The 56,897-nt window shown below is 62.0% G+C and carries 49 protein-coding genes and 1 tRNA gene (2 of these 50 running past the window's edge); 30 read left to right on the forward strand and 20 right to left on the reverse strand.

Annotation, left to right across the window (positions count from 1 at the left end):
* Nucleotides 1-2,066, reverse strand: partial view of a PAS domain-containing sensor histidine kinase gene (locus ABEA02_RS00820; RefSeq protein WP_345530916.1) — the 5' portion only. 106 nt of this gene lie to the left of the window's left edge; 2,066 of the gene's 2,172 nt are visible here — the first part of the coding sequence; its start codon is at nt 2,064-2,066; its stop codon lies off the left edge, out of view.
* A gap of 223 nt (nt 2,067-2,289) precedes the next feature.
* Here ABEA02_RS00820 and ABEA02_RS00825 point away from each other — a divergent pair, with 223 nt between their 5' ends.
* Both ABEA02_RS00825 and ABEA02_RS00830 read left to right on the forward strand, forming a co-directional pair.
* Complete coding sequence (locus tag ABEA02_RS00825; RefSeq protein ID WP_345530917.1) at nt 2,290-4,200, forward strand: ATP-binding cassette domain-containing protein; 1,911 nt, start codon at nt 2,290-2,292, stop codon at nt 4,198-4,200.
* A gap of 749 nt (nt 4,201-4,949) precedes the next feature.
* Nucleotides 4,950-5,417 carry a DM13 domain-containing protein gene (locus ABEA02_RS00830; RefSeq protein ID WP_345530918.1) on the forward strand — a complete coding sequence of 156 codons (468 nt, stop codon included), beginning with the start codon at nt 4,950-4,952 and terminating at the stop codon, nt 5,415-5,417.
* Nucleotides 5,418-5,441: 24 nt separating this feature from the next.
* On the opposite strand, the gene flgA is transcribed toward ABEA02_RS00830, so the two are convergent.
* A complete protein-coding gene (gene flgA / locus ABEA02_RS00835; RefSeq protein WP_345530919.1) occupies nt 5,442-6,131 on the reverse strand; it encodes a flagellar basal body P-ring formation chaperone FlgA in 690 nt (229 codons plus the stop codon).
* Between the two features lie 285 nt (nt 6,132-6,416).
* On the opposite strand from flgA, the gene flgB reads away from it, so the two are divergent.
* The 9 genes from flgB to flgJ all read left to right on the forward strand — a co-directional run bounded on the left by flgB (nt 6,417) and on the right by flgJ (nt 13,802).
* Entirely contained in the window at nt 6,417-6,815 is a 399-nt protein-coding gene (gene flgB, locus ABEA02_RS00840; RefSeq protein WP_345530920.1) for a flagellar basal body rod protein FlgB, read from the forward strand.
* A 20-nt stretch (nt 6,816-6,835) separates the two neighbouring features.
* Complete coding sequence (gene flgC, locus ABEA02_RS00845; protein WP_345530921.1) at nt 6,836-7,249, forward strand: flagellar basal body rod protein FlgC; 414 nt, start codon at nt 6,836-6,838, stop codon at nt 7,247-7,249.
* Nucleotides 7,250-7,264: 15 nt separating this feature from the next.
* Nucleotides 7,265-7,951 carry a flagellar hook assembly protein FlgD gene (locus tag ABEA02_RS00850; protein ID WP_345530922.1) on the forward strand — a complete coding sequence of 229 codons (687 nt, stop codon included), beginning with the start codon at nt 7,265-7,267 and terminating at the stop codon, nt 7,949-7,951.
* A gap of 11 nt (nt 7,952-7,962) precedes the next feature.
* Entirely contained in the window at nt 7,963-9,222 is a 1,260-nt protein-coding gene (flgE, locus tag ABEA02_RS00855; RefSeq protein ID WP_345530923.1) for a flagellar hook protein FlgE, read from the forward strand.
* A 112-nt stretch (nt 9,223-9,334) separates the two neighbouring features.
* The gene (flgF, locus tag ABEA02_RS00860; protein WP_345530924.1) at nt 9,335-10,072 is read left to right on the forward strand and encodes a flagellar basal-body rod protein FlgF; all 738 of its coding nucleotides are present in this window, start codon (nt 9,335-9,337) and stop codon (nt 10,070-10,072) included.
* Between the two features lie 33 nt (nt 10,073-10,105).
* Entirely contained in the window at nt 10,106-10,888 is a 783-nt protein-coding gene (gene flgG, locus ABEA02_RS00865) for a flagellar basal-body rod protein FlgG (protein WP_345530925.1), read from the forward strand.
* A gap of 11 nt (nt 10,889-10,899) precedes the next feature.
* Nucleotides 10,900-11,565 (forward strand): flagellar basal body L-ring protein FlgH, encoded by a 666-nt coding sequence (locus ABEA02_RS00870; RefSeq protein ID WP_345530926.1) that lies wholly within the window; start codon nt 10,900-10,902, stop codon nt 11,563-11,565.
* A 156-nt stretch (nt 11,566-11,721) separates the two neighbouring features.
* Complete coding sequence (locus ABEA02_RS00875) at nt 11,722-12,867, forward strand: flagellar basal body P-ring protein FlgI (protein WP_345530927.1); 1,146 nt, start codon at nt 11,722-11,724, stop codon at nt 12,865-12,867.
* Between the two features lie 11 nt (nt 12,868-12,878).
* A complete protein-coding gene (gene flgJ / locus ABEA02_RS00880; protein ID WP_345530928.1) occupies nt 12,879-13,802 on the forward strand; it encodes a flagellar assembly peptidoglycan hydrolase FlgJ in 924 nt (307 codons plus the stop codon).
* A gap of 90 nt (nt 13,803-13,892) precedes the next feature.
* On the opposite strand, the gene ABEA02_RS00885 is transcribed toward flgJ, so the two are convergent.
* Together ABEA02_RS00885 and bioA are read right to left on the reverse strand one after the other, a co-directional pair.
* Nucleotides 13,893-14,117, reverse strand: a complete 225-nt coding sequence (locus ABEA02_RS00885; RefSeq protein WP_345530929.1) for a hypothetical protein — start codon at nt 14,115-14,117, stop codon at nt 13,893-13,895.
* Between the two features lie 109 nt (nt 14,118-14,226).
* On the reverse strand, nt 14,227-15,531 hold the full coding sequence (gene bioA / locus ABEA02_RS00890; protein WP_345530976.1) for an adenosylmethionine--8-amino-7-oxononanoate transaminase: 1,305 nt from the start codon (nt 15,529-15,531) through the stop codon (nt 14,227-14,229).
* Nucleotides 15,532-15,598: 67 nt separating this feature from the next.
* Here bioA and yaaA point away from each other — a divergent pair, with 67 nt between their 5' ends.
* From yaaA to queF, 3 genes are read left to right on the forward strand one after another with little or no spacing between them, the layout of a single operon-like run.
* A complete protein-coding gene (gene yaaA / locus ABEA02_RS00895; RefSeq protein ID WP_345530930.1) occupies nt 15,599-16,369 on the forward strand; it encodes a peroxide stress protein YaaA in 771 nt (256 codons plus the stop codon).
* Entirely contained in the window at nt 16,366-17,508 is a 1,143-nt protein-coding gene (locus tag ABEA02_RS00900) for a M14 family metallopeptidase (protein ID WP_345530931.1), read from the forward strand. The genes yaaA and ABEA02_RS00900 overlap by 4 nt, the downstream gene beginning before the upstream one ends.
* On the forward strand, nt 17,505-18,344 hold the full coding sequence (queF, locus tag ABEA02_RS00905; protein ID WP_345530932.1) for an NADPH-dependent 7-cyano-7-deazaguanine reductase QueF: 840 nt from the start codon (nt 17,505-17,507) through the stop codon (nt 18,342-18,344). Before ABEA02_RS00900 ends, queF begins: the two co-directional genes overlap by 4 nt.
* Before the next feature lie 66 nt (nt 18,345-18,410).
* Here queF and ABEA02_RS00910 read toward each other — a convergent pair.
* Nucleotides 18,411-18,486: transfer RNA gene (locus ABEA02_RS00910), tRNA-Thr, on the reverse strand.
* Nucleotides 18,487-18,992: 506 nt separating this feature from the next.
* Here ABEA02_RS00910 and ABEA02_RS00915 point away from each other — a divergent pair.
* From ABEA02_RS00915 to ABEA02_RS00960, 10 genes are all read left to right on the forward strand, one after another.
* Nucleotides 18,993-19,544: a type IV pilin protein gene (locus tag ABEA02_RS00915; protein ID WP_345530933.1), complete on the forward strand. Its 552-nt coding sequence runs from the start codon at nt 18,993-18,995 to the stop codon at nt 19,542-19,544.
* A complete protein-coding gene (locus ABEA02_RS00920; protein WP_345530934.1) occupies nt 19,538-20,161 on the forward strand; it encodes a pilus assembly FimT family protein in 624 nt (207 codons plus the stop codon). Before ABEA02_RS00915 ends, ABEA02_RS00920 begins: the two co-directional genes overlap by 7 nt.
* 10 nt (nt 20,162-20,171) lie before the next feature.
* Nucleotides 20,172-20,672: a type IV pilus modification protein PilV gene (gene pilV / locus ABEA02_RS00925; RefSeq protein WP_345530935.1), complete on the forward strand. Its 501-nt coding sequence runs from the start codon at nt 20,172-20,174 to the stop codon at nt 20,670-20,672.
* A complete protein-coding gene (locus ABEA02_RS00930) occupies nt 20,669-22,006 on the forward strand; it encodes a PilW family protein (protein ID WP_345530936.1) in 1,338 nt (445 codons plus the stop codon). Before pilV ends, ABEA02_RS00930 begins: the two co-directional genes overlap by 4 nt.
* Nucleotides 22,007-22,026: 20 nt before the next feature.
* Nucleotides 22,027-22,656 (forward strand): pilus assembly PilX family protein, encoded by a 630-nt coding sequence (locus tag ABEA02_RS00935; RefSeq protein WP_345530937.1) that lies wholly within the window; start codon nt 22,027-22,029, stop codon nt 22,654-22,656.
* A gap of 47 nt (nt 22,657-22,703) precedes the next feature.
* On the forward strand, nt 22,704-26,861 hold the full coding sequence (locus ABEA02_RS00940) for a pilus assembly protein (RefSeq protein WP_345530938.1): 4,158 nt from the start codon (nt 22,704-22,706) through the stop codon (nt 26,859-26,861).
* A gap of 224 nt (nt 26,862-27,085) precedes the next feature.
* Nucleotides 27,086-27,556, forward strand: coding sequence for a hypothetical protein (locus tag ABEA02_RS00945; protein ID WP_345530939.1), 471 nt, complete (start codon nt 27,086-27,088; stop codon nt 27,554-27,556).
* A gap of 158 nt (nt 27,557-27,714) precedes the next feature.
* Nucleotides 27,715-29,316 carry a malate synthase A gene (aceB, locus tag ABEA02_RS00950; RefSeq protein WP_345530940.1) on the forward strand — a complete coding sequence of 534 codons (1,602 nt, stop codon included), beginning with the start codon at nt 27,715-27,717 and terminating at the stop codon, nt 29,314-29,316.
* 124 nt (nt 29,317-29,440) lie between these two features.
* A complete protein-coding gene (locus ABEA02_RS00955; protein WP_345530941.1) occupies nt 29,441-29,593 on the forward strand; it encodes a hypothetical protein in 153 nt (50 codons plus the stop codon).
* Between the two features lie 130 nt (nt 29,594-29,723).
* Nucleotides 29,724-31,685 carry an acetoacetate--CoA ligase gene (locus ABEA02_RS00960; RefSeq protein WP_345530942.1) on the forward strand — a complete coding sequence of 654 codons (1,962 nt, stop codon included), beginning with the start codon at nt 29,724-29,726 and terminating at the stop codon, nt 31,683-31,685.
* 184 nt (nt 31,686-31,869) lie between these two features.
* On the opposite strand, the gene ABEA02_RS00965 is transcribed toward ABEA02_RS00960, so the two are convergent.
* The 3 genes from ABEA02_RS00965 to ABEA02_RS00975 are packed head-to-tail and all read right to left on the reverse strand — an operon-like array spanning nt 31,870 to nt 34,046.
* Nucleotides 31,870-32,535, reverse strand: a complete 666-nt coding sequence (locus ABEA02_RS00965; protein ID WP_345530943.1) for a DNA-3-methyladenine glycosylase family protein — start codon at nt 32,533-32,535, stop codon at nt 31,870-31,872.
* Nucleotides 32,536-32,538: 3 nt separating this feature from the next.
* Entirely contained in the window at nt 32,539-33,189 is a 651-nt protein-coding gene (alkB, locus tag ABEA02_RS00970; RefSeq protein WP_345530944.1) for a DNA oxidative demethylase AlkB, read from the reverse strand.
* Nucleotides 33,186-34,046: a methylated-DNA--[protein]-cysteine S-methyltransferase gene (locus ABEA02_RS00975; RefSeq protein WP_345530945.1), complete on the reverse strand. Its 861-nt coding sequence runs from the start codon at nt 34,044-34,046 to the stop codon at nt 33,186-33,188. The genes alkB and ABEA02_RS00975 overlap by 4 nt, the downstream gene beginning before the upstream one ends.
* A gap of 284 nt (nt 34,047-34,330) precedes the next feature.
* Between ABEA02_RS00975 and ABEA02_RS00980 the strand changes: the two genes are divergently transcribed.
* Nucleotides 34,331-35,452: a pectate lyase gene (locus ABEA02_RS00980; RefSeq protein ID WP_345530946.1), complete on the forward strand. Its 1,122-nt coding sequence runs from the start codon at nt 34,331-34,333 to the stop codon at nt 35,450-35,452.
* Between the two features lie 60 nt (nt 35,453-35,512).
* Here ABEA02_RS00980 and ABEA02_RS00985 read toward each other — a convergent pair whose 3' ends face one another.
* The 11 genes from ABEA02_RS00985 to ABEA02_RS01035 all read right to left on the reverse strand — a co-directional run bounded on the left by ABEA02_RS00985 (nt 35,513) and on the right by ABEA02_RS01035 (nt 50,745).
* Nucleotides 35,513-37,729: an NADP-dependent isocitrate dehydrogenase gene (locus ABEA02_RS00985; protein ID WP_345530947.1), complete on the reverse strand. Its 2,217-nt coding sequence runs from the start codon at nt 37,727-37,729 to the stop codon at nt 35,513-35,515.
* 266 nt (nt 37,730-37,995) lie between these two features.
* Nucleotides 37,996-39,624, reverse strand: a complete 1,629-nt coding sequence (locus tag ABEA02_RS00990; RefSeq protein ID WP_345530948.1) for a tetratricopeptide repeat protein — start codon at nt 39,622-39,624, stop codon at nt 37,996-37,998.
* Nucleotides 39,625-39,759: 135 nt separating this feature from the next.
* Nucleotides 39,760-41,859 carry a S9 family peptidase gene (locus tag ABEA02_RS00995; protein ID WP_345530949.1) on the reverse strand — a complete coding sequence of 700 codons (2,100 nt, stop codon included), beginning with the start codon at nt 41,857-41,859 and terminating at the stop codon, nt 39,760-39,762.
* A gap of 42 nt (nt 41,860-41,901) precedes the next feature.
* On the reverse strand, nt 41,902-42,786 hold the full coding sequence (locus ABEA02_RS01000) for a pirin family protein (RefSeq protein WP_345530950.1): 885 nt from the start codon (nt 42,784-42,786) through the stop codon (nt 41,902-41,904).
* 111 nt (nt 42,787-42,897) lie between these two features.
* Nucleotides 42,898-44,694, reverse strand: a complete 1,797-nt coding sequence (aspS, locus tag ABEA02_RS01005; RefSeq protein WP_345530951.1) for an aspartate--tRNA ligase — start codon at nt 44,692-44,694, stop codon at nt 42,898-42,900.
* A 122-nt stretch (nt 44,695-44,816) separates the two neighbouring features.
* Nucleotides 44,817-45,422, reverse strand: coding sequence for a DUF502 domain-containing protein (locus tag ABEA02_RS01010; RefSeq protein ID WP_345530952.1), 606 nt, complete (start codon nt 45,420-45,422; stop codon nt 44,817-44,819).
* A 10-nt stretch (nt 45,423-45,432) separates the two neighbouring features.
* A complete protein-coding gene (locus tag ABEA02_RS01015) occupies nt 45,433-45,717 on the reverse strand; it encodes an FmdB family zinc ribbon protein (RefSeq protein ID WP_345530953.1) in 285 nt (94 codons plus the stop codon).
* Between the two features lie 111 nt (nt 45,718-45,828).
* Entirely contained in the window at nt 45,829-46,725 is an 897-nt protein-coding gene (locus ABEA02_RS01020) for a prepilin peptidase (RefSeq protein WP_345530954.1), read from the reverse strand.
* Entirely contained in the window at nt 46,725-47,960 is a 1,236-nt protein-coding gene (locus ABEA02_RS01025; protein WP_345530955.1) for a type II secretion system F family protein, read from the reverse strand. Before ABEA02_RS01025 ends, ABEA02_RS01020 begins: the two co-directional genes overlap by 1 nt.
* A gap of 17 nt (nt 47,961-47,977) precedes the next feature.
* Complete coding sequence (gene pilB / locus ABEA02_RS01030) at nt 47,978-49,708, reverse strand: type IV-A pilus assembly ATPase PilB (protein ID WP_345530956.1); 1,731 nt, start codon at nt 49,706-49,708, stop codon at nt 47,978-47,980.
* A 230-nt stretch (nt 49,709-49,938) separates the two neighbouring features.
* Complete coding sequence (locus ABEA02_RS01035; protein ID WP_345530957.1) at nt 49,939-50,745, reverse strand: cytochrome C assembly family protein; 807 nt, start codon at nt 50,743-50,745, stop codon at nt 49,939-49,941.
* A gap of 79 nt (nt 50,746-50,824) precedes the next feature.
* On the opposite strand from ABEA02_RS01035, the gene ffh reads away from it, so the two are divergent.
* Genes ffh through ABEA02_RS01050 form a run of 3 tightly spaced genes read left to right on the forward strand, consistent with a single transcriptional unit; the run spans nt 50,825 to nt 54,304 of the window.
* A complete protein-coding gene (ffh, locus tag ABEA02_RS01040) occupies nt 50,825-52,195 on the forward strand; it encodes a signal recognition particle protein (RefSeq protein ID WP_345530958.1) in 1,371 nt (456 codons plus the stop codon).
* Nucleotides 52,196-52,217: 22 nt separating this feature from the next.
* Nucleotides 52,218-53,477 (forward strand): putative Na+/H+ antiporter, encoded by a 1,260-nt coding sequence (locus tag ABEA02_RS01045; RefSeq protein ID WP_345530959.1) that lies wholly within the window; start codon nt 52,218-52,220, stop codon nt 53,475-53,477.
* Nucleotides 53,474-54,304 (forward strand): ferritin-like domain-containing protein, encoded by an 831-nt coding sequence (locus ABEA02_RS01050; RefSeq protein ID WP_345530960.1) that lies wholly within the window; start codon nt 53,474-53,476, stop codon nt 54,302-54,304. Before ABEA02_RS01045 ends, ABEA02_RS01050 begins: the two co-directional genes overlap by 4 nt.
* Before the next feature lie 51 nt (nt 54,305-54,355).
* Here ABEA02_RS01050 and ABEA02_RS01055 read toward each other — a convergent pair whose 3' ends face one another.
* The gene (locus ABEA02_RS01055; protein ID WP_345530961.1) at nt 54,356-54,997 is read right to left on the reverse strand and encodes a c-type cytochrome; all 642 of its coding nucleotides are present in this window, start codon (nt 54,995-54,997) and stop codon (nt 54,356-54,358) included.
* A 289-nt stretch (nt 54,998-55,286) separates the two neighbouring features.
* Here ABEA02_RS01055 and yihA point away from each other — a divergent pair, with 289 nt between their 5' ends.
* Together yihA and hemB are read left to right on the forward strand one after the other, a co-directional pair.
* A complete protein-coding gene (gene yihA / locus ABEA02_RS01060) occupies nt 55,287-55,931 on the forward strand; it encodes a ribosome biogenesis GTP-binding protein YihA/YsxC (protein WP_345530962.1) in 645 nt (214 codons plus the stop codon).
* Between the two features lie 349 nt (nt 55,932-56,280).
* A protein-coding gene (gene hemB, locus ABEA02_RS01065) for a porphobilinogen synthase (RefSeq protein ID WP_345530963.1) crosses the window boundary here: on the forward strand, nt 56,281-56,897 show its 5' portion. The gene runs 406 nt beyond the window's last position; the window shows 617 of its 1,023 coding nt (coding positions 1-617); its start codon is at nt 56,281-56,283; its stop codon lies off the right edge, out of view.

Raw genomic sequence — 56,897 nt, forward strand, 5'->3', positions numbered from 1 at the left:
TGGCGCAATACGATTTCGCGGCAGACGGGCAGGCCCAGACCGCGGCCACCCGCGTTGTTGCGTGTCTTGCTACCCTGCTCGAAGGTTTCGAAGATGTATTCGAGTTCGTTGGCAGGAATGCCGAGCCCTTGGTCGGCGACGATGAGCTCGAATGCTGCAGCACCCGAATCGGCGAAGTGCGTGTGGTGCAGGCTGACGAGGATCTCGCTGCCCTCGGGCGAATACTGGATGGCATTGGAGAGCAGATTGCGGAGCATCTGGCCCAGGCGCAGGGCATCGCCCTTGAGGATGGCATTGCTGATCTCTGTCTCCAGCCGCGTACGCAATGAACGCTCTTCCAGCGCGGGTGCCGCCTCCCGCAGTGCGACGCGGGTGATGTCGAGCAGGTCGACGTTGTACTGATGCAGCACCATGGTATTGCTGCTGCCCGTACGTGACAGGTCGAGCAGATCGCTGAGCAGGCTGTGCAGGCGCTCACCGCTGGTGCGGATGTGCTGGAAGTAGCCGGCGATCTTCTCGGGCGTGGCGCTGGCTGAGCGTTCGTTGCCCATCTTCGCGAAGCTCAAGATGGCGTGCATCGGTGTGCGCAGCTCGTGCGACATGTTGGCGAGGAAGCGGCTCTTGGCCTCGCTGGCCTGCTCGGCGGCATCCTTGGCGGCAACCAGATCCTGCGTTTGCTCTGCGACCAGCTTGCTGAGCTCGTCGCGGTGCTGGCGCAGCTCTTCCTCGGCCTGCTTCTGCCGCGTGATGTCGGTGAACATGCCGATCATGCGGCGTGGTTTGCCGTCGGTGCTGCGCTCGACGACCAGGCCGCGATCGAGCATCCACAGGTATTCGCCGTGGCGACCGAGAATGCGCAGTTCGCAGACGTAGATCGGCACGATGCCTTCGAGGTGCACGTCCATGGACGCTTGCACGCTCTCGACGTCGTCGGGGTGGATGCGGCGCGTCCGTTCTTCCGGCGCATCGCCGATCTCCTCCTCGCCGTAGCCGAGCATGGCCTTCCAGCGCGCGGAGTAGTAGGTGGTGTTGTTGGCGATGTCCCAGTCCCACATGCCGTCGCCGGTGCCTTCGAGGGCGAACTTCCAGCGCGCTTCGGCGAGGCGCTGGGCCGTCAGCTCGGTGAGCGCGCCAATGATGACTTGCTGACCGGAGGGGTCGATGGCCATGGTGTTGCGCTTGATCGTGAAGCGCGTATTGCCGCCCGGCGATACGGACTCCTGCTCACCTTCGAACACGGTGCCGGACGGGGAGCCCAACAGGCGCGCTTCTTCAGCATCGATCTGCGCACCGAGCTCCGCCCCGACAAAATCCGCGGCACGGCGCCCGATGATCTGCTGGCGGGGCAGCCCTTCGTGGCGGGCGTGCGCGAGGTTGGACATGATGAAGCGGTGATCGGCGCTCTTGACGAAGAGCGGAATGGGCACCGCGTCGAACACCACCTGCAGGAAGTCGCGTTGCCGCGTCTGGGTGTCCAGCGCATGGATGGCTGCCTGCTCGGCGCGGCGCAGAGGTGTGATGTCGAAAAAGCCGCCGATGATCACGGGATTGTCGTCTTCGTCGAAGCAGCGTGTCTTGGTGACGATCTGGTGCAACGGTTCGCCGGAGACCGGGTGCAGGATGCATTCTTCCTTGCGTACTTCCTGTCCACCGAGAACGATTTCGTCCTCGTTGTCTATCCGGGCGCCTTCGGCAAAGTCGGGTGCAAAGGCTGAAGCGCAGCGGCCGAGGATTTCGTCGCGGCTCATCTGGCGCTGGGCACAGTAGGCGTTGTTCACCATCACCAGCTGGTGGTTCTGGTTCTTGACGAAGACGGGGGCGGGCATGGCGTCGATGGCGCGTTGCATGAACGCGCGAGCACGCTCGCGGCGGGTTTGTTCGCTGATGCCGTCAGGGCGGGAGCGGGCCCAGGTGATGCCTGCCGCGATGCCGGAAAGCAGGGCGAGCGCCAACACGCTGCCGGTCAGCCAGTTGCCGAACTTGAGGCTCAACAACAGGGCCCCACCCCCCGCGCAGAGACAGACGAAGATCAGCCATTGCTGGCGTCGGGCGTGGGCTTGAGGCATGTCGTGCGGTGTCCTCTGCGGGTTGTCCGGGCTCTGGCTGGTGCGGCCGGAGCTCAGGCCCCGGTCTTCTGACAGCGTTGGGGCTTGTCAGCTCTTTACGGCAGAAAGGCGCCAGCCTTGACCCTTGGCGACGCCGGGCCCCTTGCGACTCGCAGCCCTTGGCAGGGCAGGGGCGGCGTAAAATCGCGGCTCTTTGTCTTCCCTTGCCGCTCGTGCTTTTGCCATGCCCTTGATTCAACTGGATAACGCCTGTCTCGCCTTTGGCGACGTCGCCCTGCTCGACCACACGGCCCTGGTGCTGGAGCCCGGCGAGAAGCTCTCGCTGATTGGCCGCAACGGCGCCGGCAAGTCCAGCCTGCTCAAGGTACTGGCGGGTCAGGCGAAACTCGACGACGGCACGCTGTGGACGCAGCCCGGCCTGCGCGTGGCCTATGTGGCGCAGGAGCCGGACTTCGACCTCGATCGCGATGTGTTTGCCACCGTGGCCGATGGCGTCGGCGGCGCCGCGCGCCTCATCGCCGAGTACCACGCGGCGGCGCTGCAGCTCGAAGGTGGCGACGAGACTGCGCTCTCGCGTCTCGAAACCCTGCAGCACGAGCTGGAGGCCAGCAATGGCTGGGCCGTGCATCACAAGGTGGAGCAGGTCATTGACCGTTTGAAACTCGACGCCAAGGCGCGCGTCGGCAGTCTTTCGGGTGGCGGCATCAAGCGCGTGGCGCTGGCCCGCGCGCTGGCCGGTGAGCCCGACCTGCTGCTGCTCGACGAGCCGACCAACCACCTCGACATCACCGCCATTGGCTGGCTCGAAGAGTTGATCCGCGCTTACCGTGGCAGCGTGCTGCTGATCACCCACGACCGCAGCTTCATGGACGCGGTCTCGACGCGCATTGTCGAACTCGACCGTGGCCGCCTCGCGAGCTTTCCCGGCAGCTTCTCCGCCTACCAGACGCGCAAGGCCGAGATGCTGGAGATGGAGGCCAAGAGCAATGCCGAATTCGACAAGGTTCTGGCGCAGGAAGAAGTGTGGATCCGCAAGGGCGTCGAAGCGCGCCGCACACGCAACGAAGGCCGCGTGCGCCGCCTCGAAGCATTGAGACGTGAACGCAGCGAACGGCGCGACCGCATGGGCAACGTCGACTTCAAGCTGGAGCGTGGCGAGCAGAGCGGACAGCTGATTGCAGAGCTGACCGATGTGAAAAAGGGCTTCGGCGACAAGACCGTGATCCGGGATTTCTCGGCGCGTCTCATGCGTGGCGACCGCATCGGCCTCATCGGCCCCAATGGTGCGGGCAAGACGACGCTGCTCAAGCTGATTCTCGGTGAGCTCGAAGCCGACAGCGGCAGCATCAAGCGCGGCACAAAACAACAAGTTGCCTACTTCGACCAGTTCCGTACCGCGCTCGACCCCGAGGCCACGCTCGCCGACATCATCAGCCCCGGTTCGGACTACGTCGAAATCGGCGGTACGAAAAAGCACGTCGTCGGCTACCTCGGCGACTTCCTGTTCGCGCCGCAGCGTGCGCGCTCGCCGGTCAAGTCATTGTCAGGCGGCGAACGCAACCGTCTGCTGCTCGCGCGCCTGTTTGCACGGCCCGCCAACATCCTCGTGCTCGACGAGCCGACCAACGACCTCGACATCGAGACGCTGGAGTTGCTCGAACAACTGCTGCAGGAATTCCAGGGCACGCTGTTCATCGTCAGCCACGACCGGACCTTCCTCGACAACGTGGTGACGCAGACCATTGCGTACGAAGGCGACGCACTGTGGCGCGAATATGCGGGCGGCTATCAGGACTGGCTGCGCGCCAGCACCGCATCGCGTGAGGCTGCAGCGAAAGCGGCGGCGCCCGTGAAGCCGGCTGCTGCGGCGCCTGCTGCGCCAAAAGAGGCAAACAAACCCGCCAAGCTCAGCTTCAATGAAAAGCGCGAACTCGACGCCCTGCCGGGCAAGATCAGCAAGCTCGAATCCGAACAGGCTGCGCTGCAGGCGCAACTCGCCAACCCCGACATCTACCGCGACCGCCCGACCGAAGTGCCCGTCATGAACAAGCGGCTCGAAGCGATTGAAGAAGAGCTGCTGGACCTGCTCGATCGTTGGGAAAAGCTCGAGGCCAAGGGCCAGGCTGCCGGGTAGGTCCGCCTTCAGGCGGACAGCAGGTTGTGGAGCGGGGCTGGGGTTGTGCGACTGAAGTCGCACCTACAGCGCCACCGATGGTGCAGCCTGAATGAACATTTCGCTGCAAGGAGCTTGCATGAAGTGACGACAATCCGCACGTGGCTCGATGTGATCGACGAGGGATCGCTGGAACAGGCTCAAGGCCAGGGGCCAGGCTGCCGGGTAGGTCCGCCTTCAGGCGGACTGCAGGTCGTCGAGCGGGGCTGGGGTTGTGCGACTGAAGTCGCACCTACAGCGCCACCGGCGGCGCAGTCTGAATGAACATTTCGCGGCATGGAGCCTGCATGAAGTGTCGTCAATTCACACGTGGCTCAGAGTGATCGACGAGGGATCGCTGGAACAGCCTCAAGGCCAGTGGCCAGGCTGCCCGGGTAGGTCCGCCTTCAGGCGGACTGCAGGTCTTCGAGCGGGGCAGGGGGTTGTGCGACTGAAGTCGCACCTACAGCGCCACCGGCGGCGCCTGAATGAACATTTCGCTGCAAGGAGCCTGCATGAAGTGTCGACAATCCACACGTGGCTCGAAGTGATCGATGAGGTGTTGCTGGATCGCTGGAACAGCCTCAAGGCCTGGGGCCAGGCTGCCGGGTAGGTCCGCCTTCAGGCGGACAGCAGGTTGTTGAGCGGGGCTGGGGTTGTGCGACTGAAGTCGCACCTACAACGCCATTGGGCGCGCGGACTCAGTGAGCTTTTCGCTGCAAGGAGCCTGAATGAAAATCGCGTTGCTCGTCATTTCGCACCTCATCGCCATCGCGTTTGGCTTCGCTGCGGGCATCTACGCGCTACCCATTCTCGTGGCGCCCGCCGCGCCTACGGCCAGCGAGCTAGCCACACACGCCGCCGGCGCACAGTACAAGGCCCGCTTTCGCCGTGACCTGCAGGATAGTGACGCGCTGCACTGGGGTGAAGGTGAAGTCTCGATCAGCGCACAGAGCATCGCCTTTGCCGGCGAACTCGCCCCCGGCCCCGACTACAAGCTCTATCTCTCGCCGGAGTTTGTCGAAACCGAGGCAGATTTTCTGCGACTCAAGGCTGGCATGGTACGTGTCGGCGACGTGAAGACTTTCCGCAACTTCCTGTTGCCTGTACCGGCAGGCGTCGGTATCGAGCGTTACACCACGGTGGTGGTGTGGTGCGAGACGTTCGGGCAGTTCATTACGGCGGGGAAGTATCGCTAGCATGGGGGTGGCCAGCCGCAGGCTTCACTCATCCACAACCACAGTCCCCTCACCCCGCAGCACGCCGCTGATCACGCGGCCATTTCCCATCTTGACCCGTACCAGCTCGCCTTGCCCGGCGGTGTTGAGTGCGCGGCCGTTGTTCTGCACGGAGAAGCCGTTGCCGCGTGCGACCACGGTGACGTCCTGCCCGGCGCGGATCTGGATGCTGCTCAGCAGATAGCTGGCGCGTAGCGGCTGTGCGCGGCTGATGGCCTGTCGGGTGTTGCGGCCTATGGCCTGCTCGGGGCGCGTGAGCAGGTCGGCCGGGTGGCGCGTGAGTTCGCCTTCGGCCCATTGCAGATCGGCCTCGACCACATCTTGTCCGCCGGAGAGACCGCGGCTGGCGACGAGGTAGCGGCCGGTGACTTGTACCTGAGCGTTCAGCATGACGGGCAGCGCACGCGGGTTGCCGCTGCAGCGCACGCCCACGGTGAAACGCCCCCAGGCTTGCTGTCCCTGCGGCAGAAAGACTTCCGGCGAATCGCAGCGAGCGAGGAATTGCTCCTGATCTCGCATGGGGGCCACGCTGACGCGCACCTGACCCGGCAATTGGCGTGTGTGTTCCTGCAGCCAGTTCTGCGCAAGGTCGCGGATCTGTTCTGGCGTGACGGCCCGCGCCGGAGCAATCAGGGCGAGCAAGGCGGCGAGAAGCAAAGTTTGGCGGGTTGTCATCGAGAGATGCGGCGAACGGGCAAATGCACGGAGCGTCAGGAACAGGTCGCGGGGGACATTGGAGCACGCGCCGGCCACATCGTTCGGCAGGATTACGTCGGGCAATGCAGGCCAGTTCGTGTGACCGGCAATGTTTGCCGCCGGCAGGGCGGCGCGCTGCCGCTGCCGCTTTTCTGCTTGCCGCTTTTCTGTTCGCAAGTCTTTGATTTGTCGTTGTCTTTGTTGTGGCACGGAAGCTGCAAAGGGTGGTCATCTGCCATTGGCGTGTTTTCCGGAGCAAGCAGGATGTCCCGACTTGATGATTCTCTCGGCTTCCACCAGACCGCACTCGGTCTGCGTGCGCAACGCCAGTCGATGATCGCATCGAACATTGCGAACGCCGATACGCCCAACTACAAGGCGCGTGACATCGATTTCCGCACTGCGCTGTCTGGCGCACTGAATGGTCGTGTGGGCCCGCTGGCCTTGTCGACCACCGCGGGTGGCCACGTGGGTGGCATGGCTGCAGCCACCGTGCCGCAGGTGATGTATCGCAAGGAGTCGCAGTCGAGCGTGGATGGCAACACGGTGGACATGGATGCCGAACGCTCCGCGATGGCCGAGAACACGCTGTACTACGAAGCCAGCATCACATTCATTAACGGACTGCTGAGAACCATGCAGTCGGCCATCAGCGGTCAGTAACGGGCTGAGGGAGAGCGGTTATGAGCATGTTTGACGTGATGGGCATCGCCAGTTCGGCCATGCACGCGCAATCGAAGCGACTCAACACCACGGCCAGCAACCTGGCGAACGTGGATTCGGTCGCCGGGCCGGATGGCAAACCCTACCGCGCCAAGCAGGTCGTCTTCCAGGCACAGCAGATGGCGGGAGCCTATTCTCAAGGAGTGGTCGTAACGGGGGTGGTGGAAAGTGCCGCGCCGCTGCGCATGGTGTACGACCCGAAGAACCCGACGGCTGACAAGGATGGCTACGTGGCCATGCCCAACGTCGATGCAGTGGAAGAGATGACCAACATGATTTCGGCATCGCGGGCATATCAGACGAACGTCGAGATGCTCAACACCGCCAAAGCGCTTTTGCAGAAAACCCTGACTATCGGTAGTCAGGGAGCCTGATGACAGGAGAAAGTCATGGCCACCGCCAGTTCCCTCACCACTGATACCAACGCCTCTGCGCTCTACCAGTCGCTGTCTGCCAAGACGGAGACGAAGACCACGAGCAAGACAGATGAGGCGCAGTCGCGCTTCCTGAAGCTGCTGACGACGCAGCTCAAGAACCAGGACCCGCTCAACCCCGTTGATAACGCGCAGACGACTTCGCAGCTCGCGCAGATCAGTACGGTCGACGGCATTGAGCGTCTGAACGATACGCTGACGACGCTGGTCGGCAGCTATCGCAGCAGCGAGACTTTGCAGGCCGCTGCACTGGTGGGCCATGCCGTACTGGTGGAAGGCAATCAGATGAAGCTCAGCGAAGGCTACAACGCCTACGGGGGCTTCGAAATCGACAAGTCGGCCGACCGCGTAACCATCTCGATCCGCGACAGTAACGGCATCGAAGTCGCCAGCGAGCAGATGACCAACCTGGAAGCTGGCGCGCACGACTTTGCGTGGGACGGCGTAACCAGCGATGGCAGCAAGGCCGCCAATGGCACCTACACGATCAAGGTCACGGCCACCAAGGGGACGGCTGAGGTCACCAGCACGGCACTTGAGTTCGCCACGGTTACTGGCGTTAACAACAGCACTTCCGGCATCACCATCGACGCGGGCCGCTTCTCCAAGCTGTCCATGTCCGACGTTCGTCGCATCATCTAGGAGTCATCGTCATGGCATTCCAACAAGGTCTCTCGGGTCTTAACGCAGCGTCGAAAGCGCTGGACGTCATCAGCAACAACGTCGCCAACGGCAGTACCGTGGGTTACAAACTCGCTGGCTCGCAGTTCGGCGACGTGTTTGCGGCAGCGCTCAATGGCGCCGCTGCGGGGGTTCAGATCGGGATTGGTACCTCGATGACGGCTGTTGCACAGCAATTCACGCAGGGCAACATCACGCCGACCAACAATCCTCTGGATGTTGCAATCAACGGTGATGGCTTCTTTGTCGTGCAGACGGCGGATGCCGCGGTGACGGCTTATACGCGCAACGGGCAGTTCGATATTGATGCCAATGGCTACATCACCAACTCGGGCGGTTATCGCCTGATGGGTTTCCTGCCCGGCGGTGGTACCGCGACCGCATCGCCGATCCAGCTGTCGGCCAGCACGGCTGCACTGACCGGTGCGCCGGCTGCGACGACGACGATGGACATCGGTCTCAACCTCGATTCGCGCAATACGACGCCGACCATTACGCCCTTCGACTACACCGATTCGGACACTTACAACGCCTCGACTTCCACCACAGCATACGACAGCCTGGGCAACCCCCATGCGGTCAGCATGTACTTCGTGCGCAGTGCGACTGCGCCCACCATGACCGGTGCAACGAGTCGCTGGGATGTCTATACCTCGATCGATAATGGGGCGCCCAGCGCAACCGCCTCTCACATGGAATTCAGTGGTACAGGTCAGTTGGTTGGCACCACGGCCGCCGGCACCTACACGTTGGCGCAGAGCTATGCCGTGACGACAGGTGCCGTGAGCCCGTTGGCTTTCACCATCGACTTTGCAGGCAGCACGCAATTCGGTTCTGCCTTCAACGTGACCGAGCAGTCGCAGGATGGTTATGCGCCCGGCGTGCTGTCGGGCATCACCATCAGCAAGGATGGCGTGGTGCAGGGCCGTTACTCCAACGGTCAGACCAACGATATCGCCACCATCGCACTGGCAACCTTCCCCAGCCCGGGTGGCCTGCTGGCCGTTGGCGGCAATAACTGGGTGGAGTCCGCCGAGTCGGGCGCTGCACAGCTCGGTGCGCCGGGTATCGGCAAACGCGGTCTGCTGCAGGCGGGTGCAGTCGAAGAGTCGAACGTCGACCTCACGGCGGAGCTGGTGAGCATGATTACTCAGCAGCGTAACTACCAGGCCAATGCGCAGTCGATCAAGACGCAGGACCAGGTGATGCAGACCCTTGTGAATCTGAGATAAGGCGAGTGAGGAGTAATGAGTGAGGAGTAAGGAGTGAAAGTCACCGGACGGCTTGGCCGTCCGCATGAATCAACTCCTCACTCATGACTCCTCTCTCCTCACAGGAAAAAATATGGACAAGCTGATCTACACGGCAATGAGCGGTGCCAAGGCGACGATGGGCCAGCAAGCGGCTGTGGCCCACAACCTTGCGAATGCCACAACCAATGGTTTCCGCGCCGAGCTGCACAAGTTCCGCTCGGTGCCCGTGCAGTCGCCGGCTCTCGCAACGCGAGCCTTCGTGGTGGACGCCAGTGTGGCCAGCGACATGAAGCCGGGTCCCATGATCCAGACCGGTTCCCCCTTCGACATGGCCGTGCATGGCAGCGGCTGGTTCGTCGTGCAGGGCGCGGATGGCAAGGATGCCTACACGCGCAACGGCGCTTTCACAGTCGATGCCAATGGTGTGTTGCGCACGGCCAATGGCCTGGCCGTGCAGGGTGATGGCGGCGAGATCACGGTGCCGGAAGGGACGCGCATCGAGGTAGGCAGCGACGGCAGCATCTCGGCCACTCCGACCACCGGCAACGCTACGACGGGCTCCGTGATCGGTCGCCTCAAGCTGGTCAATCCGCCCGAGGCCGATCTGCGCCGCGGTGAGGATGGTCTGTTCCGCACGGCGAGCGGGACGCCGGCTGCGCAAGACGACAGCGTGCGCGTACATGGCGGCTTCATTGAAGGCAGCAATGTGAATGTGGTCGAACAGATGGTGACGATGCTGAGTCTGGCGCGTCACTTCGAAATGAATACCAAGTTGCTGGAAACAGCAAAAGAAGATGACCGTGTTGCGACGGCCATCCTTGCGCGGTGACGACAATCCGAGACATGAAGTGAGGAACGCAAAATGATTCGTGCAATGTGGGTTGCCCGTACCGGCCTGGATGCGCAGCAGACGCAACTGGACATCATCTCGAACAACCTGGCCAACACCAGCACCAACGGCTTCAAGCGCGCGCGTGCGGTGTTCGAAGATCTGCTCTATCAAACGCTGCGTCAGCCAGGTGCGCAGAGCAGTCAGAGCACCACGATTCCCGCTGGTCTGCAGGTCGGCACCGGTGTGCGCCCGGTGTCATCGGTACGCATCCAGACCCAGGGCAACCTGCAGCAGACCAGCAACAGTCTCGATGTGGCCATCCAGGGCAACGGCTTTCTGCAGGTGCAGTTGCCAGATGGCACCACGGCCTATACGCGTGATGGTTCGTTCCAGCAGGATGCGCAGGGCCAGCTGGTGACATCCAGTGGCTACCCCCTTCAGCCTGCCATCACGGTGCCGGCCGACGCGCTGAGTGTCACCATTGCCAAAGACGGCACGGTCAGCGTGACTCAGCCGGGCGTGACGGGTTCGACGCAGATCGGCAGCATTCAGGTAGCGACTTTCGTCAATCCGGTTGGCCTGCAGGCCATGGGTGAGAACCTTTTCACCGAGACCACGGCCAGCGGTGCGCCGACGCCGTCGACACCGGGCACCAACGGTGCGGGCAGCGTGGCGCAGGGCTATGTCGAAACCTCCAACGTGAATGTGGCCGAAGAGCTGGTGACCCTGATCCAGACCCAGCGCGCCTACGAATTCAATTCGCGCATCGTGCAGACCGCTGACCAGATGCTCGGTCGCCTGTCGCAACTGTGAGGAGTCGTTACATGCGTGCTTTGCATCTTGCCCTGCTTCCCGTTCTCCTGCTGTCGTCGGCCTGCAGCCTGCTGACGCCGCCAACCGCCGTGCATCAGCCGATGACGGCCCGGCCCGCGCCAGGCGCCGCACCCGTCGACAGCGGCGGCTCCATCTACGGTTCCTCTTCGCGCCCGCTGTTCGAAGATCGCCGCGCGCGCCTGGTAGGTGACACCATCACGGTCAACCTCGTCGAGAAGACACAGGCCAGCAAGAGTGCCAATGCCAGCACCGAGCGCAAGAACACGACGGATGTCGGCTTCTCGACGGCGGTAGGCGTGCCGGGCAAGTTCCTCGCGCCGCTGGCAGTCGGCGCTTCGAACGACACCTCGTTCTCAGGCAAGGGGGCGGCGGCGGCCAACAACGCATTCACAGGCACGATCACGGTCACCGTCATCGAAGTGCTGCCCAACGGCAACCTGCTGGTGTCGGGCGAGAAGCAGATAGCCATCAATCAGGGGCAGGAATTCATCCGTTTTTCGGGTGTGATCAATCCCAACAACGTGACAAGCTCCAACACAGTCCAGTCGGTACAGGTCGCCGATGCACGGGTGGAGTACAAGGCCACAGGCATCATCGACGAAGCGCAGACCATGGGCTGGCTGTCGAGGTTGTTCCTGAACGTCCTGCCTTTCTGAAATTCATGAATGAAGCTAATTCGCGACCCGATCTCGAACCTGCGATGCTCCACGGACATGCGTACGCATGCGCTTCCCGGTTCGACCTTGAGCCGCTCGCCACGATTCCTTCACGAATTTTGGTCGGCTGATGATTCTGGTGTCTGGAGTGCTGTGATGAAGCAAAAGCTTTTCTCTTCGATTAAGACATGCTTGCTCGTATTGGGCGTGCTGTCGGCTTGCTCGCTCCTCACGCCTCACTCTTCCCTTCTCACCGCAGCAAACGCCGAGCGCATCAAGGACATTGCGTCGATTGCCGGTGTGCGCAGCAACCAGCTGGTGGGTTACGGTCTGGTGGTGGGGCTGGATGGCACGGGTGACCAGACTTCGCAGGCACCCTTCACAACGCAGAGCCTGATCAGCATGCTCGGCAACCTCGGTGTGACGGTGCCGCCGGGCACGACGCTGCAGCTCAAGAACGTGGCTGCCGTGATGGTGACCATGAACTTGCCGCCGTTCGCGCAGCCCGGTCAGCAGTTCGATGTGAATGTGTCGTCAATGGCAAACGCCAAGAGCCTGAAGGGCGGCATGCTGCTGATGACGCCGCTAAAGGGGGCTGACGGCCGCGTGTATGCCATCGCACAGGGCAGCATCATTGTCGGTGGTGCCGGGGCTGCAGCGGGCGGCACCAGCGTGACGGTCAATCATCTCTCCGCTGGACGTGTGCCGGCGGGCGCTACTGTTGAGCGCGCTGTGGCAATGTCGGTGGGGCAGGGCGACACCATCGTCTATGAACTGAGCACGGCGGACTTTGGCACTGCGCAACGTGTCGCGAATGCGATCAACCAGGCCGCACCCGGTATGGCGATGCCGCTCGACGCCCGTCGCATCCAGGTGCGCGCTCCCGAGGCGATCTCCGAACGCGTGGCTTTCATCGGCGCCATAGAGAATCTGGATGTGACGACGCTGGCGGGTGCGGCACGCGTGATCGTCAATTCGCGCACCGGGTCGGTGGTCATGAATCAGGCTGTGGCGCTGCAGGAATGTGCGGTGGCACACGGCAATCTGTCGGTCACCGTGAGCGATAACGCTTCGGTGAGTCAGCCCAACGCACTGTCGGGCGGGCAGACCACGGTGGTCGAGAACGGCACGGTGGACATCAAGCAGGGTGGCGGTGGTCTGGTGCGCTTCAAGCCTGGCGTGACGCTGGCCGAGGTAGTGAAGGCGCTCAATGCCGTGGGCGCCAATCCGCTCGATCTCATCAACATACTGCAGGCCATGAAGGCGGCAGGTGCGCTGCGAGCTGAACTCGAAGTGATCTGAGCGCTGCGACGATGCTCGATCCGGTCAATATCTTCGATCCCTCCAGTCTCGCGACGCTCAAGACCGCCGCGAAGGATCAGTCGCCCGAAGCGATCAAGGCGACGGCCAAGCAGTTCGAGGCGCTGTTCCTGCAGATGGTGCTGAAGACCATGCGCGAATCGGTGCCGCAGGACGGCATGTTCAACAGTGATGCCACGCGTTTCTACCAGGGCCTCAGCGATCAGCAGCTGGCTGCTGTGATGGCGCACAAGGGTGGCATCGGTCTGGCCGCAGCGCTGGAGCGTCAGCTGATGCAGCAGGCCCTCAGCAGCGAGACGGATACCGAGCCGATGACACTGCGCATGCCGACAACACGTCAGGCGCAGCCATCCACACAAACACCGACGTCAATGTCCCTGCCGCACTGGACACCTGCTGCGACGGGCGCGACGGCGAATGCGCAGGCAGCCGGAGCGGGGACGCCACAGCAATTCGTCGACGCCTTGTGGCCACAGGCGCAAGACGCCGCGCACAAGCTCGACGTGCCGCCGCATTTCCTGATTGGGCAGGCGGCGCTCGAAACGGGTTGGGGCAAGGCAGAAATTCGCCGTGCGGATGGCCAGCCGAGCTACAACCTGTTCAACATCAAGGCCGGCAAGGACTGGCAGGGCGCAACGGTCGATGCACAGACCACCGAGTACGAAAACGGCCAGGCTGTGACGCGTACCGAACGTTTCCGCGCGTATTCGTCCTATGCCGAATCATTCGCCGACTACGCACAGCTGATGCAGAACGCACCGCGCTACGCCAGCGTGGCGGGGCAGGACAGCGCGTCTGGTTTTGCCCGCGCGCTGCAGTCAGCAGGCTACGCCACCGATCCGGCATACGCTGACAAGCTGACACGTGTCATCAATGGCACGACCTTGCGTCAGAGCCTTGTGGCCAGCGCGCGCTGATTGCGCGTGCGCGCCTGACCGGATGCTTCGACGCCCAAACGACAACGCACGGCCGAGACCGTGCGTTGTGGCATGCCTGACGGATGCGTATTACTTGGCTGCGGGAGCGGCAGTCTTGGCGGCAGACTTCTTGGCGTGATGCTTGGCCACTTTCTTGACGTGCTTGGTCTGCGGTGCGGCAGCGGTTGCTGCGACGGGGGCTGCGGCAGGTGCGGCTGCGGGTGTGGTTGCGGCGACGGGCTTCGGGGCATCGGCCGCGAAAGCGGCGGTGGTCAGGAAGGCGCTGGCAATCAGGGTCGACAGAAACTTGTTCATCTTGCTTCCTTTGCGGTGTAAGGCCGGGAAGTCCCCGGACGCTTCCATCAACGCGACAGGTTTGCCGGACGATGACACTGCATGTGTTGCAAGTTGTAACGGCCTGCGATCACAGGGAAACCTGCAGCGCGTCCAGGCTGACCTTGCCAAGCAAAGAAAACTCCGCCTCATCCAGCACATAAGGCGGCATCCAATACACGGTGTTGCCGATGGGGCGCAGCAACACCCCGGCTTCGCGCGCGGCGTCGCCATAACGGCGGGCAAAGCCGGACGATGCGCCCGAGACGTCGAACGCCAGGATCATGCCTTGCTGGCGCAGGTGCTTCACGCAAGGGTGCTCGGCGAGTGGCTGCGCAGCGGCGCGCATCGATGCAGCACGTTCGGCATTGCGTGCCAGCACATTCTCGTGCTCGAAAATCTCCAGCGTCGCGAGTGCGGCTGTGCAGGCCAGCGGGTTGCCGGTGTAGGAGTGCGAGTGGAGAAAACCGCGGGAGACGTCGTCGGCATAGAAGGCCTGGTAGATGCTGTCTCGACTGAGCACCAGTGACAGTGGCAGGTAGCCGCCCGAGATACCTTTCGACAGGCAGATGAAGTCAGGCCAGATGCCGCTTTGCTCGCAGGCGAAGAAAGTGCCGGTGCGTCCGCAGCCGACTGCAATCTCGTCGGCGATGAGATGCACTTCGTACTTGTCGCACAGGGCGCGGGCGAGGCGCAGGTATTCCGGGTCGTACATCGCCATGCCGGTCGCGCATTGCACGAGGGGTTCGACGATAAGCGCGGCCGTGCGCTCGTGGTTGTCGATGAGCCAGGCTTCGAGAATGGCTGCAGCGCGGCGCGCAACATCGACGGCGCTTTCACCCGCTTCGGCAGTGCGGGCATCGGGTGAGGGTACGGTGTCGGCAGCGCGCACCAGCGGCGCATACGCATCGCGGAACAGCGCGATGTCGGTGACAGCAAGCGCGCCTACGGTTTCGCCGTGGTAACTACCGGCAAGACAGACGAAGCGATCCTTGCTGCCTCGACCGCTGTTGCGCCAGTAGTGCAGGCTCATCTTCAGCGCGATCTCGGTGGCGGAGGCGCCGTCCGAAGCGTAGAACGCGTGACCCAGCGCGCCGCCAGTGAGGGCGGACAATTTTTCAGAGAGCCGTACCACGGGCTCATGTGTGAAACCGGCGAGCATCACGTGCTCAAGCTTTTCGAGCTGCTCTCGCAGGCGCTGGTTGATGTGGGCGTTGCAGTGGCCGAACAGGTTGACCCACCAGGAGCTGACGGCATCAAGGTAGCGCTTGCCGTCCGAGTCGAACAGCCAGGGGCCTTCGCCGCGTGCAATCGCAATCAGTGGCTGTTGCTCGTGCTGCTTCATCTGCGTGCAAGGATGCCAGACGGCAGCGAGGGAACGGTCGAGCAGGGACATGAACAGCGCGTCGGTGTTGGGCAGGAGTGCGATAATAAGCCTGCCAGCGCTATTGCGAACCGCGTTAATGAAGATCGTCATCTCCCCCGCCAAATCCCTGGATTTCGAATCCCCCGTCCCCAAGCTGCCGCATACGCAACCTGCTTTCCTTGATCGCTCGGCCGAGCTCATTGACGTGCTGCGCGAGCTGACCCCGGCCGAGGTCGGCCAGCTGATGGATATTTCCGACAAGCTCGCCGTGCTCAACGTGACACGCTATGCCGAGTGGTCGCCGCCATTCACCAGGAAGAATGCACGCCAAGCCGTGCTGGCCTTCAATGGTGACGTGTACGAGGGTTTGAACGCCGCCTCGCTGGCCGAGGAGGATTTCAAATGGGCGCAGAAGCACCTGCGCATTCTCTCCGGGTTGTATGGCTTGCTGCGTCCGCTGGACCTGATGCAGGCTTACCGCCTGGAGATGGGCACGCGGCTGCAGAATCCGCTGGGGCGCGACCTCTACGCTTTCTGGGGTGACCAGATCACCGAGGCGTTGAATGCCGAGTTGAAGAAGGGCGAGGTGTTGGTCAATCTGGCGTCGGAGGAGTATTTCAAGTCCGTGCGACCGAAGAAGCTCAAGGGGCCGGTGATCACGCCGGTGTTCCAGGAGGAGAAGGGCGGCAGCTACAAGATCATCAGCTTCTTCGCCAAGCGTGCGCGTGGCCTGATGAGTCGTTATGCCATCGAGCAGCGCGTCGAGGATGTGGCGCAGCTCAAGGCGTTCAAGGTCGAGGGCTATGCCTTCACGCCAGCGGTTTCGACCGACACGGAGTGGGTTTTTCGCAGGGAAGCACAGCAATGACAGCAGTACAGATCACCCAGCAGTTCGACAGCGGCAACATCGAGGTGGTCTCGCTGGCCGATCCGCTCAACCTGCGTCTGCGCATCCGCCACGACAGCAACGCCGATTTCTTCCAGTGGTTCCACTTCCGCCTACAGGCGCCAGCAGGGCAGCGGCTGCGCCTCGTCATCGAGAACGCGGGCGAATCCAGCTACGCCGATGGCTGGAACGGCTATCAATGCGCGGCGAGCGTGGATAGACAGGACTGGTCCCGTATAGCCGACACTTTCTACGACGGTCGTGCATTGAGCATCGAACTGACCATGCCGGCTGATGTGCTGTGGCTGGCGTACTTCGAGCCTTTTTCGCAGGAGCGGCATGCCGACCTGTTGGGCCGTGCCGCGAGCGACGAGCGCGTGCAGTTGCTGCAGCTAGGCAACAGCGTGCAGGGCCGTAGTATCGACTTGCTGCGCATCGGCAACCCCGACGCTGCACGCAAGGTGTGGATCATCGCGCGCCAGCATCCGGGCGAGTCGATGGCGGAATGGTGCGCCGAGGGCTTGCTCGACGCCTTGCTCGACAACGCCAATCCGCATGCGCGAGAAGTCCTGCAGCGCGCCTGTGTGCATCTGGTGCCCAACGTCAATCCGGACGGCAGCTTTCTCGGCAACCTGCGCAGCAACGCGGCAGGTGCCAACCTCAACCGCGAGTGGATGACGCCGACACCCGAGCGCAGCCCCGAAGTCCTGTGTGTGCGGCAAGCCATGCTCGACAGTGGCGTCGACCTGTTTATCGACCTGCACGGCGACGAGACGCTGCCCTACGTCTTCATCGACGGCAGCCACATGGTGCCCAGCTACGGTGAGCGCAACCAGAAGCTGCAAGCGGTCTTCCTCGATGAACTCAAGCTCGCCAGCCCCGACTTCCAGACCGCCAACGGCTACGCTGACAACCGTTTCGACGAAGAGCTGCTGACGCTGGCGTCGAAATGGGTGGCGCACCAGTTCAACTGCGTTGCGCTGACGCTGGAGATGCCCTTCAAGGACAACGCCGACGCGCCCGATGCGCGCACCGGCTGGAACGGCGCACGCAGCAAGATCATGGGTGCCGCGCTGTTGCAGCCCATCCTCGGCCACCTGCGTCGCCTGGAGCAGAAATGAGCAACGACAGCGCCAGCCTCTCACCGCTGGGCAAAGCGACGGCCTATCGCGAGACCTACGCGCCGGATCTGCTGTTTCCCATCCCGCGCAGCGAGAAGCGCACGGAGCTCGGCATCCTTGATGCAGCGCTGCCTTTCGTGGGTTACGACCTGTGGAATGCCTATGAGCTCTCCTGGCTCAACCCACGCGGCAAGCCCGTCGTGGCCTTGGCTGAGTTTCAGGTCCCCGCCACGACGCCGCGCCTCGTTGAGTCCAAATCGCTCAAGCTCTACCTCAACAGCTTCAACCAGACCGTCGTCGACGGCCTGACCGAGGTGCAGACACGAATTGCACGCGATTTAAGTGCCGCCGCAGGTGGGGCCGTGCAGGTTCAGTTGGTGGATATACGAGAGGCGAGCCGCAACTTTGCCGTGCCGGACGGCATCTGCCTCGACGATCTGGATGTCGCCATCGACCGCTATTCGCCGCAACCGCAGCTGCTGCGGCCCGACGCTGTGCAAACCGTGGCCGACGAAACCTTGTACTCCCACCTGCTCAAGTCCAACTGCCTGGTGACCGGCCAGCCGGACTGGGGCATGTTGGCCGTGCGCTACAGCGGCGCCGCCATCGACAGGGAAGGGCTGCTGCGCTACCTCGTCTCGTTCCGCCAGCACAACGAGTTCCATGAGCAATGCGTAGAGCGCATCTACACCGACATACAGCGCCAATGTGCGCCGGCGCGGCTGGCCGTATGGGCGCGCTACACCCGGCGCGGCGGTCTGGACATCAATCCGCTGCGCGCCAGCGATCAGGACTGGCTGGCAGGCTGCAATCCGGCGGCAGAATTGCGGCAGTAAGACAGGGCCTAAAAGACAGGGCGCAAAGGAAAAACGCCAAGGGTAAAACCCTTGGCGTTCTTTGTCTGGTGCTGCTGACCGGAATCGAACTGGTGACCTACTGATTACGAATCAGTTGCTCTACCGACTGAGCTACAGCAGCGAGGAGCGCGGATTCTACATGCAACCCGTGGCGCGATCAACGGAAAACCCGCCGTATCCAGTGCCTGCTTCCGTACCCATAAAGCCGGTTGTTTACTATGATGATTCTGCCTTGCAGACCATCTTTGCCCCGCCATCGATGAGGAGCCGTGAAGTGAGGCGCCAAAAGCTGTTTGGCAGCCCGGCGGATTGTCGCCAAATTCCGCAGTGCCGCTCACGGTGGATAAGCGACCTTTTGTCCAATGATATTGGGATCTGTGTCACATTTGCCGAATTTGCTGCCTAAGAAGCAGTTGTGAACGTGTTATAGAAAAGCTGGGTACCGGCGGCTGTGGGGCTGACGGAAACCCTTGAAACGCTCCGAAGACACCGCTTGTCGTTCTAGTCGTCGGAAAAGTTGCGCTGATAAGCCGACAATCAGCGTCTGTCCGGTGGTCCGGGCAGCAGAAAGTCGGACGGCTATACTCCGGAACACATAAAACAGCGAATCCACAGGGTTTGGGCCTTGTGGATCTTGCGGAAAAGGTGGATCAAATGACGCTGCAGTCACTCTGTCGCCGCGCAACCCGCGGTGCGCCCTTCGCTCGCCAATCCGGTTTCACGCTCATCGAGATCATGATCGTCGTCGCGATCATCGGCATTCTCGCGGCCTTCGCCATTCCGGCATATCAGGATTACGTGACCCGGGGTCGCCTGATCGATGCAACCAACGAGTTGTCGGGCTTGGCAACACGGCTGGAGCAGAGCTATCAGGACAATCGCACCTACGGCAATGCTGTGACCACGGGGATTTGGCCTTGCTCTCAGCTATCGGTCATCAACGCAAGGATTGCCAGGTCAGGTTTCACTGTGTCATGCAATGGTGCGGGCGGCACAGGCCAGCCTGATGCAACGAATTTTGTGCTGATTGCGAATGGCACCGGCATCAGTGCCGGATTTGAATTCCGCATTGATCAGAACGGGTCCCGCACAACGACGGGCCTGCCGGTGAAGTGGGGCACTGCCTCGGTGGGTTCACCGTTGAATTGCTGGATTACGACAAAGGGCGGCACATGTTGAGGAGGCGTATCCAGCGCGGATTTTCGCTGGTCGAACTCATCGTGGTGGTGGCCATCATGGCCTTGCTGGCTGCCTTGGCGGGACCGGAGCTCGCAGCGTGGATTGCCAATTCGCGCGTGCGGAGTGCTGCTGAGGCGCTGCAGAATGATCTGCGCAAGGCTCAGGCCGAAGCGCTTCGGCGCAATCACCAGGTGGCTTTCGTTCTGACAGAGACCCAGCCGGTTGCGGCGAACGTGGCTTCCGTTGTGGCGAACGCGGCGGGAAGGTACTGGATGTTGCGTGTCGTATCGACAACCGAGCAGGCTAATGCGGCGTCGATCGGCGGCAGTTACTTCGTCAAGGGCGAGACGATTGGTCGTCAGCTGGATGTAACCGTCAAGGCCACCAACGCCATGCTGTGTTTCAACACAATGGGGCGTCTCGCGGCGAACACGGCGAACACGATAGATGGCTTGGCTCTCTCATGCGCTGTGCCTGGCGCCACGGCGCCTGCGCAGTTCGATATTTCGCGAACCGGTGCAGACCGTCCTTTGCGTGTGACTGTCTCCCTTGCCGGGCAGGTGCGCATGTGCGATCCGTCTAAGACGCTTTCAGCGACCAAGCCCGATGGCTGCTAGGAGAGGCGAAATGTCATTGAATATCATTGCTTCCAGGAAGACCCGAGCGAGTAATTGGCCCCCGGTTTCTACGGGTAAGCAAGCAGGTGTTGCCTTGCTTGAGGCGTTGATTGCCATTCTCTTGTTCTCTGTCGGCATTCTCGGCATGGTGGCGCTCCAGGCACGCGCCTCGCAGATTTCCGTCAATTCCGAAGACCGCGCCCTCGCCGCGATGCTTGCCAACGAGATGGTGGCGGAAATGTGGGCACAGAATTCCGTGACGGCCAGCACGGCTGGCTGGCAGGCACGCATTGCTGCCAGCAAACTGCCTTCGGCCCAAGGTTTGGTCACAAAAGACAGTTGCGGCAACACGGAGGTCACTGTCGTCTGGACAGCGATCAATCGCGCAGAGAATGCCTCTGCCGCGGCCAGCACGGCAGCCTCTTCTGCCAGTAGCGGTTGTACTACCGGTGTGGTGAAGCCGGCCGGCGTCAACAGTGTGTTTACGACCAAAGTGGTGATCCCCTCATGAATGCCCACATTCATCCCTTCGGTACTGTGCGTGGGCGTCATGCCGGTATGACTCTCATTGAGTTGCTGGTGGCGATGATCATCGGCGTTGTGGTGTCCTTGGCGATTTTTGCCGTGCTGTCCGCCTCTGAAGGGCGCAAGCGCACCACAACGTCGGTCAATGACATCAACCAGTCGGGCAACTACAGCATGTATGTGGTTGAGAAGCTGCTTCGCAGTGCCGGCTCTGGTTACTCGTCCGGTGTGACCATTAGCGGTTTTCCGACCGCATACCCATTTGGCTGCGCTGTTTACAGCAAGAATGCCGCTGGCCAGGTTTTGCCTGTGCCGTCTACCTTGCCTGCGCCATTCGCTGCACTGGATTCCGGCACGGGTACCAAAGGCCTCTTTCGTCTAGCTCCGGTGTTGATTATTCCCGGCGGCACTACTCCGTCCATCAGCGGGGGGCAGTCGGACGTCTTGGTCATCATGGCAGGGGCGAGTGGCGGGGCGCAGGTGGCAACCAATTTCAGCAATTTCCCTACCGCGTCGTCTCTGCTGTTGGGCAATGTGATCGACTTCGCAGCGAACGATGTCGTCATGATTGCCGACGCGCAAGGCAAGTCGACCGGTGTTCGCCAGGACTGCATGATTCAGCAGGTGGCTAGTGGGACTCCCAGCGGGACGACGCTCAACTTGGGCGGTGACTATTACGGTGGAACCATCGGCACTGCCACGATTACAAATTACTCAGATCAGTCCGGTGTGTTCAACCTTGGCAACGTCAAGAACGGCAATCCACCAACATTCGCGTTGCTTGGTGTTGGTGACAACAACACCTTGTATTCGTATGACCTGATCCGGACCACGACTGACCCCCTCGTACCGGTTGCAGACGGCGTTTTTGAAATGCATGCGCGTTACGGTATCGATACATCGGGTGATGGAACGATAGATCAGTGGGTTGCGCCGGACGTCACCACTGGGGATTACACGATCGCGAATCTCATGGCAGGGAATGAAAAGGCTTCTGATTCCATTCGCCGGATCAAGGCGGTCAGGGTTGGGCTGATCCTGCGCACATCTCTGCCAGAGAGGACTGACGCGGCTGCGGGGGTCTTTGTTGCAGAGAACCAGGTGCAAATGTTCAAGGACTTGGCGACGTATTCGGCATCGTCGGCATCGTCGGCGTCTTCTGCTGCAAGCAGTGGGGCATCCAGTTCGTCGTCGAGCGCCGGAACTTGCGCGGCCTCCAAGACGGGTGATCTGATCTTTACCCGTTGTCTGACCGATGCCGAGCGTGCCTATAGGTATCGCGTTATCGAAGCAACCATCCCCTTGCGGAACATGCTCTGAGGACCCCCAAGAGGCGAGCCATGAAAACAATCCCCAAGACTCTGGCCCCTGCGGCGCGTGTCCGTCGTGCTGGCACGCAGCGTGGCATCACGATCATCATCGCATTGGTTGCGATGCTGATCCTGTTGTTCTCCGGCATGGCATTGCTACGGTCTTTTGATTCGACGTTGGCGCTGTCCGGCAACATGGCTTTCAAGCGGGACCTCGTCAATCAGGGCGAGCGTGGCATGCAAAGCGTCTGGACGATGCTCAAGACGACTACGCTGGTCGACGCCGCTACTCGCCAGAACTCTGTCAAAGCCAGCAATTATTCAGCGGTTCGATTGGCGACTGATGCCAAAGGCATTCCCCTTCAGTTGCTGGGCGACGACACGACTTTCGCGACAGTGGGGACAGTTTCGAACGATATCGTCGATACAAATTCCAGTGTCACGATTCGTTACCTCATTGACCGTTTGTGTACGAGCGTGGGTGAGGCAGTTGAGACCAATTGTTCGATGTCTGCGGCGGCCACTTCCGCGACGGGTGGTTCTGACTACCTGGGCAACAAGCGCGCAGGCTCTGAATCCAACGCTATCTACCGCATTTCTGTTCGTGTTATCGGCCCCCGCGGAACGGTGGCCTATCTCCAGTCCAACGTGGCACTTTAGTCCGTGCAGTACCAGCCCAATCCGCGTGCTGGTAAAGGAGTGTTGAAATGAGCAATCCCCGACTCAGCAATCGCCTCGCATCCTTGATGCGTGGTTTTGGTGCTGCCTTGCTGACAGCTGCGTCCTGCTGGAGCGGCACCGTACAGGCGCAGACCGCGGTAGATCTGGCCGATGTGCCCGTCTTCTCCACGGTTGCGGTGCCTGGCAACCTGATCCTGGCGCTGTCGGTGGAGTTTCCGACCGCCAGCACGCCGGCATATTTCAGCTCGATTGCCTACACGACCAGCAGCTCGGCGAGTTCTGCGGGTGCAGTGGTGTCACCCTATGTCGGATATTTTGATCCGTACAAGTGCTACGAGTACATCTACAACTCCACGACGCCTGAAGCGAGCTACTTCACACCCCGCACTGCCGTGAGCAGCACATTCGGTTGCACGCAGTCGAGCACTCTGCCGCTCTGGAGTGGGAATTATCTCAACTGGGCGACGATGCAGACGCTCGACGTGTATCGCTGGGCTTTGACAGGCGGGGCACGTGGCACCTACTCGCTCGACGATACGGCGGCTTCAACAATCATCCAGAAGACACGTCATTCGGGTCAGGGGGCGGGCTATTTTCCTGACAAGGACATCACGTCGGGCATTACTTCCGCTACGCCTTTCCCGTCTGCGTGGGGGACCGTCCGTATGCAGGCCAATGCAGGCACGGGTTGGGCTGTTTATTTCTTCAAACCGGGCGGCGCGACGGTGACCGACTACAACGGTCACAACGCTGCTTTGGGGGCTAGCGATCCAAAGTATCCCAGCACGGCAGCGAAGTACCGTGTGTGGATTCGGGTCAAGGTTTGCGATACATCCAGCGGGTTGGCGCTGGAGTCGAATTGCGTCAAGTACGGCAGCAATTACAAGCCAGAAGGGCTGATGCAGAAGTACGCGATGAAGTTGCGTTACTCGGCATTCGGTTACCTGAATGACGACAGCTCAACCCGAGACGGTGGGGTCATGCGTGCCCGGATGAAGTACGTCGGCCCGCAGAAGCCGGTGTCAGGTTCTACCTCGGTAACCAATAGCGCGACGGAATGGAGTGAGACTGACGGCACATACGTCAAGAACCCTGATCCGACTGACGCTTCCAGCACTACTTCGGCAACTGCCGCTGCAGGTTATGCATTCACGATCAGTAACAGTGGTGTTCTGAACTATCTCAACAAGTTCGGCACGGTTGAGACCGGAAACTACAAATCGTACGACCCGGTGAGCGAGCTGTATTACGCCGCGTCCCGCTATTACCGCAACAAGGGGAATGTGCCTGAGTACACCAGTCTGACCGGCGCGGGCAGTCTGGCGAACCTGAAGCGCTGGGTGGATGGCTTTCCCGTCATTACTTCGTGGGATGACCCGATTGAACATGCCTGCCAGAAGAACTTCATTCTGGGTATCGGTGATATTTACACCTGGCTTGACGGCAACCTCTATACCTCCACGCTCTTGGGTGGGCAGCCTGCCATGCCGGGTTCTGTGTCTGCGGACAAGGACATCGACATAACGAAAGCTACCAATATGGTCGGCGCTCTTGAAGGTAAGGGTACGCTCGGCACCTCGTACAAGGGTGGTCGCAACGACACCTGGTTCATTGCGGGTATGGCTTACCACATGCATACCAATGACATCCGCCCCGACCTGAGCGGTTCTCAGACGGTTTCCAGTTACTGGCTGGACGTCAAGGAGAATCAGACCTACGAATCGAAGAACGTTTATTACCTGATGGCGAAGTACGGCGGCTTTACCGTGCCGGAGAACTACGTTGCCTATCCGACGAGCCCGACCGCTTGGGGGACAGCACAGGAATCCTGGTGGTATCACACGACCGATCTTGTGGGGTCGGACAAGAGGCCTGACAACTACTTCGTGGCCGATCAGGGCACGGCAATGGTCAAGAGCCTCAACGATGCCTTCTCCAAGATGGCAGCAGAAGCAAGCACTACTGTCAGTACGGCTTTCACGGCGACCTCGCCGCGCCAGAGCACGGGTTCGGTGAGCTATTCGACCAACTACACCCCGACTGGGTGGACCGGTCAGCTGCAGGCCTCGACTGTGACTTATGACAGTTCGACCGGCCAGCCGACCTACTCGACCAAGTGGGATGCGCGTGATGCGCTGAACAGTCGCAGTCCGACGAGTCGCATCATTGTGACTTGCTGCGACAACGCGGGGGCAGGCATTCCGTTCCAGGCGGCTGACCTTGCGGGTACCTCATTCAGTCGTACCAACTATGCTTCGTTCTCCAGCGTTTCCGGGGTTGGTGCGGCTTCCTACACTCAGGCGGACTACGTCAACTACCTGCGTGGTGATCGCTCGAAGGAACAGAGCAGCGCTTCGTCCAGCGCAGCCAGCTCGGCTTCAAGCGCAGCGAGCTCTTCCAGTTCTTCGAAGATCTTCCGCTATCGTCAGCATCTGCTGGGAGACATCGTCGGATCGCAATCGATGGCTGTCGGCGCGCCGAACTATCCGTACTTCGAGACGACGAATCCGGGCTATACGGGCTTCAAGCGCAAGTACAAGGATCGCATCACCGTTGTGTACGCCGGCGCCAACGATGGCATGTTGCACGCCTTTGACGGTCAGGTCTCCAGCGCCAGCAGCTCATCAACTTCAAGCTCATCCAGCTCTTCATGTAGTTCTGGAGGCAAGTGCGGATACGAGCTTTTCGCTTATGTCCCCAGCTTTACCTACAACGGCAGTGGCGGTACATCGTCGTCCGCTCCTTCCACGGGCCTCGCCTCACTGGGCTCGGCAACATCCTTCTCGCACCACTTCCTGGTGGATGCCACTCCGCAGTACTTCGATATTGATGTCAAACGCGTCGGCACCACGCCGAATGCGGTTCCGACCGAGGATGACTGGCGCAGCATCCTGATTGGTGGGTTGGGCAAGGGAGGTAAGGGCTACTACGCGCTGGACATCACGAATCCGGCCGACTGGACTTCCGAGGCTGCGGTGAAGGGCAAGGTCATGTGGGAGTTCCCGTCTCCGTCCGACACGACTACGGTTGCCCGCATGGGTTACTCCTACGGTTCCGCCTCCGTGGTGAAGACCAAGAAGTACGGCTGGACTGTGGTCGTGACCTCCGGATACAACAACTCGGATGGTAAGGGGTACTTCTTCTTCATCAATCCGGTGACGGGCGCCCTGCTGGAAACCGTGCAGGTGAGTGATACCGCGACCGAGCCGCTGAATCTTTCGGGTCAGACCGTCTTTGTTCCTGACTACTCCGACTTCACGGGGGATGCGGTCTATGCCGGAGACCTGAAGGGCAATGTCTGGCGTGTCGACATCTCCGGTACGGGGACGTTCACAGCCGAGAAGTTCGCCGAGCTGAGCAATTCGGGGACGACGGGCTCTTCGGTATCGTCTTCGTCGGCATCGTCCGCGGCAAGCTCTGTCGCCGTGGCGGCTTCAGGCACAGCGTCGCGTCAGTCGATTACTGTGCGCCCGATGGTCGAAGTGGATCCGCAGACGCTGAAGCGCTATGTCATCGTGGGTACGGGGCGTCTGCTGGCTGATTCCGACATTACGGCGAACCAGATCCAGAGCCTGTACGCCATGATCGATGGCAAGCAGAGCTTCGGCGAATTCAACAAGCCAATCTCGTCGGTTTTGAAGCCTTCGGATCTGACGAAAAATACGAATCTGCTGACGGGGATCGGGAGCTCGCCTGCCAGTGACAAGGGCTGGTACATCGACCTGACGACTACATACATCGGCTCGTCGTCCAGCAGTGCAGCGTCGTCGAGCAGTACATCAACGTCGTCTTCGTCGTCGAGCAGCTCCAGTTCCAGCACCTCGTCTTCGGGTTTTGTCTATGCCCCGAGGGTCATTACCGAGATGACGGCCAATACGGGCATCATCGCGGTGCCGGTTGATCGTCCGAGTGGCGAGATTTGCGACATGAACGGGGACCACTTGGTGCTGGCTCTTGCCTTGGGTACGGGCAAGAGTGTGTTGAGAGACGCCAGCGGCAACGCGGTCGTGTCGTCTGGCTGGATCAAGGGTCTCTCGACCAACCTGGCCTTCATCAATGTGGGCGGCAAGATCAGATTGCTGGTGGGTGATACGACAGCAACCGTGACCAGCGTCAAGGGTGAGTTTGGTTCTGGTGCCGGTCTGCGCCGCCTCAACTGGCGTGAGGTTCCTGCCGTCGATTGATGAGATGGAAGCGTTTGCCAGCCCCGTCGTTGTGCGCAGCCCTGCTGCTGTCATGTGTAGCGCATGCAGGGTTGTTGTGGGCTTTGGCGCAAGTCGGGTCACGGGCTGACGGCAGCCCGAACGGGGCCGGTGCGGGAGGGCGACCTCGCGTAGCCTTGCAAGCCAGACTGTTGAGAACGGAAGCCTCGCCCTCGGGCGGGGCTTCTGCATTGTGGGCGCCCCCCATGCTGGGCGGGCCTGTCGTGCCGACACCGCAAGACGCCGGCCTGGGGCGAATGCCATGGGTTGGGGTCACACAGGGTGAATCCTTGCCGGGCCCTGCAGCAGCGGTCTGGAGTGCGGGGGCGCCTTCTGCGCTGGCGCAGTATCTGCCGGCCGATCAGCTTGAGTACACGCCGGTGCCGGTATCCGCGCCGGACTATGACTCCCTGCCCGGTGCGAATCCCTCGCAGACCGCCATGCGGGTCCGTCTGTACGTTGATGAAAGCGGCACCGTGCAGGCGGTGCACCCGCTGCGGCTAGACCCGCGTGATCGTGAGTTCCTGGTCAGCTTGCGTCGTATGTTCGAAGCCACGCGCTATCTGCCCGGGCGTCGTCAGGGCGTGCCTGTTTCCAGCTATATCGACCTGGAACTGGAGTTTGTGGCGCCCGAAGAGGTGGATGTGATCGAACCCAAGCACCGACGCTCGGAGTGACAGCATCCCTACGCGTTGCGCGAGGATGCGTATCGGGAATGTTGCTTATCACCCGGATGAGGGCTTCAACTGATTTGCTGCGGTAGGGGTTTTGCTATATTGCGCTGCAGCAGTACAAATATGTCCGCCGTACGTGTCGGACGAAGCCGGAGCGAGCCATGAACACACCCAATATTCCCGCAGGTCTGCAGTTGATGGGTGTTTTGCACCCCGGATTTGACAAGGTCCTGACCCCCGAAGCCTTGGCTCTGGTGACCAAGCTGCACCGCGCCTTCGAGCCGCGCAGGCAGGCCTTGCTGGCGGCTCGCGTGGCGCGCCAGAAGGCACTTGACGCTGGAGAGCGGCCCGACTTTCTGGCCGAAACGCGGAGTATCCGTGAGGGAGACTGGCGTATCGCGCCGCTCCCCACGGCGCTGGAATGCCGTCGCGTCGAAATCACCGGGCCGGTCGAGCGCAAGATGATCATCAATGCGCTGAACTCGGGTGCGGACTCGTACATGACCGACTTCGAGGACTCCAACACGCCCAACTGGTTCAACCAGATCCAGGGGCAGATCAACCTGATGGATGCTGTACGCGGCACGATCGCGCTTGAGCAGAATGGCAAGTCCTACAAGCTCAACGACAAGGTTGCAACGCTCATCGTCCGGCCGCGCGGCTGGCATCTGGATGAGAAACATGTGCTTGTCGATGGGCAACGCGTCTCTGGTGGCATCTTCGATTTCGCGCTGTTCCTGTTCCACAACGCCAAGGAGCAGATCGCGCGTGGCGCGGGGCCGTTCTTCTACCTGCCCAAGATGGAAAGCCATCTCGAAGCGCGTTTGTGGAACGACATCTTCTGCATGGCGCAGGATGAGCTCGGCATCCCTCGCGGCACCATCAAGGCGACCGTGCTGATCGAGACCATCCTCGCTGCTTTCGAGATGGAAGAGATTCTCTATGAGCTGCGCGAACACAGCGCGGGGCTCAATGCCGGTCGCTGGGACTACATCTTCTCCTGCATCAAGAAGTTCAAGACCGACAGGGACTTTTGCCTCGCCAACCGCAGCAGCATCACGATGACCTCACCCTTCATGCGCGCCTACGCGCTCAGCCTCGTCAAGGCATGTCACAAGCGTGGCGCGCCAGCGATTGGTGGCATGAGTGCACTGATCCCGATCAAGAGCGATCCCGTCGCCAATGAGAAGGCTCTGGCGGGCATCCGTAGCGACAAGACGCGCGATGCCAATGACGGTTTTGATGGCGGCTGGGTGGCCCACCCGGGCCTCGTGTCCATCGCCATGGAAGAGTTCATCAAAGTACTCGGCGACAAACCCAACCAGTGGGGCAAGCAGCGTGACGATGTGAGCTATGGCGCCGCTGACCTGTTGAATTTCGCGCCTGAGACACCCATTACCGAGGCCGGCCTGCGCAACAACATCAACGTGGGGATCCACTATCTCGGCTCCTGGCTGGCCGGCAATGGCTGTGTGCCCATCCACAATCTCATGGAAGACGCGGCGACGGCCGAGATCAGCCGTTCTCAGGTCTGGCAGTGGGTGCGCTCGCCCAAGGGCGTGCTTGACGATGGCCGCAAAGTGACGGCCGGGCTGGTGCGCAGCCTGATCGGCGAGGAGCTCTTCAAGGTAAAGGCAACCGTGGCGGCCCAGGGCGAACCTACGGACACTTACGAACAGGCGGCCGGCATCTTCGAGACCATGTCGCTGGCCGAGGATTACCCGGAGTTCCTGACCTTGCCCCTTTACGAGGCTTTGGCCTGAGTTGGTCGGGGGGCTTTGAATTTGCAGCAGAAAACGCTAGAATCGGCGGCTTTCCGCAGGCCCCCAGCGCGTTCCCGGTGGTCTGAACACTGACCCAAGAGATTGATTTTCAGGAGAAACCTCCATGGCCTCGACTACCACCCGTACGCGCCGCTCCTCGATCGAGCGTCGTTGCCTGTCCAAGTTCGCCAAGCGCCTTTACAAGGGCATGCCCCGTTCGGTGCTGCGCTCGGTCTACCAGGCTGAATGCCACTCCAAGCAGAAGAAGCCCCTCTGATCGCCGGCTCCCTGGCCTGCCGACCTCGGCTCGGTAAAGCATCAGTAAAAAGCCCCGCACTTGCGGGGCTTTTTATTTGAGCCAGACTGTGGATGTTGCATACCGGGGCAGGGCGATGACAGAAGCGTCGATGAGTAAGCCGTTGAGCGATGGGCCGCGGGAAAGTGAGCCCTTGTGGCGGCCCGGCGCGACGTCACAGATGGCCGCCTTCATGCAGGGCATGGGCTGCACGGACTACGCGGCATTGCATGCCGTGTCGATCCGTGAGCAGGAACGCTTCTGGCGCGCAGTCTGGGATCTTGGTGGCGTCATCGGCGAGCCCGGCGAGCTGGCGCTGCAAGGCGCCGATACCATGCTGGGCGCGCGCTGGTTCCCGGAAGCGCGCCTCAACTTTGCCGAGAACCTGCTGCGAGGCAATGACAGCCCGGGTGCCAATCCTGACGCTCTGGTGTTTCGCAGCGAAGACAAGATAGCTCGGCGCCTGAGCCGCGTCGAACTGCGCCAACAGGTCGCGCGCATGGCGGCGGCATTCCGCACCTGCGGCCTGCAACCCGGCGACCGCGTCGCGGCGTACCTGCCCAACGTGCCCGAGACGATAATCGCCATGCTGGCTGCAGCGAGCCTGGGCGCGGTGTTCAGCTCCGCCTCGCCGGACTTTGGCGTACAGGGCGTGCTGGATCGCTTCGGCCAGATCGAGCCTGTCGTTCTGTTGGCCTGCGATGGCTACTGGTACAACGGCAAGCGCATCGACGTGCAGCCGCGTCTCGCGGACATCCTCGCTGGCCTGCCAAGCGTGCGTTGCATGGTGCTGGTGCCTTGCCTTGGCGACGCACTGACTGTCAGTACCGAAAGCACGCTGACGCTCGATGAATTCCTTGCGCCTCACCATCGGGCTCAGGAGCCGGACTTCCTGCGTCTGCCCTTCGATCATCCGCTCTACATCATGTATTCCTCGGGCACGACAGGGGTGCCGAAATGCATCGTGCATGGCGCGGGCGGCACCCTGCTGCAGCATCTCAAGGAGCATCGCCTGCACAGCGACCTGCATGAAGGCGACCGGTTGTTCTACTACACCACCTGCGGCTGGATGATGTGGAACTGGCTGGCCACGGGACTCGCCAGCGGCGCCACGCTGATGCTCTACGACGGAAGCCCCTTCCTGCACCATGGGCGCGTGCTGTGGGAATACGCCGAGGCTGAGCGCTTTACGCACTTCGGGACCTCGGCCAAGTACATCGACGCACTCGCCAAGATCCATCTCAAACCGCGCGAACACTTTGGCCTCTCAGCGATGCGCGTGCTCATGTCGACGGGCAGCCCGCTATTGCCGGAAAGCTTCGATTTCATCCATCGCGATATCTCGCCCACCGTACAGATCGCTTCCATCTCGGGAGGCACCGACATCGTCAGCTGCTTCGTGCTCGGCAACCCGGCCTTGCCAGTGTGGCGTGGCGAGATTCAGTGCGCAGGGCTGGGCATGGCGGTCGAAGTATGGGACGAGGAGGGCCAAGCGATCAGCGGGCAAAAGGGCGAGCTGGTGTGCACGCGTCCCTTTCCCAGCATGCCGGTCGGCTTCTGGAACGACGCGGATGGCAGCCGCTATCGCGCGGCCTACTTCGAACGCTTCCCCGGGGTGTGGTGCCATGGCGACTATTGCGAACGCACGCTCCATGATGGTTTCGTCATACATGGGCGCTCCGACGCCACGCTCAATCCCGGTGGTGTGCGCATCGGTACGGCCGAGATCTATCGCCAGGTCGAGAAGCTCGACGAAGTGCAGGAGTCCATCGTCGTCGGGCAGGATTGGCAGGGGGACGTGCGCGTCGTGCTGTTTGTGCGACTGCGCGAGGGTTTGAGCCTTGATGCCACGCTCGAGGCGCGCATCCGCCAGACCATCCGCGACAACACCACGCCGCGCCACGTGCCGGCCAAGATCCTGCAGGTTGCTGATATTCCGCGTACGCGCAGCGGCAAGATTGTCGAGCTTGCCGTGCGGCGCGTGCTGCATGGTGAGCCGGTGAAGAATGTCGAGGCGCTGGCGAATCCGGAGGCGCTGGCGTTGTTCCGCGAGCGCGTAGAGCTGCGGGATTAAAGCGCGGACTTGCTTCAAGTATGTCGTTCCCGCGAAGGCGGGAACCCAGCGACTTTAGACACATGTTGAACGTCACTGGATTCCCGCGAATGCCCTCTCCCCCAACCCCTCTCCCGCAGGCGGGAGAGGGGAGCGTCGTGCGGCTGCGCCGGTTGTAAAGCTGGCGGGAATGACGGAGTCGGGATTACGTTGCTTTCTGCGCGCGCAGATGCGCTTTGTACAGATCGGCGGCACGCCACAGATACCAGGCCGCTGTCGAGCGATAAGGACGCAAGGCCTCCCCCAAGATGAGCATGTCGCGCGGTTTGAGCTGTTCTGGCAGGCCCTTGATCGCGCGCCAGCCCTCCCGCACCCCGAAGTCATCCACGGGCCAGATATCGGGTCGCCCCAGTGTGAAGATCAGCAGCATCTCCACGGTCCAGCGACCGACGCCTCGCAGCGTGGTGATGCGTGCGATCAGTTCTTCGTCGCTCAGCGTGGTGGCTTCGGCTCGCGTCGGTACGACGCCGACCAGCGTTTTGTCAGCGATTTCCCTGATCGCTGCGACCTTGCTTGCCGAGAAGCCGCAGGCGCGCATGTCAGCCACGTCGCAGGCCAGTACCTGTGCCGGCGCCGGGAAGGGCGTATCCGGAAAACGCGCGAGGAAGCGACCGAGAATCGTCTCTGCAGCCTTGCCGTGCAGCTGTTGATAAGCGATGGAGCGTACCAGGGCTTCGTAAGGCTCACGGTTGCTGCGCTCGCTCGTGCTTGCATCCAGCGCACAGGTGCCGACAAGACTGATCAGCGTGGCCCAGTCCGGGTCGCAGGCGGCGAGGTGTCGTGCTGCGGGGGTGTCGAGAGCCGTACTCATGCGTCAGCGTGCTTTGCGGAAAGTCAGGTTGTAACGGAACTCGCCAGTGGCCGGGTGATGCTGATGCGCGACGGGCGCGACGCCGTGAAAGGCCAGTCGCGACGGGCCGCCCCAGACGATAACATCGCCGTGTTGCAGGCGATGTCGTGCGGGACGCTGGCTGCGCGTCAGGCCGCCAAACAGGAAGGTGGCGGGCACGCCCAACGAGACGGAGACAATGGGGGCGGCCATGTCGCGTTCGTTGCGATCCTGGTGCAGCGACATGCGCGCACCAGGGGCGTAGCGGTTGATGAGGCAGGCATCGGGCATGAAGTCGACAAAGCCGGCTGCGTGTGCGGCGTCCTGAGCAAGTTGCTGGAAGAGGGCAGGCATCGCTGGCCATGCCGTGTTGCTGAGCGGGTCATGCGTTGCATAGCGATAGCCGTGTGAGTCGCTGACCCAGCCCGCTTTGCCACAGTTGCTCATGGCGACCGACATGCTGTAGCCGCCCGGCGTCTGCATCAGTCGCAGCGGTGCAGCCTGCGTCACGGCGAATATGAGGGACAGCAAGGCGTCTGCTTGTTCGAGGGCGAAGGCGTGCAGCAGCATCGCACCGGGAGCGATGGCTTCGTCATGACGCTGCGGTGGCAGCGCGGCGAACAGGTCGCCCGTCATGCGGGAGCAAGAGATGCAGAAGCGGCCACCTTCGCCTCGCGGTCGATCAGCATGCGTTTGCGATCAATACCCCAGCGGTAGCCTGACAGGCTGCCGTCGCTGCGCACGATGCGATGACAGGGGATGGCAATGGCCAGTGTGTTGGCAGCGCAGGCCGAGGCGACTGCACGTACGGCGCGCGGCGTGCCGAGCTTTTGCGCCAGCTCGGTGTAGCTCAGCGTGCTGCCGGGCGGGATCGATTGCAGCGCTTGCCACACACGTTGCTGGAAGGCCGTGCCGCGTACGTCCAGTGGCAGCGCCAGATTCGCATCGCGCCCGTCGACAAAGCCAATGACGCACGCCATCCAGTCTTCAAAGTCCGGTTCATCACCGCACAGCTCGGCGTGCGGGAAGCGTTCCTGCAGCGCCTCCAGCAGCGCCACCGGATCATCGCCCAGTGCGATGCTGCACAAGCCCTTGCCGGTCGCCGCGACGAGGATCGCGCCCAATGTGCATTGCCCAATGCCGAAGCGTATGCGTTCGCCTTCGCCACCCTTGCGGAATGCCGCCGGTGTCATACCCAGCAGTGACTGCACGCGTTCGTAGAAGCCACTGCTGGAACTGAATCCGGCTTCGAATAGCGCATCGGTGACTGAGCCAGACGTCGGCAAGGCTGCTCGCAGACGCAGGGCGCGGATTGCGTCGGCGTAGGCGCGCGGCGTGATGCCCAGCACGGCCTTGAACTGGCGATGGAAGTGATGCGGGCTCAGCTGCGCCGCCCCGGCCAGTGCAGCAAGCGGCGGCAGCGTGCTTTCTGCCTCGATGAGCTGGCAGGCGGCGAGGATGGCGGAGAGGTGGCGTGGGTTGTTGGGTGCCAAGTGCGGGCTTTCAATCCGTTGCCGGGCCACGAAACCCCTCCCCAACCCTCCCCTTGTCAGGGGAGGACGCTGCACGAGCCCGGGGTGATCTGCTCCTCCCCTGACAAGGGGAGGCCGGGAGGGGTTGCTTCGGCTATTGCAATACAGCGATACGCTTTGCAACAGCCTGTTATGCGACAGCGCCATTCTCGCGACTTTGTCCGGACGCCGCATCCGCTTTCTTGCTGTTCGCTTGTGCCCTGCATGATTGCTTTGCGCGCGGCTTGCCGTCATTGTTCGCCACCATGCAAAACGGCGCCTTCCGCCTCCTCCTTGTCTGTTGCGTCCTGCTGTTGGCGGCACCTGTGCGGGCCGACGTGCCGGTGCCCGGTGCGCGCATTTCCGCTTCGGGCGCCGCACCCGGCTACAGCGCGTCGCAGGCGGCGGACGCCAACCCCGATACGCGCTGGGTTGCCGAAAGTACAGAGGGTGGAAACTGGCTTGCGCTGGAATTCACTGCCCCCGTACTGGTAACCGCCTTGCGTGTCAGCGAGCCACAGCCGCGCATTCGTGTCTGGCGAGTGGAGGTGCTGCGTGATGGGCGCTGGCGTCAGGTGCAGGCGGGCAGTGGCATTCCGCAGGGCAAGCTGGTGATTCCGCCAAGTCTGACCGAGGGGGTGCGCCTGCACATCGACAGCACGCGCGGTGGTGCGGCACAGGTGTCGGAATTCGCGGCCTGGGCCAGCGGGCGCAGTGCCTGTGTGCCGCCGACGGGCGAGATCACGCTTAACGTGGCGCGCGACCTCGATTGCGCGGGCCTCGTCATCAGCCAGCCCTGCAATCGTCTGGGGCCGGCCGGGCCGCTGTTCATGCTCGCCGATGGCGCGACCCTGCGCAATGTGACCCTGATCGACAGCTACGTGAGTTGTGACGGTGCCTGCACGCTGGAGAACGTGCACTGGCGCATCAACTGTCCCTCCGTGGTTCAGCAATCCGCCGTCATCCAGAGTGCGTCTGAGAGTGGCGGGCGGGACGTCACCATCGCCGGCGGCAGCGCCTTCGGGCGTTTTGGCGCGCTGTTCCGCATCAACACCACGGCCTCGACGCTGAATCTGCGTCAGTTCGTTTTCTCGGGTTACGGCGAGACGATCAACGCTTTTGCACCCGACACGGCACGCCAGATGCGCTTGCGCCTCGATGAGGTGAGCCTGGCCGGCACGCTGCGTGGTGGTGTCGTGCAGGTGCGGCCAGACAAGCAGGACCATGCCTGGATACGCCGCTTGCGCATTGTGGGCTACCGCCGTGGCAGCCCGTTGGTGTGCAATCTGCTGGGGGTGCAGCAGGAGCGTCTGATGTCTTTCGGTGAGCAGTGGCAGAGTGATTTCTGCGATGTGGGGCCTGACGATGTGCAGGCCGCCAAAGACTGAATGCGACAAACAACAAGGCCCGCTTGCGCGGGCCTTGTTGTGCCATCAGTACCGATTCGCTCAGATGCTTGCCAGCACGGCGTTCAGCGTGGCGCTGGGACGCATGGCGGCGGAGCACTTGGCGGGCGACGGGTAGTAGTAACCACCGATGTCGTTCGGCTTGCCCTGGGCGGCGATCAGCTCGCCTGCGATCTTGGCTTCGTCGGCCGTCAGCTTCTCGGCGACGGGTTTGAAGCGCGCTTGCAGGGCGCTGTCTTCAGTTTGCGCTGCGAGAGCTTGTGCCCAGTACAGCGCGAGGTAGAAGTGGCTGCCGCGGTTGTCGATCTGGCCGACCTTGCGGGCGGGCGACTTGTCGTTCTCGAGGAACTTGGCATTGGCTTCATCGAGGCACTTGGCGATCACGGCCGCGGCCTTGTTGCCGGTCTTGACGGCGAGTTCTTCGATGGAAACCTGCAGCGCGAGGAATTCGCCGAGTGAGTCCCAGCGCAGGTAGTTCTCTTCGAGGAACTGTTGCACATGCTTGGGTGCCGAGCCGCCGGCGCCGGTTTCGTACAGGCCACCGCCTTCGAGCAGGGGCACGATGGAGAGCATCTTGGCGCTGGTGCCGAGTTCGAGGATGGGGAACAGGTCGGTGTTGTAGTCGCGCAGCACGTTGCCAGTGACCGAGATGGTGTCCTGGCCGGCGCGGATGCGCTTGACTGACAGCTTGCAGGCTTCGACCGGCGACAGGATCGGCAGCTCAAGGCCGCTGGTGTCGTGGTTCTTGAGGTAGGTCTTGACCTTCTCGATGAGGTTGCGGTCGTAGGCGCGGGCTTCGTCGAGCCAGAACACGGCGGGCGTGTTGGTGGCGCGGGCGCGGCCGACGGCGAGCTTGACCCAGTCCTGCACGGCGATGTCCTTGGTCTGGAACATGCGCCAGATGTCGCCGGCTTCAACGTCGTGCGAGGTGAGCACGGTGCCGTCGGCAGAAACGACCTTGACGGTGCCGTCGCTCGGGATTTCGAAGGTCTTGTCGTGTGAGCCGTACTCTTCGGCCGCCTGGGCCATCAGGCCGACGTTGGGCACGGTACCCATGGTCTTCACGTCGTAAGCGCCGTTGGCCTTGCAGTCGTCGATGACGGCTTGATACACGCCCGCGTAGCAACGGTCGGGGATGGTGAACTTGGCGTCCTGCAACTTGCCGGCCGCGTTCCACATCTGGCCCGAGGCGCGGATGGCGGCGGGCATGGAGGCGTCGACGATCACGTCGCTGGGTACGTGCAGGTTGGTGATGCCCTTGTCGGAATCGACCATGGCGACCGGCACGGCAGCTTCGGCAGCGCGCAGGTCGGCTTCGATGGCGGCCTTTTCGGCTTCAGGCAGGGACTGGATCTTGGCGTAGGCGTCACCGATGCCGTTGCGCACATTGACGCCGAGCTTGGCGAAGGTGTCGGCGTGCTTGGCGAACACGTCCTTGTAGAAGGCGCTGACGGCGTAGCCGAACAGGATGGGGTCGGAGACCTTCATCATCGTGGCCTTGAGGTGCAGCGAGAACAGCACGCCCTTTGCCTTGGCATCGGCAACCTGGGCTTCGTAGAAAGCCTTGAGGCTCTTGGCACTCATGAAGGTGGAAGCGATCAGCTCACCGTCCTTGACCTTCACTTCCTTCAGGGTCTTGATGTTGCCTTCTTCGTCGGTGAATTCAATCTTGAGGGTGCCGGCCTTGGCAATGACGGCGGACTTCTCGTTGCCGTAGAAGTCGCCCGAAGTCATGTGGGCAACATGGCTCTTGGAGTCAGCACTCCAGGCACCCATCGAGTGCGGGTGGGCCTTGGCGTATTGCTTGACGGCGTTGGCGACGCGGCGGTCGGAGTTGCCTTCGCGCAGCACGGGGTTCACGGCGCTGCCGAGCACTTTGGCGTAGCGGGCCTTGATGGCCTTCTCTTCGTCGGTCGTCGGGTTCTCGGGGAAGTCCGGCACTGCGAAGCCTTGCGATTGCAGCTCCTTGATGGCGGCCTTGAGCTGGGGCACCGATGCGCTGACGTTGGGCAACTTGATGATGTTGGCTTCGGGCGTCTTGGCCAGCTCGCCGAGTTCGGAGAGGGCGTCGGCCACTTGCTGCTCGGGCTTCAGGAAGTCACCGAAGTTGGCAAGGATACGGGCGGCGACCGAGATGTCCCGCGTCTCGACAGCGATGTTTGCCGTCTTGGTGAAAGCCTGAACGATGGGCAGGAAGGAGTAGGTGGCCAGTGCCGGGGCTTCGTCGGTCAGGGTGTAGATGATCTTTGCTTCGCTCATGGCTTTCTTTCGGGGAGTTCTTTTGAGGGGGGGCTGCGGGAGGCAGCTGCTGCCAGGACAAAGCTGGAATTATACCAAGCCAGCTCGGGTGGCGAGGATCAGCGATCGGTGGCGAGGGGCTGCAGGTCCGACTTCAGTCGGACGCGGGTCGTCGAGCAGCAGGTCTGACTTCAGTCAGACGCAGGTCGTGGAACGGGCTCTGGCTGTGCGACTGAAGTCGCACCTACGAAAGCATGGGCGGCTGGGCTACCGATGCGTCCCTCGATCTAGAACTCGTTGGACTTGATGCCGTGCTTCTTGAGCAGACCGTGGAAGTAGTTGGTGATGGCTTTGAGGCGCTCGTTGCCGGGGTCGGTCTTGCGCACGCGGTCGATGTAGGTGCGGGCGTCGGCAGCGAACTTGGGGTTCCAGCCCTGATTCTCTATGTGCTTGAGCAGGGATAGCGAGGCGTTGAACAGCACGTTGATGTTGCCAGGCAGCTTTTGTACCGCCTGCATCATCTGGCGCACAGAACCGTCGAAATCGCCGCGCTGGGCGAGGCGGGCGCCTTCGGACATGAGGTCCTTGACCTCGTCGCGGATGCGCGTGGCGAGCTGCTCGCCGAGCTCAGGCCGGCCCAGTTCGGCGAGCATGTTCTTGATGCTCTCGACGGCGTCGTCATCGGCGGCATGGCGCATGACGTCCATGATGACTTCGGCCGCGGCGTCGTCACGTTTGTGCTCGATGCAGATGCGGGCCAGATCTTTCTTCAGTGAGAGCGTGGCGCCAATGCGCGGATCGTTGTGTTTGACTGCGTTTTCCAGCGCGGCAATGGCGGCATCCGAGTCGCCGGCCTGGGTGGCGACCATGGCGGTGGACAGGGCCTTGCAGAGTTCGGTCTTGGGCAGGCCATCCATGCTGCGTTCGAGGTCGCGCAGGGTGGCGTTGGCGGCGATGGCATCGCCCTTGCCGAGCTGGGCTTTGACCAGTGCGACGTGGTCTTCGGGGTCGCGGAAGTCGGAATATTTGCCCTTGCGGACCACTTCGGACATGGTTTTGATGGCCGTTTCGTGGTCGCCCAGTTCGTTCGAGACTTCACCAAGCTTGCGCAGACGGCGTGTGGTGTGGGGAGAGACCTTGACGGCCTCTTGCAGAGTGTCCTGCGCCTGTTGCAGTTCGCCCATCGCCTCGCGCGTCTTGGCCAGCCAGTCGTAGGCGTCCATGTACTGCGCATTTTCTTCAATCAGGCTCTTGAATCCAGCCTCGGCCTCGTCATAGCGTTTCTGCAGGAACAGGGTTTTGGCCAGCCCCAGTTTTGCCCAGGGTACGGCTTTCTGTTCAAGGACTTGCTTGTAGATCTCCTGCGCTTCGTCGTTCTGTCCGGCTGCAAGATGCAGCTCGGCGCGCAGCCGCAGGAAGTCGATGAGGTACTGCGGGTACTGTTCTTCACCCCTGCGGCAGGATTCGATGGCGTCGAGCAGGTTGCCGGCCTCGATCAGCTTGTAGGTCGGCATCATGGCGTCACGCTTGGTGAGCACCTTGGAGAGCCGCTCCAGCAGCAGGTCGGACGAGAAGGGCTTGAGGATGTAGTCGTTGGGCGCCAGCTCTACGGCGCTGACAACGCGCTCGTAGGAGCTCTCGCCGGTGATCATGACGAAGACTGTCCACAGCGGGATGAGGTGGTGGCTGCGCAGGTCTTCGAGCAGGTGCTGGCCATCCTGCCCGTCCCCGAGGTGGTACTCGCAGAGGATGATGTCGAAGTTCAGCTCGCGCAGCTTGCGGATGGCCACCCCGGCGGTTACGGCCAGATTGACCTGGGTGATGCCGCACATGCTCAGCATGTTGCGCAGCTGGGTGCGCATGCTGGAGTTGGTCTCCACAATCATCACGGAGATGGTGCTGATGTCTTGGGGCATGTCGGGGCGACACAATTAGTTCGTGCAGATCCCTAGAAACGGCACGGGTGAGCGATTCCTTTAATGGCCGACCACTCCGCTGGCATGGGCAGTTGGCGGGGCGCTTCCCGGTGCTGTCCCGCGCCGGTTGGCGCTTCAGCTCTCGGACACGGGTATCGCGGCGAGGGCGAACGCCAGTTGGCGGGCGCGTTCCCGCAGGGCGGCGTAGCGGCCGGATGCACCACCGTGCCCGGCCTCCAGGTTGGTGACCAGCAGGGCCGGCGAGCCTTTGCGTTCGCGCAGACGGGCCACGTACTTGGCGGGTTCCCAATACATGACCTGGCTGTCGTGCAGGCCGGCTTCGACGAGCACGGGCGGGTAGGGGCGCTCGTCCAGGGTGTCGTAGGGTGACCAGGCGAGCAGGCGGTGGTAGTCGGCCTCTTGCTGCGGGTTGCCCCATTCTTCGTATTCACCGATGGTCAGCGGCAGGCTGGGGTCCAGCATGGTCGTCACGACGTCGACGAAAGGTACGTCGAGGATGGCCGCGCCGAACAGGGCCGGGTTAAGGCGAAGGCTGGCGGCGACCAGCAGTCCGCCTGCGCTGCCACCGTTGGCCAGGATGCGGCCGGCGCGGGTGTAACCCGCCGTCACCAGGGTTTCGCCGCAGGCGATGAAGTCGCTGAAGCTGTTGGGTTTGTCTTGCAGGCGCCCGCCGTCATGCCAGCACTGTCCTTTCTCGCCGCCACCGCGCACGTGGGCAATGGCATAGATCCAGCCGCGATCGAGCAGCGACAGGCGCGTGCTCGAAAACCAGGGGTCAGACGCGATGCCATAGGCGCCGTAGCCTTCCAGCCATAGCGGGGCGCTGCCATCCAGCGGGGTGTCACGGTGATGCACCAGCGAGATGGGGATGTGCGTGCCGTCTGCGGCGACGGCTTCGAGCCGGACGCTGGAGTAGTGGCTGGCATCGAAGCTGCCAAGGATGCGGACCTGTTTGACCAACGTTGCTTGCTGCGCGAGCGGGGCATAGTCGAACGTGGAGTCCGGCGTGGTGAAGGACTCGAATTCGTAGCGCAGGAAGGGGGATTCCCATTCCGGCAGGTCTTCGATTTCGACGGCGTGGGCCGGATCGGCAAAGGCGATGTCGTGCGTGGCGCCATCGCTGAGCGAGGTCACACGCAGGGTCTGCTGACCGCGCACGCGCAGGCTCAGCACCTGCCAGTCGCGCCACAGATCGATGCCTTCAATGACCACGTCGTCGTCATGGGGCAGCAGTTCGCGCCAGGCCTCAGGTCGCCAGTCGTCGGCGGGGGTGATGCAGAACCTGAAATTCGGCCCGGTGTCATTGATGCGCAGGAGCAGGAAGTCGCCCAGCGTGCCGCGATAGTGGTCGAGCTCGTATTCGATGTCCGGACGCCGCGCGGCGAAGCGCTGCCAGGGCGCGTCAGGCTGATCCGCCGGTAGCAGGCGCAGCTCGTTGGTAGTGTGGCTGCCGCTGGTGAGCACAAGGTAGCCGTTGCTGCGCGTACGCATCAGCGAGACCGAGAAACGTTCGTCCTCCTCGGTGTAGAGCAGGATGTCTTCGCGTTCGCCGAGGCGGTGTCGCCAGAGCTGGAAGGAGCGTTGGGTCTGCACGTCCTCGGTGGTGTAGAAGAGCGTGCGGTTGTCATTGGCCCAGGCCAGGCTGGTTATGCGGTCGCGGCGCAGTCGCAGATCGCTGCCCTTGCCGAGGTCGCGCACACGCAAGCGGTACTGACGATTCCCGCGCGTGTCTTCGGCCCAGGCGAGCAAGCTGCCATCGGGACTGACTTCGAAGTCGCCGACCTCGTAGAAGGGCTTGCCCTCGGCTTCCGCGTTCTCGTCCAGCAGCACTTCTTCGGGCGAGGACGCCCATTGGCCATTCACGATGTGCTTGCGCACGTGCATGGGGTAGGCGAGGCCTTGTTCTGTGCGGCTGTAGTACATCCACTCGCCAAGCTTCACCGGCACCGACTGATCGTCTTCCTCGATGCGCGCCAGCATCTCGGTGTACAGCGTTTCGCGCAGGGCGGACAGCGGCGCCAGCGCCGCGTCGGCATAGGCGTTCTCGGCCTGCAGATGGGCCAGCACGGCCGGGTTCTTGCGTTGACTCAGCCAATGGTACGGATCGTTCCGTGTATGGCCGTGGGCAACGAGGCGTTTGGGTTTGCGGGCAGCGAGGGGAGCGGGGACGGAGAAGTCGAGCGCGGGGAGCGCGGTGCGGGTCAGCTTTGGCATCGTGGCGGGAGTGTAGCGGTTTCGCCGGGCGCCCCGGCAGGCTCAGGTGGCCGGTTTGAGCGGCGGCGCGGGAATGTACTCGGTCTCGCCGGGGACGACCGGGAAGCGACCCGCTTCCCAGTCTTCATAGGCCTGGGCAATGCGCTCGCGTGAGGTCGACACGAAGTTCCACCACATGTGTCGTGGCCCATCGAGGGGCGCGCCGCCGAGCAGCATGACGCGGCTGTCAGCGGTAGCCGTTATGTCGCCTTGCCAGTCGGCCGGCAGCACGACCAGGGTGCCTTCGCCTGCGCTGTCTTCTCCGAGCTTCAGCGCGCCGCTGACGACGTAGAGCGCGCGTTCGATCACGTGGGCAGGAAAGCTGAAACGGTCGCCGGTCGCAAGTTCTCCTGCGACATAGAAAGTGTCGGAGAGCTGCGTCACGGGCGAGCTGCGTTCGCCCCAGTGCCCGATCAGCAGGTGCCAATGCGCCCCTGCGTCTTGCCAGCGCGGCAGCACGTCAGCCGGGTAGTGCTGGAAACTGGGCTCGACCTCTTGCTTGTCGGCGGGCAAGGCCAGCCACATCTGGATGCCCTCGACCGTGGTGTCGCTGCTGCGCAGATCTTCCGGGAAGCGCTCCGAGTGCACCACGCCACGTCCGGCGCACATCCAGTTCACGGCGCCCGGTTCGATGCGTTGCACGATGCCCAGGCTGTCGCGATGCATGATCGCGCCGCTGAACAGGTAGGTCAGCGTTCCCAGCCCGATGTGGGGGTGCGGGCGCACGTCGTTCTCGGTGGAGCCCGCCTTGAAGCGGGCGGGGCCCATATGATCCAGAAAAACGAAAGGGCCGATGCTGCGTGCTTGTACTGCAGGTAACAGGCGACGCACAGTGAAGCCGATGTCGCGCGATTGCGGGTGGAGCAGCAAGGGGCGTGCGGCAGACATGGCAGTTCTCCATCGGGGTGAATGGTGATTCTATGTCCTGATCGCGCGTCTCACCGACAACAAGAAGGGCGAGCCGTGGCTCGCCCTTCTTGTGGCTGAGGGAACTGCCGATCAGCCAGCGGCTTCCTCGGTCTTGACCGGGTTGCGCAGGCGGATGTGCAGTTCGCGCAGCTGCTTTTCGTCGACGAAGCTCGGCGCCTGCGTGAGCAGGCACTGTGCGCGTTGCGTCTTCGGGAAGGCGATCACGTCGCGGATCGACTCGGCACCGGTCATCATGGTGACGATGCGATCAAGCCCGAAAGCGAGGCCGCCGTGGGGCGGTGCGCCGTACTTCAGCGCATCGAGCAGGAAGCCGAACTTGAGCTGGGCTTCTTCTTCGCCGATGCCCAGTGCTTTGAAGACTTTTTCCTGCACGTCAGCACGGTGGATACGCACCGAGCCGCCGCCGAGTTCCCAGCCGTTCAGCGCCAGATCGTAGGCCTTGGCGAGGCACTTGCCCGGGTCGGTTTCGAGGTATTCGAGGTGCTCGTCCTTCGGTGAAGTGAAGGGGTGGTGACAGGCGACCCAGCGCTTGTCTTCCTCGTCGTAGTCGAACATCGGGAAGTCGACCACCCAGGCCGGCGCCCAGCGACGACCATCGACATGGCCCTTCTCGTGACCGATTTTCGTGCGCAGTGCGCCGAGTGCGTCGGAGACGACCTTGGTCTTGTCGGCACCGAAGAAAATCAGGTCGCCAGTCTGCGCGCCGGTGCGCTCCATGACGATACGCAGCGATTCTTCAGACAGGTTGTTGACGATGGGGGATTGCAGGCCTTCCTTATTGAGCTTCGTGACGTCATTGACCTTGATGTAGGCGAGGCCCTTGGCACCATAGATCTTGACGAACTCGGTGTAGCCGTCGATCTCGCCACGAGTCAATGCGGCGCCGCCAGGAATGCGCAGGGCGGTAACGCGGCACGCCGGATCGTTGGCGGCACCAGCGAAAATCTTGAACGCCACATCCTTCATTGCGTCGGCGACGTCGACGAGTTCCAGCGTCACGCGCAGGTCGGGCTTGTCCGAGCCGTAGCGCGCCATGGCTTCCTGGTAGGTGATGCGCGGGAAGGGATTCGGCAGCTCGACGTCGATGGCGTCCTTGAAGACGTAGCGGATCAGGTTTTCCATGATGCCGGTGATCTCGTTCTCGGTGAGGAACGAGGTCTCGATATCGACCTGGGTGAATTCCGGCTGGCGGTCAGCGCGCAGGTCTTCGTCGCGGAAGCACTTGGTGATCTGGTAGTAGCGGTCGTAACCGGCCACCATCAGCAATTGCTTGAAGAGCTGCGGCGATTGCGGCAGCGCGAAGAACTGGCCGTCGTGTACGCGGCTGGGCACGAGGTAGTCGCGCGCGCCTTCCGGCGTGCTCTTGGTGAGCATGGGTGTTTCGATGTCGATGAAGCCGGCGTCATCGAGGAAGCGGCGGAAGGCGCGTGCGGTCTTGTAACGCAGCAGCATGTTCTTCTGCATCGCCGGGCGGCGCAGGTCGATCACGCGGTGCGTCAGACGAACGTTCTCGGAGAGGTTTTCGTCATCGAGCTGGAACGGGGGCGTCACCGAGGGGTTGAGTACTTCGAGCTCATGCGCCAGCACTTCGATCTCGCCCGATATGAGGTTGCTGTTGGTCGTGCCCTCGGGGCGACGACGCACCTTGCCGACCACCTTGAGGCAAAACTCGTTGCGCACGCCTTCGGCGACCTTGAAGGTGTCGGCACGGTCGGGGTCGCAGACAACCTGCACCAGACCTTCGCGGTCGCGCAGGTCGATGAAGATCACGCCGCCGTGGTCGCGACGACGATGGGCCCAGCCGAACAGGGTGACGGTCTGGTCGAGGTGAGCGGCGGAAACGAGACCGCTGTAGGTGGTGCGCATTGAAGGGCTCCAGAAAACTCTGATGCTGAAAGGGTCAGGCTTGTGAAGCGCTGCGCTGCGATGGCTTCACAAAGAAAACGGGCTGCCGTAACAGGGCAGCCCGCCATTTTACCGGATTCGCCCTAATGGGGCTCGCTGGTTTTTTCGGGCGGGACGACGCCCATGGAGATGATGTGCTTGAGCGCCGCATCGACACTGATGTCCAGTTCGATGATGTCCTTCTTCGGCACCATCAGGAAGAAGCCTGACGTAGGGTTGGGCGTGGTCGGCACATAGACGTTGACGCATTCTTCAGGCAGCAATGCGGCAATCTCCGGTGCCGGGCTGCCGGTGCGGAAGGCGATGGTCCATGAGCCTGCGCGCGGGTATTGCACCAGCAGCGCGTCGCGGAAAGCTTGGCCGCCGGGGCCGAGCAAGGTATCCGAGACCTGCTTGACACTGGAGTAGATCGACTTCACGACCGGGATGCGCGTCAGCACGCCCTCCCAGAAGCGGAGGATGCGGGCGCCGAAGAAGTTGGAGGCAATGACACCCGTCAGCAGCACTGCAAGGATGGTCAGCAAGGCGCCCAACCCCCAGATCTCGAAGCCCAGCCATTGAGTCGGGCGCCAGTGTTCCGGCAACAGCAGGATGCTGCGATCAAGGGTGCCAACGATGGACTGCAATACCCAGACCGTAATGGCGAGGGGAACCCAGACCAGCAGGCCGGTAATGAGATATTTCTTCATCAGGGGCTAATCAGTGACACGCGCAGCCGGGGTTGCAGGCGCCACCCGCACTTGAGCTTTCGGTGGTCGAGGCGGAAGATTTCTCTTCTGTCTTGGTGGTGTTGCCGCTGCCGCCGCCCTTGAAATCCGTGGCGTACCAGCCGCTGCCCTTGAGCTGGAAGCCCGCAGCAGTAAGGGCTTTGCTGTAAGCCTTGCTGCCACAGGCGGGACAGGTGTCGATGGGGGCGTCGCTGACCTTCTGCAGGTGATCCTTGCTGACACCGCAATCTGCACAACGGTATTCGTAGATAGGCATGTTGAAACTCCGGAAATTCGGGAAACAGTCTAGCGCATCGCAGCAAAAACCGTGCGAGCCAGCGCGTGGACGCAGCACCTGGATTGCAGATGTGGGTGCCGCCCGCGGAGTTCAAGCGCCGAAGATAAGGCGCGTCAGCGTGTCGCCGGAAAACAGGGAGATGACGCCAGCCGCTGCGAGATAAGGGCCGAAGGGGATGGGCATCTCGCGGCCATGCTTGGCAAAGACGATCATCGAAATGCCCACCACAGCCCCCACCAACGATGAGAGCAGGATTACTGCTGGCAGAACCTGCCAGCCCAGCCAGGCCCCGATGGCGGCGAGTAGCTTGAAGTCGCCGTAACCCATGCCTTCCTTGCCGGTAGTCAGCTTGAAGGCCCAGAACACCGACCACAGGATGAGGTAGCCGGCCACGGCACCGATGAGGGCTTCTTTCAGCGGTACGAAAGTAGCGCTGAGGTTGAGCAGCAGTCCCAGCCACATAAGCGGCAGGGTGATGTCATCCGGCAGCAGCATCGTGTCCAGATCGATAAAGGTCAGGACAATCATGCTCCAGACGTACAACAAAGCGCCCGCACAGGCCAGGCTGTAGCCGAAATGCCATGCCACGAGGGCGGATAGCGCGCCGGTGAGCAATTCGACCAGAGGATAGCGTTTGCTGATGGGGGCTTTGCAGCCGCGACAGCGACCACGTAGGACAAGGTAGCTGATAACCGGGATGTTCTCGAGAGCGCCGATTTTGTGGCCGCAATGCGGGCAAGCCGAACGCGGTACAGCCAGGTTGTAGCGTGGCTCTTTGGCGCTCTCTGTTTGCCACCAGTCCTGAAGGGATTTGCTCAAAGCCTCTGGCAGCTTTTCCGCGAGCAGGCCAACGGCGTCAGGCAGCCAGCCTTTCTCCATCATGCGCGGCAAGCGATGGATGACGACGTTGAGGAAGCTACCGACCGTCAGACCGAGAACGGCTGCGAGGAGCGCGAGGGCGATCGGGTCTTGCAGAAAATCGAGCATCAACCGATCGCCGCGCCCATCTTGAAGATCGGCAGATACATGGCGACAACCAAACCGCCAATGATGGTGCCGAGGAAGACGATGATCAGCGGCTCGATAAGTTGTGACAGACCGGCCACCATGTCATCAACCTCGCGCTCGAAGAAGTCGGCAACCTTGCCGCACATGCCATCGAGCTGGCCGGATTCTTCGCCGATGGAGATCATCTGAACCACCATGGCCGGGAAAATTTGTACGCCCTGCATCGCGACGGTCAGGCTTGTACCGGTTGCCACCTCATTCTGGATCACCTTGGTGGCAGCGTAATAGACCTTGTTGCCGGAGGCACCAGCGACGGAATCCAGTGCTTCGACAAGCGGGACGCCCGCAGCGAACATGGTTGACAGGGTGCGAGTCCAGCGTGCAATCGTGGCCTTGCGAATGATGTCGCCAATGACGGGCACCTGCAGGATAAGGCGATCTGTCGTCGCCTGCATCGCCGTAGAGCGTTTATGGGCATACAGGAAGCCAAAAACAATTGCCGCAATGCCCGGGAAGATGAAAATGGCATTGGCAACGAAAAAGTCCGAGATGCCCATCACCAGCAAGGTCGGAGCGGGAAGGTCGGCACCAAAGCTCGTGAACACCTTTTTGAACTCAGGAATCACGAACAGCATCATCACGCTGACCACTGCGGATGCGACCACCATCACGGCAATGGGGTAGAACAATGCAGACTTGATCTTGCTCTTGATGGCAAGAATCTTTTCCTTGTAGATCGCCAGTCGGTCCAGCAGGTTTTCCAGTGCGCCGGACTGTTCGCCGGCTCCAACGAGGTTGCAGTACAGAGCATCGAAGTAGTTGGGGCGCTTGCGCAGCGCCTGCGACAGGCTGGTGCCGGTTTCGACGTCGTTACGGATGTCATTCATCAGCCGCGCCATGGCGGGGTTGCCTGAACCCTTGATTGCGATGTCAAAAGACTGCAGCAAGGGCACACCGGCACGCATCATCGTGGCGAGCTGGCGCGTGAAAATGGCAATGTCCTTGTCCTTGACGCTGGACCCACGTGCGAAGGAGCGTTTCTTGACCTTGAGGACGGAGATGCCTTGGCGGCGCAGCGCAGCCTGGACAACGTTTTCGGTCGCGGCGCGCATTTCGCCGCGCACCATTTTGCCGGACTTGTCCTTGCCTTCCCAGGTAAAGAGTGCTTCCTGCGCTGGTGCTGCGCGACGACTGCGAGCGGTGGCTGTAGCCATGTGTGCGTCCTGTGGCGTTATTCGTTCGTAGTGGCGAGCACTTCAGTCAACGAAGTGACGCCTTGCTTGACCTTGAGCAGGCCGGACTGGCGCAGGTCCTTCACGCCTTCGATCTGGGCTTGCGCTGCAACATCAATGGAGTTGCCGCCAGTCATGATGATGCGCTGGATTTCATCCGACACCGGCATGACCTGATAAATGCCTACACGCCCTTTATAGCCTGATCCTTTGCAGCGGTCACAGCCGTTCGGACCGAAGGCTTGCCAGCTGCCGTCCAGATCCGCCTCGGTGTAGCCGGCTTCGATCAGCACTTCCATCGGGATATCGATGGGTTTCTTGCAATTGCACAGGCGGCGGGCCAGCCGCTGGGCGGTGATCATGATGACGCTGGAGGCGATGTTGAAGGGGGCTACACCCATGTTGCGCAGACGTTCCAGCGTGGTCGGCGCATCGTTGGTGTGAAGCGTCGACAACACAAGGTGGCCCGTCTGGGCGGCCTTGATCGAGATCTCGGCGGTTTCCAAGTCACGGATTTCGCCGACCATGATGACGTCCGGATCCTGACGCAGGAAGGATTTGAGCGAGGCGGCAAAAGTCAGGCCCGCCTTGTCGTTCATGGTGACCTGGTTGATGCCTGGCAGGTTGATTTCGGCCGGATCCTCGGCCGTCGAGATATTGACGCCCGGTTTGTTTAGGATGTTGAGGCAGGTGTAGAGCGAGACGGTTTTGCCGGAGCCGGTCGGACCGGTAACGAGCACCATGCCGTAGGGGCGATTGACCGCATCCAGTAGCGCAGCCTTCTGTTCCGGCTCATAGCCCAGTGCATCGATGCCGAGCATGGCTGAGCTGGGGTCGAGAATACGCATCACGATCTTTTCGCCGTGCAGCGTCGGCAGGGTCGAGACGCGGAAGTCGATAGCCTTGGTCTTGGACAGCACCAGCTTCATGCGACCGTCTTGCGGAATGCGTTTCTCGGCGATGTCCAGACGCGAGATAACCTTGATGCGCGCAGAAATCTTGTCGCGCAGGGCGAGGGGCGGTTGCACAACCTCACGCAGCACGCCGTCCGTACGGAACCGGATGCGGTAATACTTTTCGTAGGGCTCGAAGTGGATGTCCGATGCGCCTTCGTTGATGGCATCTACCAGCATTTTCTGGATGAATCGGACGACAGGTGCATCATCCACGTCCGCGCCTGTGCTGCCAACATCTGTATTGGCATCCCCGTCGGCAATTTCGACCCCGTCGTTAAGGTCACCCATGTCGAAATCGTCACCTTTGGTGAGATCGGACAGCGTGGTGGCCGTGCTTTCTGTCAGTCGGGTCAGCAGCGGGGCGAGCTTGTCGACTTCAACGATGACCGGGTCGACCACCATGCCGGTCTGGAAGCGGATCTCGTCCAGCGCGCGCAGATTTGTCGGGTCGGCCAGCGCAACCGTGACGCGGTTGTTGCGCTTGGCGAGCGGAACGACCTGGTGTTTTGTGACGAGCTTGGGGTCGATGGCGTCGCGCGGGATTTGCGAGTCGTCGACCGCCGCCAGATCAAGAATGGGGAAACCGAAAGTTTCCGAGCTGAACACGGCGATTTCTGAAGCCTTCATGAGGCCGCGCGACACGACTTCGCCGACGAATCCGCCGGGGTTGGTGCTGGGCGCCGAACAGGCGGCGGCGTCGGCTTCCGGCATGCGACCTTGCTGGACAAGAGCCCTGGCCAGACCGCTTAGCGCTGATTGTGGGGTTGCTGCCATGTGTTCAGATTCAAGATCAATGACTTACATGTCTTTGTTGATGTTGCACTTTACAGGACGACTTGTAAAGCCTTTGCCGCTGCGGCGAGATCGGCGGTTTCCCTTGCCCTGCCTCGCTTTGCGGCAAATGAGCGGTTATCGGGGCATGCCGTTCCCGGTTTGTAGCATGTCGCTGGCTGAACCGCCGCACTCCCTGTGTTTTCGGCCCACGCACTGACAGGTTGAGTGCGTCAGCGCTTGAACAGCACTTCCAGGACGAAATGCGTGCCTGCGTAGGCGAGCAACAGGAACGTGAAGCCGGCCCCGGTCCAGCGTTGTGCCACGCGGCCGCGCCATCCACGCAGATGACGCCCTGCGAGCAGGACGCCGAAAACCAGCCATGACGCTGCTGTGAAACCCAGTTTGTATTTGACCGTCAGAGGACGGGTCGTCGGGAGATCGGGGAGCAGCAAACCGGACGCCAGCGTCAAGCTGAGGAAGACGAAAGCGACCGCAATCAGGCGGAACAGCAGGTTTTCTACAGTCAGCAGGGGCGGTAGCCGATCAAGGTCGCCGTCGAGCTGCGCATGATGCAGGCGCCGTTCGGTGACGGCCAGCATCACGGCATGCAGCGCGGCGAGCGCGAACAGGCTGTAGGCCAGCATGGCTACCACCAGATGCAGGCGCAGTCCCCAGCCCGGCGTTGTGATCTGTACGTCGCCGGGCAAGGCCAGCGGCAGGAGGCAGCATACGCTGGCTACAGGCAGCGCCAGCAACAGCAGGCTATCCAGGCGCGTCACGAAACTCTCGGCGAAGTACAGCACGAGAGCCAGCCATAGCGTCAGCGACAGCGCCGGGGCGAGGCCAAAGCGCAGGGTTGCCCCATCCAGCATGTCGTAGCCGAGCACGAAGCCGTGTGTGAGCAGGCCGGCCGCCAGGAGGATGCGTGAGGCGGCTGCCGTGCTGGTGGCATCAATCCGTTTGGGCGCGCGCCATACCACAAGGGCCAGCAGTGCGTAGGCAGAGGCGGGAACCAGATGCAGTAGAATGGCGTCCATCCCGCGAGTGTAGCGCGGCACGCCTCCTGCGTGCCGGCAGCGCGATCCCGCCTGCTTGTTTCTTCGAGTCGTACATCCCATGCTTGATAACCTGACCAACCGGCTCGCCAAAGTCGTCAAGACCCTGCGCGGCCAGGCCCGCCTGACGGAAGACAACATCAGCGAGATGCTGCGCGAAGTGCGCATGGCCTTGCTGGAGGCCGACGTGGCGCTACCTGTCGTCAAGGAGTTCACGACGCGGGTCCGCGAGAAGGCGGTCGGTCAGGAAGTCGTTGGGTCTCTGACGCCGGGGCAGGCGCTGGTGGGCGTTGTGCATCAGGAGCTCACTGCCATCATGGGGGGCAGCCAGTCAGCACTGAGTTTTGCGACGCAGCCACCGGCCATCATCCTCATGGCGGGTCTGCAGGGCGCGGGTAAAACGACCACAGTCGGCAAGCTCGCCAAGTTCCTGCGTGAGAAGCACAAGAAGAAAGTGCTGACCGTATCTTGCGACGTCTATCGTCCGGCCGCCATCGCGCAGTTGCAGACGGTGACCCAGCAGGCTGGTGCCGAGTTCTTCCCTTCTGAGGCGACGCAGAAACCGCTCGATATTGCTGCCGCTGCCATTGATCATGCCAGGCGCCATTACTTCGATGTGCTGTTGGTGGACACTGCCGGCCGCTTGACTGTTGACGAGGCGATGATGGCTGAGATCAAGGCGCTGCACGCTGCGATTACGCCGATCGAGACCCTGTTCGTGGTCGACGCCATGCTGGGTCAGGATGCCGTAAACACCGCGCGGGCCTTCAACGAAGCCTTGCCGCTCACGGGCATCGTGTTGACCAAGCTCGACGGTGATTCGCGCGGTGGTGCGGCGCTGTCTGTGCGTCATGTGACGGGCAAGCCGATCAAGTTCACCGGGGTGGGCGAGAAGCTCACCGGGCTCGACGAATTCCACCCGGAGCGAATGGCCAGCCGCATTCTCGGCATGGGCGACATCCTGTCGCTGGTCGAAGAAGCGCGCAATATGGTCGACGAGGAGAAGGCGAAGGAGTTCGCCGACAAGCTCAAGAAGGGCAAGGGCTTTGACCTCAATGACTTCAAGGAGCAGATGAGCCAGATGCGCAAGATGGGCGGCATCTCGTCCCTGCTCGACAAGATGCCGGCGCAGTTTTCGCAAGCCGCGTCGCAGATCCAGGGCGATGCAGCAGAGAAATCCATGCGACGTGTCGAAGGCATCATCAACTCCATGACGCCGGCCGAGCGTGCCAACCCCGAACTCATCAAGGCCAGTCGCAAGCGCCGCATCGCGACTGGTGCGGGGGTTCAGGTGCAAGAGGTCAATCGCCTGCTCAATCAGTTCGAACAGATGCAGAAAATGATGAAGCAGTTTTCCAAGGGCGGCATGGGCAAACTCATGCGCGGCATGGGGGCCATGCGTGGCATGAAGGGCATGTTCCCGGGTATGTAAGGCCCGCTTCTGGAGATTTTGCATGACCCAGCCGATTGAGTTGATTGCCACGGCGCTCTTTGCGCTGGCCATCCTGCACACCTTCCTCACCAGTCAGTTCGAGCGCCTCGCGCATCGCGATTCGGCCCACAGCGGGCTGTGGCATTTCTTCGGCGAAGTCGAAGTGGTGTTTGGCATATGGGCTGGTCTGCTGCTGCTGAGCATGGGGGCGTTGCAAGGTGGCGATGCCGCCGTGAATTACCTCGAAGGTCTCAACTTTACCGAGCCGATGTTCGTGTTCGCGATCATGGTGATCGCGGCTTCACGGCCCATTCTTGATCTCTGTGCGGCCGCCGTGCGCCTGTTTGCGCGCATCCTTCCCGTCCACGAGAACCTCGGCATCTTCTTTGCGCTGATGGGCTTGGTGCCGTTGCTGGGCTCGCTCATCACCGAGCCAGCCGCCATGACGCTTGCCGCGCTCATGCTGCGGGACCGTTTCTACAAGAGTGGAATTCCGGATCGTCTGGCCTATGCCACGTTGGGTGTGCTGTTCGTCAATATCTCGATTGGCGGCACGATGACCAGTTTCGCAGCACCGCCTGTGTTGATGGTTGCCGGGGCCTGGCAATGGGATAGCAGTTTCATGTTCAATACATTTGGCTGGAAAGCCGCGCTGGCTGTCCTCGTGAACGCACTGGCACTCACCGTCTGGTTCCGCAAGGCGCTGACTCTGACCGTGCCGGTGGCTGGCGCAAGTGATGACGCGCGGCGCGTGCCATGGCTATTGACCTTGCTGCATCTGCTCATGCTTGCAGGGGTTGTGTTCTACGCGCATCACCCCGTCGTTTTCATGGCAATTTTCCTGTTGTTCCTTGGGTTGGCAGATGCCTATGCGCAGTTTCATCAGCGCATCATCCTGCGCGAGGGATTGCTGGTCGCATTCTTCCTGGCGGGCCTCGTCGTGTTGGGCGCTCTGCAGCGCTGGTGGCTGCAACCCGTGTTGTCTGACATGCCGGACGCCGCGCTGTTTTTTGGTGCGCTAGGCCTGACTGCGGTGACCGACAACGCTGCGCTGACCTATCTCGGCTCGCTGGTCGAAGGTGTGAGCGACGGCTTCAAGTACGCGCTCGTCGCGGGTGCCGTGACGGGGGGCGGTCTGACCGTGATCGCCAATGCCCCCAATCCGGCGGCGTTCGCGATCCTCAAGGAGCACTTCCGCGACAAGACGATCAGTCCGGTCGGTCTGTTCCTGGCAGCGCTGCTGCCCACGCTCGTGGCGACGCTGGCCTTTCTGTTGCTGTGAAGGCAGAGCTTGAGCAGGCGGCGCTGCAGGCCTTGCTGCAGACCGATCCGGCCGAGAAATGCCGGCTGACGTGCCAACTGGAGACGGACTGGCATGCTGCCGGGCTGACGCGCACGGGTAAGCTGCCCTTAACCGGGTTGCCGATCGCCGGGCGACCCGAAAAACCCGAACTTGTGGCACCCGATGCCGTGCCACGGCGCAGCGTGCACACCCCCCATGGCCACGCGGCCTTGATTCACGCTGTGGCGCACATCGAATTCAATGCGATCAACCTGGCGCTGGATTGCGTCTTGCGCTTTTCGGCGCGCGGTGATGCTTTCGTGACCCAATGGTTGTCCGTGGCTGCGGAGGAGGCGCATCACTTCGGTCTGCTCAGCGAGCGCCTGTCCGGATTGGGCCATGCCTATGGGGACTTTCCGGCCCACAATGGCTTGTGGGAAATGGCGGTTAAGACGCACGACGATTTTCTGGCGCGCATGGCACTGGTGCCGCGCTTGCTCGAGGCGCGCGGGCTGGACGCTACGCCCCTTATCCAGGCGCGTCTGCGCGAGATCCGCGACGAGCTTACGTTGGACATCCTCGACATCATCCTGCGCGACGAGATCGGCCATGTCGCCATTGGTGACCAATGGTTCCGCGCTGAGTGCGCGGCACGCGGCCTGCAGGCTGAGGACGAGTACGCCCGCCTGGTCGAAGTCTTCGATGCGCCAGTGCCCCGTCCGCCGCTCAACGTTGCAGCGCGCTTGCAAGCGGGCTTCAGTCCGGGCGAGCTGGCGCGTTTCGAAGCCCATCACAGCAGATTGGCGCAGCGCAAAACGGCGCGCTGAAAAACAAAGAGCCGCTTGCGCGGCTCCCTCGAACATGCGTGAGAAGGGATCTCAGCGCAGGCCGGCAGCGTAGTCGGAAACCGCTTTGATTTCGGCTTCCGTCATGCGCAGGGCGATGGTGCGCATCATGCCGTTGGGGTCGTTGGCGCGTACGCTATCGCGGAAGGACTTCAGCTGTGCCTCAGTGTAGGCGGCGTGCTGACCTGACAGGCGCGGGTATTGGGCAGGGATGCCGGCGCCAGCCGGGCCGTGACAGCCGGCACAGGCAGCGATGCCTCGCGAAGCATCACCGGCACGCCAGATTTTCTGGCCGAGCTCCAGCGACTCTTTCTTGCCGGCAGCCACTGCGGGCTTGAGCTTCTGTTGTGAGAAATAAGCGGCCAGTGCCTTGATGTCGTCCGCTGACAGCGGAGCCGCCATGCCACCCATGACAGGGTTGGCGCGTTCGGCAGGCTTGCCATTGATGGACTTGAAGTTGTTCAGCTGCTTGATGAGGTAATCAGGGTGCTGCCCTGCGAGGCTGGGGTTCACCGGGATGACACTGTTGCCATCGGCGCCGTGGCAGGCACCGCAAGTGGTTTCAGCCGTCTGCTTGGCTTTGGCCGGGTCCAGCGGGGCCTTGGTGGTCTCAGCCAGAGAGACTTGGCTGAACAGCAAACCGGCTGCAACCAGGGTCAGGGAACGCTTGATCATTTTTACCTCAGGAACTTTGGGCGGGTCGGACGCAAATCGGGTCAATTCGAATCGTTTTCTGGCGGGGTCCAGCGGGCAAACCCGTTACACCAAGCCACCCCCGAGGGGGTCAAGAGAATCTCGGGAAAGTCTGACGTTTTCCTGCCGGGAACCAGTGCTTCAAGTGAGCCTCCTGATCCTGGCCGTTCCCCCGGGGTGCCATGAAATTTCTGCGGGCCCCGGCGATTTCTTGAGAGAATCGCGCAATTCTAACGCACTGCCGCAGATCGCGGCACCCTCCCGCTCCGCAATGCCAGCAGCCTCCGTCTTCCGCCACGCCCATTTCGAGATCTCGATTGCCCGCCCCCAGGATCTGCCGCCCCCTGACGCGGCCGAGATCGCCTTTGCCGGACGTTCAAACGCCGGCAAATCGAGTGCCATCAATACCCTCGTTGGTCACACGCGTCTGGCCTTCGTGTCGAAGACCCCTGGGCGTACCCAGCTGATCAACATCTTCCGCATGCGCGACGGGGCCGCCCTGGTCGATTTGCCGGGTTACGGCTATGCCGAGGTGCCGGAGACTGTCCGCAAGCAGTGGGTACGCTTGCTGGAGAGTTATCTGACGAAACGGAAAAGCCTGATCGGGCTAATCCTGATCATGGATTCGCGCCACCCCCTGACGCCGCTGGACCAGCAGATGCTGGGCTGGTTTGCACCCAGTGGCCGGCCCATCCACGTGTTGCTCACCAAGAGTGACAAGCTGACGCGTTCAGCTGGAGCCCAGGTATTGGCTGCTGTGAAGCGCCAGCTGCCCGAATGGGAGGTAATGCCGGGGCAGATCACCGTCCAGCTCTTTTCCAGCCTCAAGAAGAGCGGCATCGAAGAGGCCGAGTCGGTTGTCGCGGGATGGCTGGCGCCGCCGCAGGGCTCGTCGGAGCCTGAGGCATTGGAATAGCTGCTGCTGGAGCAAGTGGAGCGAGCGGACAGCTGGCAAGGCGGCTCGCACAGCAGTACTGGCGTACTGCGAGCAAGCCAACGCCGCCAGATGTTCACGCTGCCCGCTTGATGCGGCGGCAGAAAATAAAAACCCCCGGCGTTGGCCGGGGGCAAAACAACCTGGAAGGCCCGGGGGAGCACAGCCAGGCGCCCGCTCAGGGAGGTGAAGCGGGAGACGACGCTGCGGGGGGCGGCGCCATCTGTTTGCATAGAGCGCTGGGCTTGAGGAAAAGTTCCGGCGGCAATTTGTAAAAAATCATGTGTGGCCAGCGCCTGTTGCGTGGGCCGCCGTTTCAGGATCTTTCACCATGAGTGCTACGTCCCGCTTCGTGTCCAGCCATTTTCCCGATACCCGCATGCGCCGCATGCGCCGTGATGATTTCTCGCGCCGCCTGATGCAGGAGCATCGTTTGTCAGCGGACGACCTCATTCTTCCGGTCTTCGTGCTCGACGGCAGCGGTCGCGAAGAGGCTGTAGCGTCCATGCCGGGGGTGAGCCGGCGCAGCATCGACGGCACACTGAAGATTGCCGAGCGTGCGCTGGCCCTGGGCATTCCCGCGCTGGCCTTGTTTCCAGTGATCGACACAAGCCTCAAGACGGCGGATGCGGCCGAGGCCTGGAACCCTGAGGGCTTGGTGCCGCGCACGGTGCAGGCGCTCAAGTCGCACTTCCCTGAGCTTGGTGTCATCACCGACGTGGCGCTCGATCCCTACACCAGTCATGGTCAGGACGGCCTTATTGACGACACGGGCTACGTGCTCAACGACGAGACCCTTGCTGCACTGGAAAAGCAGGCGCTGTGTCATGCCGCCGCAGGTGCTGATGTAGTCGCACCCAGCGACATGATGGATGGCCGCGTGGGCCGTCTGCGTGCGGCGCTGGAGTCTGGTGGGCACATCCACACGCGCATCCTGGCTTACTCCGC

Origin of the sequence: Viridibacterium curvum (assembly GCF_039544165.1) — a bacterium.
In the GTDB taxonomy this organism is placed as follows: Bacteria; Pseudomonadota; Gammaproteobacteria; order Burkholderiales; family Rhodocyclaceae; genus Viridibacterium; species Viridibacterium curvum.

Coding starts and splice junctions, on each gene's coding strand:
- ABEA02_RS00825 (WP_345530917.1), top strand. CDS start 2,290: ATGCCCTTGATTCAACTGGATAACGCCTGTCTCGCCTTTGGCGACGTC.
- ABEA02_RS00830 (WP_345530918.1), top strand. CDS start 4,950: ATGAAAATCGCGTTGCTCGTCATTTCGCACCTCATCGCCATCGCGTTT.
- flgA (WP_345530919.1), bottom strand. CDS start 6,131: ATGACAACCCGCCAAACTTTGCTTCTCGCCGCCTTGCTCGCCCTGATT.
- flgB (WP_345530920.1), top strand. CDS start 6,417: ATGTCCCGACTTGATGATTCTCTCGGCTTCCACCAGACCGCACTCGGT.
- flgC (WP_345530921.1), top strand. CDS start 6,836: ATGAGCATGTTTGACGTGATGGGCATCGCCAGTTCGGCCATGCACGCG.
- ABEA02_RS00850 (WP_345530922.1), top strand. CDS start 7,265: ATGGCCACCGCCAGTTCCCTCACCACTGATACCAACGCCTCTGCGCTC.
- flgE (WP_345530923.1), top strand. CDS start 7,963: ATGGCATTCCAACAAGGTCTCTCGGGTCTTAACGCAGCGTCGAAAGCG.
- flgF (WP_345530924.1), top strand. CDS start 9,335: ATGGACAAGCTGATCTACACGGCAATGAGCGGTGCCAAGGCGACGATG.
- flgG (WP_345530925.1), top strand. CDS start 10,106: ATGATTCGTGCAATGTGGGTTGCCCGTACCGGCCTGGATGCGCAGCAG.
- ABEA02_RS00870 (WP_345530926.1), top strand. CDS start 10,900: ATGCGTGCTTTGCATCTTGCCCTGCTTCCCGTTCTCCTGCTGTCGTCG.
- ABEA02_RS00875 (WP_345530927.1), top strand. CDS start 11,722: ATGAAGCAAAAGCTTTTCTCTTCGATTAAGACATGCTTGCTCGTATTG.
- flgJ (WP_345530928.1), top strand. CDS start 12,879: ATGCTCGATCCGGTCAATATCTTCGATCCCTCCAGTCTCGCGACGCTC.
- ABEA02_RS00885 (WP_345530929.1), bottom strand. CDS start 14,117: ATGAACAAGTTTCTGTCGACCCTGATTGCCAGCGCCTTCCTGACCACC.
- bioA (WP_345530976.1), bottom strand. CDS start 15,531: ATGTCCCTGCTCGACCGTTCCCTCGCTGCCGTCTGGCATCCTTGCACG.
- yaaA (WP_345530930.1), top strand. CDS start 15,599: ATGAAGATCGTCATCTCCCCCGCCAAATCCCTGGATTTCGAATCCCCC.
- ABEA02_RS00900 (WP_345530931.1), top strand. CDS start 16,366: ATGACAGCAGTACAGATCACCCAGCAGTTCGACAGCGGCAACATCGAG.
- queF (WP_345530932.1), top strand. CDS start 17,505: ATGAGCAACGACAGCGCCAGCCTCTCACCGCTGGGCAAAGCGACGGCC.
- ABEA02_RS00920 (WP_345530934.1), top strand. CDS start 19,538: ATGTTGAGGAGGCGTATCCAGCGCGGATTTTCGCTGGTCGAACTCATC.
- pilV (WP_345530935.1), top strand. CDS start 20,172: ATGTCATTGAATATCATTGCTTCCAGGAAGACCCGAGCGAGTAATTGG.
- ABEA02_RS00930 (WP_345530936.1), top strand. CDS start 20,669: ATGAATGCCCACATTCATCCCTTCGGTACTGTGCGTGGGCGTCATGCC.
- ABEA02_RS00935 (WP_345530937.1), top strand. CDS start 22,027: ATGAAAACAATCCCCAAGACTCTGGCCCCTGCGGCGCGTGTCCGTCGT.
- ABEA02_RS00940 (WP_345530938.1), top strand. CDS start 22,704: ATGAGCAATCCCCGACTCAGCAATCGCCTCGCATCCTTGATGCGTGGT.
- ABEA02_RS00945 (WP_345530939.1), top strand. CDS start 27,086: ATGCTGGGCGGGCCTGTCGTGCCGACACCGCAAGACGCCGGCCTGGGG.
- aceB (WP_345530940.1), top strand. CDS start 27,715: ATGAACACACCCAATATTCCCGCAGGTCTGCAGTTGATGGGTGTTTTG.
- ABEA02_RS00955 (WP_345530941.1), top strand. CDS start 29,441: ATGGCCTCGACTACCACCCGTACGCGCCGCTCCTCGATCGAGCGTCGT.
- ABEA02_RS00960 (WP_345530942.1), top strand. CDS start 29,724: ATGAGTAAGCCGTTGAGCGATGGGCCGCGGGAAAGTGAGCCCTTGTGG.
- ABEA02_RS00965 (WP_345530943.1), bottom strand. CDS start 32,535: ATGAGTACGGCTCTCGACACCCCCGCAGCACGACACCTCGCCGCCTGC.
- alkB (WP_345530944.1), bottom strand. CDS start 33,189: ATGACGGGCGACCTGTTCGCCGCGCTGCCACCGCAGCGTCATGACGAA.
- ABEA02_RS00980 (WP_345530946.1), top strand. CDS start 34,331: ATGCAAAACGGCGCCTTCCGCCTCCTCCTTGTCTGTTGCGTCCTGCTG.
- ABEA02_RS00985 (WP_345530947.1), bottom strand. CDS start 37,729: ATGAGCGAAGCAAAGATCATCTACACCCTGACCGACGAAGCCCCGGCA.
- ABEA02_RS00990 (WP_345530948.1), bottom strand. CDS start 39,624: ATGCCCCAAGACATCAGCACCATCTCCGTGATGATTGTGGAGACCAAC.
- ABEA02_RS00995 (WP_345530949.1), bottom strand. CDS start 41,859: ATGCCAAAGCTGACCCGCACCGCGCTCCCCGCGCTCGACTTCTCCGTC.
- ABEA02_RS01000 (WP_345530950.1), bottom strand. CDS start 42,786: ATGTCTGCCGCACGCCCCTTGCTGCTCCACCCGCAATCGCGCGACATC.
- aspS (WP_345530951.1), bottom strand. CDS start 44,694: ATGCGCACCACCTACAGCGGTCTCGTTTCCGCCGCTCACCTCGACCAG.
- ABEA02_RS01010 (WP_345530952.1), bottom strand. CDS start 45,422: ATGAAGAAATATCTCATTACCGGCCTGCTGGTCTGGGTTCCCCTCGCC.
- ABEA02_RS01015 (WP_345530953.1), bottom strand. CDS start 45,717: ATGCCTATCTACGAATACCGTTGTGCAGATTGCGGTGTCAGCAAGGAT.
- ABEA02_RS01020 (WP_345530954.1), bottom strand. CDS start 46,725: ATGCTCGATTTTCTGCAAGACCCGATCGCCCTCGCGCTCCTCGCAGCC.
- ABEA02_RS01025 (WP_345530955.1), bottom strand. CDS start 47,960: ATGGCTACAGCCACCGCTCGCAGTCGTCGCGCAGCACCAGCGCAGGAA.
- pilB (WP_345530956.1), bottom strand. CDS start 49,708: ATGGCAGCAACCCCACAATCAGCGCTAAGCGGTCTGGCCAGGGCTCTT.
- ABEA02_RS01035 (WP_345530957.1), bottom strand. CDS start 50,745: ATGGACGCCATTCTACTGCATCTGGTTCCCGCCTCTGCCTACGCACTG.
- ffh (WP_345530958.1), top strand. CDS start 50,825: ATGCTTGATAACCTGACCAACCGGCTCGCCAAAGTCGTCAAGACCCTG.
- ABEA02_RS01045 (WP_345530959.1), top strand. CDS start 52,218: ATGACCCAGCCGATTGAGTTGATTGCCACGGCGCTCTTTGCGCTGGCC.
- ABEA02_RS01055 (WP_345530961.1), bottom strand. CDS start 54,997: ATGATCAAGCGTTCCCTGACCCTGGTTGCAGCCGGTTTGCTGTTCAGC.
- yihA (WP_345530962.1), top strand. CDS start 55,287: ATGCCAGCAGCCTCCGTCTTCCGCCACGCCCATTTCGAGATCTCGATT.